This is a genomic window from Limnothrix sp. FACHB-881, assembly GCF_014698135.1.
GTDB lineage: Bacteria > Cyanobacteriota > Cyanobacteriia > CACIAM-69d > CACIAM-69d > CACIAM-69d.
The window spans coordinates 1-55,482 of sequence record NZ_JACJSN010000003.1 but is presented as its reverse complement, the minus strand read 5'-3'; the positions used below and the strand labels follow the sequence as shown (position 1 = coordinate 55,482).

Annotated in this window: 60 protein-coding genes and 2 tRNA genes (1 of these 62 only partly in view); 22 read left to right on the top strand and 40 right to left on the bottom strand. The window is 55.1% G+C overall.

Annotation, left to right across the window (positions count from 1 at the left end; all coding sequences use genetic code 11):
• On the top strand, window positions 1-924 hold the final stretch of the coding sequence (locus H6G52_RS04405) for an adenylate/guanylate cyclase domain-containing protein (protein ID WP_190526720.1). The gene continues 1,152 nt to the left of window position 1, outside the view; only the last 924 of its 2,076 coding nucleotides appear in the window; the start codon falls outside the window, past its left edge; its stop codon occupies window positions 922-924.
• 252 nt (window positions 925-1,176) lie between these two features.
• Window positions 1,177-1,449, top strand: a complete 273-nt coding sequence (locus tag H6G52_RS04400) for a DUF3143 domain-containing protein (RefSeq protein WP_190356165.1) — start codon at window positions 1,177-1,179, stop codon at window positions 1,447-1,449.
• Between the two features lie 154 nt (window positions 1,450-1,603).
• Here H6G52_RS04400 and H6G52_RS04395 read toward each other — a convergent pair whose 3' ends face one another.
• The 8 genes from H6G52_RS04395 to H6G52_RS04360 all read right to left on the bottom strand — a co-directional run bounded on the left by H6G52_RS04395 (window position 1,604) and on the right by H6G52_RS04360 (window position 7,434).
• Window positions 1,604-2,362, bottom strand: coding sequence for an isoprenyl transferase (locus tag H6G52_RS04395; RefSeq protein WP_190526718.1), 759 nt, complete (start codon window positions 2,360-2,362; stop codon window positions 1,604-1,606).
• A gap of 288 nt (window positions 2,363-2,650) precedes the next feature.
• Entirely contained in the window at window positions 2,651-3,490 is an 840-nt protein-coding gene (gene cdaA, locus H6G52_RS04390) for a diadenylate cyclase CdaA (protein ID WP_190356167.1), read from the bottom strand.
• A 113-nt stretch (window positions 3,491-3,603) separates the two neighbouring features.
• Window positions 3,604-5,034 (bottom strand): diaminopimelate decarboxylase, encoded by a 1,431-nt coding sequence (lysA, locus tag H6G52_RS04385; protein ID WP_190526716.1) that lies wholly within the window; start codon window positions 5,032-5,034, stop codon window positions 3,604-3,606.
• A gap of 146 nt (window positions 5,035-5,180) precedes the next feature.
• Window positions 5,181-5,372 carry a hypothetical protein gene (locus tag H6G52_RS04380; RefSeq protein ID WP_190526714.1) on the bottom strand — a complete coding sequence of 64 codons (192 nt, stop codon included), beginning with the start codon at window positions 5,370-5,372 and terminating at the stop codon, window positions 5,181-5,183.
• 567 nt (window positions 5,373-5,939) lie between these two features.
• Window positions 5,940-6,013: transfer RNA gene (locus H6G52_RS04375), tRNA-Pro, on the bottom strand.
• Window positions 5,991-6,143 (bottom strand): hypothetical protein, encoded by a 153-nt coding sequence (locus H6G52_RS04370; protein WP_190526712.1) that lies wholly within the window; start codon window positions 6,141-6,143, stop codon window positions 5,991-5,993. Before H6G52_RS04370 ends, H6G52_RS04375 begins: the two co-directional genes overlap by 23 nt.
• Before the next feature lie 17 nt (window positions 6,144-6,160).
• Window positions 6,161-6,685 (bottom strand): GNAT family N-acetyltransferase, encoded by a 525-nt coding sequence (locus H6G52_RS04365; protein ID WP_099531882.1) that lies wholly within the window; start codon window positions 6,683-6,685, stop codon window positions 6,161-6,163.
• 551 nt (window positions 6,686-7,236) lie between these two features.
• Window positions 7,237-7,434 (bottom strand): hypothetical protein, encoded by a 198-nt coding sequence (locus H6G52_RS04360; protein ID WP_099531880.1) that lies wholly within the window; start codon window positions 7,432-7,434, stop codon window positions 7,237-7,239.
• An 87-nt stretch (window positions 7,435-7,521) separates the two neighbouring features.
• Here H6G52_RS04360 and H6G52_RS04355 point away from each other — a divergent pair, with 87 nt between their 5' ends.
• Together H6G52_RS04355 and hetR are read left to right on the top strand one after the other, a co-directional pair.
• Window positions 7,522-8,241 (top strand): hypothetical protein, encoded by a 720-nt coding sequence (locus H6G52_RS04355; RefSeq protein WP_099531879.1) that lies wholly within the window; start codon window positions 7,522-7,524, stop codon window positions 8,239-8,241.
• 330 nt (window positions 8,242-8,571) lie between these two features.
• The gene (hetR, locus tag H6G52_RS04350; protein WP_255407481.1) at window positions 8,572-9,528 is read left to right on the top strand and encodes a heterocyst differentiation master regulator HetR; all 957 of its coding nucleotides are present in this window, start codon (window positions 8,572-8,574) and stop codon (window positions 9,526-9,528) included.
• 4 nt (window positions 9,529-9,532) lie between these two features.
• On the opposite strand, the gene H6G52_RS04345 is transcribed toward hetR, so the two are convergent.
• Window positions 9,533-10,825 carry a tetratricopeptide repeat protein gene (locus tag H6G52_RS04345; RefSeq protein ID WP_143472900.1) on the bottom strand — a complete coding sequence of 431 codons (1,293 nt, stop codon included), beginning with the start codon at window positions 10,823-10,825 and terminating at the stop codon, window positions 9,533-9,535.
• Between the two features lie 327 nt (window positions 10,826-11,152).
• Here H6G52_RS04345 and H6G52_RS04340 point away from each other — a divergent pair, with 327 nt between their 5' ends.
• The gene (locus tag H6G52_RS04340) at window positions 11,153-11,851 is read left to right on the top strand and encodes an N-acetylmannosamine-6-phosphate 2-epimerase (protein ID WP_190526710.1); all 699 of its coding nucleotides are present in this window, start codon (window positions 11,153-11,155) and stop codon (window positions 11,849-11,851) included.
• A 279-nt stretch (window positions 11,852-12,130) separates the two neighbouring features.
• On the opposite strand, the gene aroF is transcribed toward H6G52_RS04340, so the two are convergent.
• The 6 genes from aroF to moaC all read right to left on the bottom strand — a co-directional run bounded on the left by aroF (window position 12,131) and on the right by moaC (window position 17,881).
• The gene (gene aroF / locus H6G52_RS04335; RefSeq protein WP_099531877.1) at window positions 12,131-13,195 is read right to left on the bottom strand and encodes a 3-deoxy-7-phosphoheptulonate synthase; all 1,065 of its coding nucleotides are present in this window, start codon (window positions 13,193-13,195) and stop codon (window positions 12,131-12,133) included.
• Window positions 13,196-13,246: 51 nt separating this feature from the next.
• Window positions 13,247-13,387, bottom strand: coding sequence for a hypothetical protein (locus H6G52_RS04330; protein ID WP_158234325.1), 141 nt, complete (start codon window positions 13,385-13,387; stop codon window positions 13,247-13,249).
• 60 nt (window positions 13,388-13,447) lie between these two features.
• Window positions 13,448-13,990 carry a photosystem II biosynthesis protein gene (locus tag H6G52_RS04325; RefSeq protein ID WP_190526708.1) on the bottom strand — a complete coding sequence of 181 codons (543 nt, stop codon included), beginning with the start codon at window positions 13,988-13,990 and terminating at the stop codon, window positions 13,448-13,450.
• A 15-nt stretch (window positions 13,991-14,005) separates the two neighbouring features.
• Window positions 14,006-14,275: a 30S ribosomal protein S15 gene (gene rpsO / locus H6G52_RS04320; protein WP_099531875.1), complete on the bottom strand. Its 270-nt coding sequence runs from the start codon at window positions 14,273-14,275 to the stop codon at window positions 14,006-14,008.
• Window positions 14,276-14,467: 192 nt separating this feature from the next.
• Window positions 14,468-16,771, bottom strand: coding sequence for a 1,4-alpha-glucan branching enzyme (gene glgB / locus H6G52_RS04315; RefSeq protein WP_190356157.1), 2,304 nt, complete (start codon window positions 16,769-16,771; stop codon window positions 14,468-14,470).
• A gap of 531 nt (window positions 16,772-17,302) precedes the next feature.
• Window positions 17,303-17,881, bottom strand: coding sequence for a cyclic pyranopterin monophosphate synthase MoaC (gene moaC / locus H6G52_RS04310; protein WP_099531874.1), 579 nt, complete (start codon window positions 17,879-17,881; stop codon window positions 17,303-17,305).
• A 59-nt stretch (window positions 17,882-17,940) separates the two neighbouring features.
• Here moaC and H6G52_RS04305 point away from each other — a divergent pair.
• Window positions 17,941-18,013 (top strand) — tRNA-Arg (locus H6G52_RS04305).
• 347 nt (window positions 18,014-18,360) lie between these two features.
• Here H6G52_RS04305 and H6G52_RS04300 read toward each other — a convergent pair.
• Entirely contained in the window at window positions 18,361-18,816 is a 456-nt protein-coding gene (locus H6G52_RS04300; RefSeq protein WP_099531872.1) for a DUF2996 domain-containing protein, read from the bottom strand.
• 423 nt (window positions 18,817-19,239) lie between these two features.
• Here H6G52_RS04300 and H6G52_RS04295 point away from each other — a divergent pair, with 423 nt between their 5' ends.
• Window positions 19,240-21,462, top strand: coding sequence for a tyrosine-protein kinase domain-containing protein (locus H6G52_RS04295; protein ID WP_190526706.1), 2,223 nt, complete (start codon window positions 19,240-19,242; stop codon window positions 21,460-21,462).
• A gap of 208 nt (window positions 21,463-21,670) precedes the next feature.
• Here the strand turns inward: H6G52_RS04295 and H6G52_RS04290 are convergent, their stop codons facing one another.
• The 6 genes from H6G52_RS04290 to H6G52_RS04270 form a co-directional block, all read right to left on the bottom strand.
• A complete protein-coding gene (locus H6G52_RS04290) occupies window positions 21,671-21,871 on the bottom strand; it encodes a hypothetical protein (protein WP_190526704.1) in 201 nt (66 codons plus the stop codon).
• Window positions 21,872-22,415: 544 nt separating this feature from the next.
• Complete coding sequence (locus H6G52_RS04285) at window positions 22,416-23,222, bottom strand: type 1 glutamine amidotransferase (RefSeq protein WP_370567671.1); 807 nt, start codon at window positions 23,220-23,222, stop codon at window positions 22,416-22,418.
• Between the two features lie 43 nt (window positions 23,223-23,265).
• Window positions 23,266-24,909: a tetratricopeptide repeat protein gene (locus tag H6G52_RS18475; protein ID WP_242026195.1), complete on the bottom strand. Its 1,644-nt coding sequence runs from the start codon at window positions 24,907-24,909 to the stop codon at window positions 23,266-23,268.
• Window positions 24,910-24,969: 60 nt separating this feature from the next.
• A complete protein-coding gene (locus H6G52_RS19015) occupies window positions 24,970-26,574 on the bottom strand; it encodes a glycosyltransferase family 9 protein (protein ID WP_190526700.1) in 1,605 nt (534 codons plus the stop codon).
• A 154-nt stretch (window positions 26,575-26,728) separates the two neighbouring features.
• Complete coding sequence (locus H6G52_RS04275) at window positions 26,729-28,090, bottom strand: Mur ligase family protein (protein WP_190526698.1); 1,362 nt, start codon at window positions 28,088-28,090, stop codon at window positions 26,729-26,731.
• Window positions 28,091-28,229: 139 nt separating this feature from the next.
• Window positions 28,230-28,724: a GUN4 domain-containing protein gene (locus H6G52_RS04270; protein WP_242026194.1), complete on the bottom strand. Its 495-nt coding sequence runs from the start codon at window positions 28,722-28,724 to the stop codon at window positions 28,230-28,232.
• Between H6G52_RS04270 and H6G52_RS19010 the strand changes: the two genes are divergently transcribed.
• The 5 genes from H6G52_RS19010 (at window position 28,609) to psbQ (ending at window position 32,233) form a co-directional block, all read left to right on the top strand.
• Window positions 28,609-29,007, top strand: a complete 399-nt coding sequence (locus tag H6G52_RS19010; protein ID WP_370567670.1) for a peptidoglycan-binding protein — start codon at window positions 28,609-28,611, stop codon at window positions 29,005-29,007. The genes H6G52_RS04270 and H6G52_RS19010 overlap by 116 nt on opposite strands.
• Window positions 29,008-29,205: 198 nt before the next feature.
• Entirely contained in the window at window positions 29,206-29,874 is a 669-nt protein-coding gene (locus H6G52_RS04260; RefSeq protein ID WP_190526692.1) for a hypothetical protein, read from the top strand.
• 163 nt (window positions 29,875-30,037) lie between these two features.
• Window positions 30,038-30,703, top strand: coding sequence for a type I restriction endonuclease subunit R (locus H6G52_RS04255; RefSeq protein WP_190526690.1), 666 nt, complete (start codon window positions 30,038-30,040; stop codon window positions 30,701-30,703).
• 126 nt (window positions 30,704-30,829) lie between these two features.
• Window positions 30,830-31,684 (top strand): alpha/beta fold hydrolase, encoded by an 855-nt coding sequence (locus H6G52_RS04250; RefSeq protein ID WP_190526688.1) that lies wholly within the window; start codon window positions 30,830-30,832, stop codon window positions 31,682-31,684.
• A 108-nt stretch (window positions 31,685-31,792) separates the two neighbouring features.
• Window positions 31,793-32,233 (top strand): photosystem II protein PsbQ, encoded by a 441-nt coding sequence (gene psbQ / locus H6G52_RS04245; RefSeq protein ID WP_190526686.1) that lies wholly within the window; start codon window positions 31,793-31,795, stop codon window positions 32,231-32,233.
• Between the two features lie 96 nt (window positions 32,234-32,329).
• On the opposite strand, the gene H6G52_RS04240 is transcribed toward psbQ, so the two are convergent.
• Together H6G52_RS04240 and H6G52_RS04235 are read right to left on the bottom strand one after the other, a co-directional pair.
• Entirely contained in the window at window positions 32,330-32,665 is a 336-nt protein-coding gene (locus H6G52_RS04240) for a XisI protein (protein ID WP_190526684.1), read from the bottom strand.
• Window positions 32,653-33,066, bottom strand: a complete 414-nt coding sequence (locus tag H6G52_RS04235) for a XisH family protein (protein ID WP_190526682.1) — start codon at window positions 33,064-33,066, stop codon at window positions 32,653-32,655. The genes H6G52_RS04240 and H6G52_RS04235 overlap by 13 nt, the downstream gene beginning before the upstream one ends.
• Window positions 33,067-33,250: 184 nt before the next feature.
• Here H6G52_RS04235 and H6G52_RS04230 point away from each other — a divergent pair, with 184 nt between their 5' ends.
• Window positions 33,251-34,378 carry an FAD-binding oxidoreductase gene (locus H6G52_RS04230; RefSeq protein WP_242026193.1) on the top strand — a complete coding sequence of 376 codons (1,128 nt, stop codon included), beginning with the start codon at window positions 33,251-33,253 and terminating at the stop codon, window positions 34,376-34,378.
• A gap of 94 nt (window positions 34,379-34,472) precedes the next feature.
• Complete coding sequence (gene htpG / locus H6G52_RS04225; protein ID WP_190526680.1) at window positions 34,473-36,449, top strand: molecular chaperone HtpG; 1,977 nt, start codon at window positions 34,473-34,475, stop codon at window positions 36,447-36,449.
• A 214-nt stretch (window positions 36,450-36,663) separates the two neighbouring features.
• Here the strand turns inward: htpG and H6G52_RS04220 are convergent, their stop codons facing one another.
• Window positions 36,664-37,347 carry a hypothetical protein gene (locus H6G52_RS04220; protein WP_190526678.1) on the bottom strand — a complete coding sequence of 228 codons (684 nt, stop codon included), beginning with the start codon at window positions 37,345-37,347 and terminating at the stop codon, window positions 36,664-36,666.
• A gap of 97 nt (window positions 37,348-37,444) precedes the next feature.
• Window positions 37,445-38,740, bottom strand: a complete 1,296-nt coding sequence (purB, locus tag H6G52_RS04215) for an adenylosuccinate lyase (protein ID WP_099531499.1) — start codon at window positions 38,738-38,740, stop codon at window positions 37,445-37,447.
• Between purB and H6G52_RS18715 the strand changes: the two genes are divergently transcribed.
• The gene (locus H6G52_RS18715) at window positions 38,739-38,861 is read left to right on the top strand and encodes a hypothetical protein (RefSeq protein ID WP_255508489.1); all 123 of its coding nucleotides are present in this window, start codon (window positions 38,739-38,741) and stop codon (window positions 38,859-38,861) included. The two genes, purB and H6G52_RS18715, sit on opposite strands and share 2 nt — an antisense overlap.
• Here H6G52_RS18715 and H6G52_RS04210 read toward each other — a convergent pair.
• The 3 genes from H6G52_RS04210 to folD all read right to left on the bottom strand — a co-directional run bounded on the left by H6G52_RS04210 (window position 38,858) and on the right by folD (window position 41,830).
• Window positions 38,858-39,325 carry a divergent PAP2 family protein gene (locus tag H6G52_RS04210; protein ID WP_099531500.1) on the bottom strand — a complete coding sequence of 156 codons (468 nt, stop codon included), beginning with the start codon at window positions 39,323-39,325 and terminating at the stop codon, window positions 38,858-38,860. The two genes, H6G52_RS18715 and H6G52_RS04210, sit on opposite strands and share 4 nt — an antisense overlap.
• A 181-nt stretch (window positions 39,326-39,506) precedes the next feature.
• On the bottom strand, window positions 39,507-40,424 hold the full coding sequence (gene crtE / locus H6G52_RS04205) for a geranylgeranyl diphosphate synthase CrtE (protein WP_099531518.1): 918 nt from the start codon (window positions 40,422-40,424) through the stop codon (window positions 39,507-39,509).
• 539 nt (window positions 40,425-40,963) lie between these two features.
• Window positions 40,964-41,830 carry a bifunctional methylenetetrahydrofolate dehydrogenase/methenyltetrahydrofolate cyclohydrolase FolD gene (gene folD / locus H6G52_RS04200; protein WP_099531501.1) on the bottom strand — a complete coding sequence of 289 codons (867 nt, stop codon included), beginning with the start codon at window positions 41,828-41,830 and terminating at the stop codon, window positions 40,964-40,966.
• A gap of 234 nt (window positions 41,831-42,064) precedes the next feature.
• On the opposite strand from folD, the gene H6G52_RS04195 reads away from it, so the two are divergent.
• A complete protein-coding gene (locus H6G52_RS04195; RefSeq protein WP_190526676.1) occupies window positions 42,065-42,475 on the top strand; it encodes a hypothetical protein in 411 nt (136 codons plus the stop codon).
• Window positions 42,476-42,593: 118 nt separating this feature from the next.
• Window positions 42,594-43,028: an NUDIX domain-containing protein gene (locus H6G52_RS04190; RefSeq protein WP_370567669.1), complete on the top strand. Its 435-nt coding sequence runs from the start codon at window positions 42,594-42,596 to the stop codon at window positions 43,026-43,028.
• A gap of 37 nt (window positions 43,029-43,065) precedes the next feature.
• Here the strand turns inward: H6G52_RS04190 and H6G52_RS04185 are convergent, their stop codons facing one another.
• Both H6G52_RS04185 and H6G52_RS04180 read right to left on the bottom strand, forming a co-directional pair.
• Complete coding sequence (locus H6G52_RS04185) at window positions 43,066-43,368, bottom strand: YkvA family protein (protein WP_099531504.1); 303 nt, start codon at window positions 43,366-43,368, stop codon at window positions 43,066-43,068.
• A 133-nt stretch (window positions 43,369-43,501) separates the two neighbouring features.
• Window positions 43,502-44,452, bottom strand: a complete 951-nt coding sequence (locus H6G52_RS04180) for a GDP-L-fucose synthase (protein WP_190526672.1) — start codon at window positions 44,450-44,452, stop codon at window positions 43,502-43,504.
• Between the two features lie 389 nt (window positions 44,453-44,841).
• Between H6G52_RS04180 and petC the strand changes: the two genes are divergently transcribed.
• The 3 genes from petC to H6G52_RS04165 all read left to right on the top strand — a co-directional run bounded on the left by petC (window position 44,842) and on the right by H6G52_RS04165 (window position 47,275).
• On the top strand, window positions 44,842-45,396 hold the full coding sequence (petC, locus tag H6G52_RS04175) for a cytochrome b6-f complex iron-sulfur subunit (RefSeq protein WP_190526670.1): 555 nt from the start codon (window positions 44,842-44,844) through the stop codon (window positions 45,394-45,396).
• Window positions 45,397-45,709: 313 nt separating this feature from the next.
• The gene (locus H6G52_RS04170) at window positions 45,710-46,156 is read left to right on the top strand and encodes a DUF2214 family protein (RefSeq protein WP_190526668.1); all 447 of its coding nucleotides are present in this window, start codon (window positions 45,710-45,712) and stop codon (window positions 46,154-46,156) included.
• Between the two features lie 174 nt (window positions 46,157-46,330).
• The gene (locus H6G52_RS04165; protein WP_190356318.1) at window positions 46,331-47,275 is read left to right on the top strand and encodes a lysylphosphatidylglycerol synthase domain-containing protein; all 945 of its coding nucleotides are present in this window, start codon (window positions 46,331-46,333) and stop codon (window positions 47,273-47,275) included.
• Between the two features lie 164 nt (window positions 47,276-47,439).
• On the opposite strand, the gene H6G52_RS04160 is transcribed toward H6G52_RS04165, so the two are convergent.
• The 8 genes from H6G52_RS04160 to H6G52_RS04125 all read right to left on the bottom strand — a co-directional run bounded on the left by H6G52_RS04160 (window position 47,440) and on the right by H6G52_RS04125 (window position 51,546).
• Window positions 47,440-47,694, bottom strand: a complete 255-nt coding sequence (locus H6G52_RS04160; RefSeq protein ID WP_190526666.1) for a DUF29 family protein — start codon at window positions 47,692-47,694, stop codon at window positions 47,440-47,442.
• Between the two features lie 100 nt (window positions 47,695-47,794).
• Entirely contained in the window at window positions 47,795-48,088 is a 294-nt protein-coding gene (locus H6G52_RS04155) for a hypothetical protein (RefSeq protein ID WP_190526664.1), read from the bottom strand.
• 221 nt (window positions 48,089-48,309) lie between these two features.
• The gene (locus H6G52_RS04150; RefSeq protein ID WP_190526662.1) at window positions 48,310-48,729 is read right to left on the bottom strand and encodes a PIN domain-containing protein; all 420 of its coding nucleotides are present in this window, start codon (window positions 48,727-48,729) and stop codon (window positions 48,310-48,312) included.
• A gap of 4 nt (window positions 48,730-48,733) precedes the next feature.
• Complete coding sequence (locus H6G52_RS04145) at window positions 48,734-49,015, bottom strand: hypothetical protein (protein WP_190526660.1); 282 nt, start codon at window positions 49,013-49,015, stop codon at window positions 48,734-48,736.
• A 101-nt stretch (window positions 49,016-49,116) separates the two neighbouring features.
• Window positions 49,117-49,530, bottom strand: a complete 414-nt coding sequence (locus H6G52_RS04140; RefSeq protein ID WP_199312159.1) for a type II toxin-antitoxin system VapC family toxin — start codon at window positions 49,528-49,530, stop codon at window positions 49,117-49,119.
• Window positions 49,530-49,763, bottom strand: coding sequence for a hypothetical protein (locus H6G52_RS04135; protein ID WP_190526656.1), 234 nt, complete (start codon window positions 49,761-49,763; stop codon window positions 49,530-49,532). Before H6G52_RS04135 ends, H6G52_RS04140 begins: the two co-directional genes overlap by 1 nt.
• A 17-nt stretch (window positions 49,764-49,780) precedes the next feature.
• A complete protein-coding gene (locus tag H6G52_RS04130) occupies window positions 49,781-50,395 on the bottom strand; it encodes a DUF4276 family protein (protein WP_255508488.1) in 615 nt (204 codons plus the stop codon).
• A gap of 2 nt (window positions 50,396-50,397) precedes the next feature.
• Window positions 50,398-51,546 carry an AAA family ATPase gene (locus tag H6G52_RS04125; RefSeq protein WP_190526652.1) on the bottom strand — a complete coding sequence of 383 codons (1,149 nt, stop codon included), beginning with the start codon at window positions 51,544-51,546 and terminating at the stop codon, window positions 50,398-50,400.
• A 304-nt stretch (window positions 51,547-51,850) separates the two neighbouring features.
• Between H6G52_RS04125 and acnB the strand changes: the two genes are divergently transcribed.
• Window positions 51,851-54,442, top strand: a complete 2,592-nt coding sequence (acnB, locus tag H6G52_RS04120; protein ID WP_190526650.1) for a bifunctional aconitate hydratase 2/2-methylisocitrate dehydratase — start codon at window positions 51,851-51,853, stop codon at window positions 54,440-54,442.
• Between the two features lie 178 nt (window positions 54,443-54,620).
• Here acnB and H6G52_RS18465 read toward each other — a convergent pair whose 3' ends face one another.
• Window positions 54,621-54,899, bottom strand: coding sequence for a hypothetical protein (locus tag H6G52_RS18465; RefSeq protein WP_242026191.1), 279 nt, complete (start codon window positions 54,897-54,899; stop codon window positions 54,621-54,623).
• Here H6G52_RS18465 and H6G52_RS18460 point away from each other — a divergent pair.
• The gene (locus H6G52_RS18460; RefSeq protein ID WP_370567668.1) at window positions 54,851-55,354 is read left to right on the top strand and encodes a transposase; all 504 of its coding nucleotides are present in this window, start codon (window positions 54,851-54,853) and stop codon (window positions 55,352-55,354) included. The genes H6G52_RS18465 and H6G52_RS18460 overlap by 49 nt on opposite strands.
• Window positions 55,355-55,482 lie beyond the last annotated feature (128 nt).

The following is a 55,482-nucleotide window of genomic DNA, read 5'->3' as shown; positions in this document are numbered from 1 at the left end:
GAAGATCACAGCTTCCTCTCACAGGTTTGGCAAGCAACGAAAGCTAAATGGCAACAAGATCTCCCGAATCAAGCGGTCCCGGCGGGAACTTTGGAAATTCAAAACCTAAACTTCAAAACGGGGTTTGGATTTCCGATTAAAACCGGCGATCAAGTTTTGGGAATTTTGCTATTTTTCAAACAAGCCTCTCAACTCGTGAGTCCTGATCTGTTGAATCTGGGCGAAAGTTTGGGCAGCCAGTTGGGGCAATATGTGGAACGTCGCAAGGCCGAAGAAGCCCTGTTACTAGAGCAAGAAAAATCTGAACGCTTACTGTTGAACATCCTGCCGGAAACGATCGCCCATTGTCTGAAGCGCAATGCCAGAACGATTGCAGAACAGTTTGCTGCCGTCACCGTCTTGTTTGCGGATATTGTCGGTTTTACGGAAATCGCTTCAAATTTGAGTGCGATCGAGCTGGTGGAATTATTGAATGAAATTTTCTCGGAATTTGATCAGCTCACGGAAATTCATGGCCTAGAGAAAATTAAAACCATTGGCGATTCCTACATGGTGGTAGCAGGTTTGCCCACCCCTCGTGCTGACCATGCTCAGGCGATCGCGAATATGGCCCTGGATATGCAGTTAGTCATGGGTCGGTTTAACGACAGGCAAAAACGTGATTTTCAAATTCGCATCGGGATTCACAGTGGCTCCGTTGTGGCCGGCGTGATTGGCCTGAAGAAATTTATTTATGACCTTTGGGGGGATACGGTCAACACTGCCTCGCGGATGGAATCGCATGGCATTCCAGGGAGAATTCAAACCTCAGCCGCCACCTATGCCCTGCTCAAAAATTCTTACCAATTTGAGCATCGTGGCTTAGTTCACATCAAAGGGAAAGGCGATATGGATACCTATTTCCTGTTGGGTCATATGCCCTAAATAATGATTCGTGATAGTGATTGGTTATGTTGATTAAGTCGATCGGCAACTTGATCAACATAACCCTAGAAATGATGGGTGTTGATAATGCAAGCCGGTAGTGTTGGCTAGCCGCTTCCACCAAATTCCTTTACAATGCAGGGCGGCCCTCAATTGTGATTGAAGCTCCCAAAATCAGAATATTCAATCACTGCTACCGATTGTTGCGATTAACGATCGATTGATTTTCAGTCCCCGATCTCTGCTGTTGTTATGACCCTGCCCTCAGAAGACTCGCCCCTTTATAACCATCCTTTGCCACAAATTGAGACGTGGCTGCTATCCCAAGGTTGCACCCAAGATCGCGAAGCATTGCATTGTTGGCATATCCAAAAGGATGCTTGGCAGGCAACGTTATATCTAGAAGAAGATCGCCTGACGGTTTACTACTTGGATGCGGATGGATCTGGAGAGTCTACCCAGCGATCGTTTAAATATTCCTTGAGTCGGCGGGATATTGAAGATGCAATCTTCTCGGGGCCTTGAAGCAGAGTCCTGCGCTGGAATCTTGATCCGAAGTTTTGTGCGAAAGCCTTGAACGAAATTCTTGAAAATCGCTAGCGAGCTTGAGGTTCAACCCGTCATTATTGGGGTGCAAACTTTATTTGCGAACTTTATTCGCGAACTTTGAGCGTGAACTTTATTTGGTGCGTACTTTGCCGTAGCGTCGATCGCGCTTTTGATAGCTCATGAGGGCTTGATGGAAAGCGGCGCGATCGAACTCTGGCCACAGGGTTTCGGTGACGTAAAGCTCTGCGTAGGCAATTTGCCACAACAAAAAATTGCTGACTCGCATTTCGCCGCTGGTGCGAATGATCAAGTCGGGATCGGTGAGTTCGCGCGTGTACAGGTGTTGCTCAAAGAGCTGTTCATCAATGGACTCGATCGCCAGGTCACCGCTTTTGACCTGAGCGGCGATCGCCCGACAGGCCTGCAAAATTTCTTGTCGTCCTCCGTAGTTGGTGGCTACGGTGAAATTCAGAGCATTGTTGTGGCGCGTAAGGTCTGAAGCATGGGCAATTTCTGCCTGCAAAGAATCGGGGAGCGCATGGATATTGCCCACAAATCGAATGCGCACCAACTCTTCAATTAATTCTTGAAGTTCTCGCCGCAGAACCTTCTCAAAAAGCATCATCAAAAAGTCTACTTCTTCGGCGGGGCGACCCCAATTTTCTGTCGAAAAAGCGTAGACCGTGAGGGCTTGAATGCCCCAATCTTTGCAGCAGCGAATTAAGTCTTTAAGGGTATCAACTCCCCGGCGATGGCCCATGATGCGTGGGAGGCCGCGCTGCTTTGCCCAGCGGCCGTTGCCATCCATAATCACAGCAACATGGCGAGGCAACAGCGCTTGATCGAGATCGGCGGGCAATTCACGCGATAGGAGTTGTTTTGCGGTCATATGAATCGACGCAAGATAAAGTCTTCACCACCTCTGCGAATGGAGAACGCAATGGGAGGTGAATTTGAGAGCAGTTGTGCAGGAAGTCTCGTTCAGATTAGCGCGTGTCAACAAAAATTGCTGGCTTGCTTCCCATGAGCATACCCGAACGATCGCAACTCGACGCTCTCCCCGGGCGGCCCCACGGGGTAGGGGCGTTGGCCGGCGAATCTAGGGGTTGGCTGGGCCGTTTGAATTAAGGGCCGGAATGGTTGGGTGAGGGACAGAACTTGCACCGGGCACGGGTATCTATCGCCGCTTACGCCACAGGCCCGTGAAGAATAGTAACTGTCGCCGCAACTGTCGCAGGGATGTGACTCGCTGTTCCCGATCGCTGGGCGAGGCGAGCTTGGTTTTCAGAATTTCCCGCAGACGACTGCTAGCGATCGGGCGTTCCAGTTGGCCGCGCTCCGCCACGGAAATCGACCCGGTTTCTTCGGAAACGACAATGCAAAGACAGTTGGCCATCCGTTCCGTCACGCCCATGGCGGCCCGGTGGCGAGTTCCAAGCTGGCGAGAGGCTTGGCGATCGGACAGGGGCAAAATGGCTCCCGCTGAAGTGACCCGATCGCCCTGAATAAAAACCGCTCCGTCGTGCAACAGGGTGGAGGTTTGGAAAATGGTTTGCAGCAGCTCTTTCGAGACTTCCGCATCCAAACGCACCCCAGGCACGGAGAAATCGCGCTCATCGATCGTGCCGCTGGTTTCCAAGACCAACAGGGCCCCTGTGCGGTTTTGGGACAGTTCCCGCACCGCGTCTACCAGTTCATCGATCGTGTTGTCGGTGCCTGGGGCCGTGTCGGGCGATCGGGACAACAACTCCCCCACTTGGCCCCGGCCCAACTTTTCCAGCAAGCGCCGAAACTCCGACTGCAACATAACGGCCATGGCCACGGCCGCCCCAACCGTCAAGTTGCCCAGGAAAAAACTCAAGAGCGACAGCCCCCAACGCTGGGCCACCGCCGCCGCCAACATCAGTACGACGAACCCGCGCACCATCCACAGGGTTCGCCGTTCGCCGACGACGGCCAACAGGGCATACGTCAGGAGCAAAACTAGGCCGATATCGATCGCTTGCAGCAGCAACAGCGGGTCTCGGACAACTCAAGAATCGGTCTACGAAATGGCGCAGGCCCCCAATGCGCAGGCCCCCAGTGGACAACCGTTGATGAACCCTGGGGGCAAAACGGGGGGCGGAAGGTCTAGCTCAGCCCTTGCAGCCGATCGGGCAGGCGATCGAACCGCAGCAAGTCTTCATCCGTTTCCCGTTCCAGAATCAGATCGGCCTGACCATTGCGCACCAAAACCGCCGCCGGTCGAGGCACGCGGTTATAGTTCGAGGCCATGCTGGCGTTATAGGCCCCCGTGGCCAACACCACCAACACATCCCCCGTTTCCAGGGCCGGCAGTTGAGCATCCCGAATCAGCACATCGCCCGATTCACAGTGCTTACCGGCTACGGTAACCGTTTCCGTGCAAGGGGCGCTCATTCGGTTCGCCACCACCGATCGATACAAGGATTGGTACGTGATCGGTCGGGGATTATCGGACATGCCGCCATCCACGGAAACGTAGGTGCGGATGCTGGGAACCGTTTTTTGGCTGCCCACTCGATAGGCCGTGAGGCAGGAAGACCCCACCAGCGATCGACCCGGTTCGCACAGCAACTTGGGCAGGGGCAACCCCGTCCGATCGCAGGCTGCCGTGATCCCTTGGGCGATCGTTTGCACCCACTGCTCAATGCTCGGCGGGTCATCGGATTCCGTATAGCGAATGCCCAAACCACCGCCCACATTCAACTCCGCCACCGGCAGCCCCAACTGCTGGGCCTTAACGAACCACTGCACCAGGGTATCGGTCAAATCGCTGTGGGGTTGCAGCTCAAAAATTTGAGAGCCGATGTGGGCATGTAGCCCAATGCAGTGTAGGTGGGGTTGCTGGGCCAAAAACTCCAGCACTTCATCTACTTGGGTTGGATCAAAGCCAAACTTGCTGTCAATGTGGCCCGTGCGGATGTATTCGTGGGTGTGGCATTCAATGCCGGGCGTGATCCGCACCATCACCCGAATTGGCTCCGAGACGGAGAAGCTGGCCAAGGTGTGCAAGTCAAGCCAGTTGTCGGTGATGATGTTGCAGCCCGATCGCACGGCCAATTCCAGCTCAGCCCGGGATTTGTTGTTGCCGTGCAAATAAATCTTGGCGGCCGGCGTGCCCGCTCGCAGGGCCGTGAGGATTTCGCCCGCCGACACCACATCCACGCCCAAGCCTTCCGACTGGGCGATCGCGCAAATCGCCAAACAGCTCCAGGCCTTGGAGGCGTAGAGTACCTGGGATTCTCCCGCATAAAACTGCTTGAATGAGTCTCGGTATTGGCGACAGGCCGCCCGCAGTCCTTCCTCATCCAGGATGTATAGAGGCGAGCCAAACTGTTCCAGCAGCTCCACCACATCGCAACCGCCCACTTCCAAATGGTCGTGATCGTTCACGCGAGCCGTGAGGGGCATCAACAGTTGGTTGGGTGATGGCTCAGGGCCACCTTCGGATTGGGGGTGAAGATATTGCAGGCTGGAGGTTTGGGAATCCGTCTGATCAGCGTGATTGGTTTGGGGGCGAGCAGCGGGCGTAGCAACCATCGGTTTGTAGCAGTGCGGGTTGGGTGGTTATGGGGAATTGGCAAACGTTGGCAACCATTGGCAACCACAGAACCGGCGATCTCCATTAGATGCGCTTCCGATGATCCTCTGATGCTCCGATGGGCGATCGATCCAGTGTGATCGATCTAGGGCGATCGGGACACAACCCGATCGATCACCAACCTACCGACACCGAATCTACCGAGCTGACGAATATGAACATCAATCCAGAGCCGATGATCATGGTTGCCAACGTTGCAAAACTCGCGATCGAGACCAGAGGAAAACCAGCGGCCAACCACAGCATCTGAAGGAGCGATCGCCGTGGATCTAACCATTTCGGCCCCCTGGCCTATCCGGTTAGTTTACTATTGCGCGGCCTGGCCTGCGTGGCTCCCCAGGGTCTCAATTGATCGAGTATTGTTGAAATCAACGAGCCGATCGAACCCCCAACACAAGATCCCCACCTCTGATCATGATTTCTTTGGAAACCTATCCCGGCCTCTATCTGTTTCAGTTGCTGTTTGTGCTGTCCTTCACGGGCGTGATGATTTGGCAGGCGATCGAGTCCATCAAAACGATTGATCAATAATCAGAGCCGATCACCAGAGTCGATCACCAAAATCAATCAGTCGATCGTTAATCATCATTGATCAACATCATCGACCAATGGGATCAATGGTTTAGGGAATTGATCAAGCAATCCTAAACAGACCAAAGACAAGGGGTTTAAACCCCTTGCCCCGATGATTTGCCTGGAGATGGTGGTGGATCCGGTTCGATCGACTTTGATCAATACTTTGATCGATATCGATTTCGATCAAAATTGATCGAACCCGCAGATTGCGATCGCCAACGGCGGCCCAAGTTCTGACTTGGGTTCCGGCGTTTTTGAAATTGCTGAATCGGGATGACAGGATTTGAACCTGCGGCATCCTGCTCCCAAAGCAGGCGCGCTACCAAGCTGCGCTACATCCCGGTGTTGACGGCCAACGTTGATGGCCGGCGCTGGTGGCTTGCACGGGAGAGAGTTCGCCCGCAGCCACAGACAAGGCCATCATATCACAGACGCTGTGAATGCTGAGGCGGAACAGGCGCAGGGACTCCAACCACCGCCCGCTCAGCCCTAATCTGGATACCAAAACATGCCTTTAATCCCTTCCGGATCGGGCATGAACCCCAGACCCTTGTAGAAATCCACCACGTGGGGATCGGCAAAGAGCGTAATGTTGCTGATGTCTTCGCGGCGTAACTGCTCGATCGTTTGGCGCATCAACGCCTTGCCAAAACCTCGGCCCTGAAAATCTGGATGCACCACCACATCCCACACGGTGGCGTTGAAAGCATGATCCGACGTGGCCCGCGAAAAGCCAATCAGTCGCCGCTTTGCGCCCCGCTGCTCCCACATGGACAGCACCAAGAAGCTGTGTTGAATCGCTTTTTTCACCTTGCGCAGGGGCCGACGGGCCCAGCCCACCGCATCGCAAAGCTCTTCAAGGTCGTACAGATCAATATCGCGATCGGTACTAAAGAAAACCCGAATCTCACCCGTTTGCGGATCTCGCTCCAGGGGTTGATAGCCGGGAACCGCCTCGACCGTTGCGGCCGGGCGATCTCCCTGTGTTCCAAATAAGCTCTTCCAAAACCCCATGTGAGCCTACACGATCTGTCTTAACACTTGCCAGCGACAGCCAGTACCCGAGACCAATTCGCCACAACGACGATGCAGCCATGGGGCTAATCACTCAACCGGCAAGGGGCGCGATCGCTCTGCACCGTGCGGTGATTACCACGCCATGGTTGGTTGAGGTTGGTTTAGAAAACGCTGTGATTGCGCTCTATTGTGCCATGGGTTGCGCGAAACTTGGATCATTCCCGGTAACTGGCAACCCAAGACTGAAAAGAAGCCGCCGCAACCCCGAATTCCAACCCAAATTCAGGAGCCGTTGATCAACCTCAGCGATCGATTAAGCGGTTTCGCCACTGCCCGGCCAGCCCAGCCATGTGCCGGTTTGGCGCTTCTGTGGTTCAAGGGGCGGGGTTGCCCACCGAGCCGTCAATTTCTATGCCAATATAGGTTTTAATGGGAACCATAAGCCAAGTCCCTTGGCCTGCCATCGATTGAGATCATCAGGCCATCTAAAAAAGTCCCGCTAAAGAAAGTCCCGTTAAAGTCGCGTTGCGGAACCGGCGATCGCGCCGTCACCCTTGCTTGTTCTGAGGCTGGCTGGCAAAGCTGGCTGGCTCTGAAGGGTGCTCCCCGTCGCGATCGCCCACCGTGGTTATGACGCGAAAGGCGGCCGGTTGGGTTGTGTCAGCCTGTAGAGCGGATGAAGCCAACTTCACCGCCACCCAACAGGATGTTTCCCGATTGCGGCATTTGTTAGCAAATTGCGGCAATTGTTAGTGAAATAGTGACGGAATGTCAAGATGGATTCAAAGCGCTATCAGCGGTAAAACACGGTGGCAGGTGCGGTTTCATCCGGTATGAGTTCGGGTCTCAAGCCCTCAACGCTCGACTTGCTCAAGCGCTTCAACCGGGCCTTTCCGCAATTTTATGAGCAGTTTGTCAGCAGTGAGATTCAACTGCAAAATCTGCGCTTGGCCTATCAACTCTACAAAACTCGCCAAGCGGTCATTGAACTGAAGCCGGAAGGGGGCAAAAGCGCACTGCATTTTGCCTATCGCAACCAATCCTTTCTGCTCAGTGACATTTTTGGGGTGCTGGCGGCCTATGGCCTGACGATCCACAGCTTGAGCCTTTACGGGCAAATTCACCCGCCGATGCTGGTGTTCATCAAGTTGGTGGTGTCTCGGGGCAGCAAGGCTCTGACGGAGAAGACTTCGGAAAATGTTTGCCGCGCCATTCGTGAAGCGCTGGCTGGCCACTTCGAGGTGGAAGAGATGCTGGCGGTGGAATTCAACCTGGATGCGGGGTTGGAGCAGGTGGAAACGGAGTTCTATGTGGATCCGGTGTTCCATTTGCCCGCTCTGTTGATTGAGGCGGATAACCAGCCGGGGTTGTTCTACAAGGTGATGTATGCCATCTGGCAAGAGGATTTGCTGGTGGTGAATGCCAATTTGCTGGTGTGGCGGGGACGAACAAGGCTGATTTTGTATCTACTGGGCCCCAATGAGAGCTTGATTCCAGAATATCTGGGTCAACGAATTGCGGAAGGGGTTCGTCAACGTCTGATGGGGTGCTAAGTTGGAAGCCCAAGGGGAATCACCCATCCGGGTATTTCCCCCCCAATCTCTGACGATCGCCCTTGGCCGTCTCAGAGTACCAATGGCACAATGGGGCGATTATTAGAAATTTCCTTCCTGAAGGGGAAATGGGGGCGTTCAGGCGGCGCTGGCGGTTGACTGTCCCGGTTTTTTGGGCCGGTGGGTCTGCGCAGGTTGCTTTGAAGGTCAGTTGCTCGATCGGGTGGCGTTTTTGGCGCGATCGCGATTGGTGATTGTTCCGCGTTTGCCCATGAAAGCGCTCCCGTGAAAGTTCTATTGAAGCTGGTCTGATATTGAGGGTTAGCTGTTTTGGGTTCAGGATCTCACCGCGTGCTGGAAGAGTCGCAACTGAGCGATCGCGATCTCATTGAGCGCATTAGCGCCGGAGCGATGGATCGCATCCTGTTGTTTTTGGCCTTTAGTGCCATGCGAACCGGTGGCCACCGCCACGGGGCATTTTTGGATGCGGCGGCTACGGCGGCAAAATGCGCCATTTACCTGACTTATTTGGAACAGGGGCAAAACCTACGCCATACGGGCTATTTGCACCACATTGAGCCAAAGCGGGTGAAGGCGATTGTGGAGGAGGTGCGCGAGGCCTTGACGGAAGGCAAGCTGCTGCGGATGTTGGGATCCCAGGAGCCGCGCTACCTGATTCAGTTGCCGGCGGTTTGGATGGAGCGGTTTCCCTGGAAGCCGGGTCAGCCTCGCATTCCGGGGACGAGCCTAACCGGTGAAGAAAAGCATTATTTGGAACGGAAGCTGCCGGATCAGTTGCCCGATGCTCAGGTTTTGAACTCGTTCCAGTTCATGGAGCTAATTGAGTTTTTGCATCGCCGATCGCAGGAGCCATTCCCGATCGAACAGCAAATGCCCCTGAGCGAAGCCCTGACGGAACATATCAAGCGGCGATTGTTGCACTCGGGAACGGTGTCGCGCCTGGACTCGCCTTGGGGAATGCCGTTCTATGCCTTGGTGCGAGCTTCCTACTGGACTCCGAAGGATTCCGAAGCCCGAAGCTACACGGCGGTGGAGGATACGGCGACCTATTTCCGGTTGCTGCGGGAATGGGCGGCGAATCCGGAGAAACAACAGGCCATGCGGGCGATCGAGGAGTTGGATATTGCGCCCGATCGCCTGGGAGAAGCGATGGCGGATTTGGATCGGGTGCTGCGGGAATGGGCCGATCGACACCATACGGAAGGTGGCCAGCCGATCGTGGTGCAACTGGCAGCGGGCGATCGGATTGACCACCTAGATCCCTAGATCTCTAAGACACAGATGAGCCTTTCAGGGGCTTAATTCGGCCATTGGCATCGGGCTTGACCGGCTCAAATAGCTGGTGGGCGGTGGCGAAGGAACCGTAGCGATCGGGGTTGGCCGCAATTGCCGCTTGCAAACAACTGGCGGCGCGATCGAGAGCCGTTTGGCGTTCCCAGTCACTGCAATCCGATCGCTGGGTTTGCAGCAGGTAGCAACAGGCCTGGCAAAATTGCAACTCCGGTAATGATAGGCCGCGTTCGGCTGCCTTCAAGTAGCTCATCAGGGCCGCTTCCGGTTGCCGCAGCCGGAGTTGTGCCAGGCCGCGGTTATACCAAGGAGTGGGCTTGGTGGGATCGCGCTTGATCGTTTCGTCGTAGCTTTTGATCGCCGCTTGTAATTGCCCGATCGAGAAGAGGGCATTGCCCCGATCGTACCAAGCATTAGGTTGTTCAGGGTTCAGGGTCAAGGAGAGATCATAGCTGGCGATCGCCTCCCGAATGCGCCCCAACTGCCGCATCAGGCGGCCGCGATAGTACCAGGTATCCGCATCGGCCGCGTCAAAGGTAATGGCTTTTTGGTAGCTTTCGAGGGCCCCTGCCAAATCACCTGCCCAACGCAGGGAAATCGCGCGATTATGCCAAATATTGTGGTCGCCATCCCGCAAGCCGAGGGCCTTGTCATAGCTGGCAATGGCTTCATCGTGGCGCTTGAGATTGTCTAGGACGATCCCGCGCTGATACCAAGTGGCGGCGCTGGCGGGTTCCAATTCCAGCGATCGCTCATAGCAGGTGAGCGCCTCGCTGTCTCGATTGAGCTTGCGTAAAACCACGCCGCGATTGTGCCAGGCGCGGGGACAGGTAGGATTCAGTTCGATCGACCGACTATAGTTATGGGCGGCCGCTTCCCAATGGCCCAGCCGGAAGTGGGTTACGCCCAAATTATTCCAAAGACGATGATCGAGTGGTGCAAAGTTCAGCGCCTTTTGATAACTGGCTAAGGCTCCCTCCAATTGCCCAGCGCCATCAAGGGCCGTGCCCCGGTTATACCAATAGTGGGGATTTTGCGGCTCCAGCACCAACGCCCGATCGTAATAGGTGATGGCATCCTGAAGGCAGCCGGTGCGAGCCAGGGCATTGCCGCAGTCATTCCACAGGGCACTGCAATTGGGAGCGAGGCTAATCGCCTGGCCAAACAGCTCGATCGCCTCTGTCCATTGCCCCGATCGACAAAGCCCTAGGGCCAAGGTGTAGGATTCCAGGGCAGCAGGCTGGAGAGCAGTGGTGGCATCGGGGGAATTCACAGGATTGTTTCCATCCCAAAAGCGCGTTGAGGGCAGCTTGGAGCAGGGGGGAGCGTGGCCAACCCCCATAGGCTGGCTAAGGTATTCTGTGGCCCTTGGGGGCAATCCAAACAGAAAATTAGCTTCATTCTACGTGGGCATTTTACGTGGGATCTCGGAGGGGCGCTTGTTCGTGCAACGGAATTTCACAGCCATCACCCCTAGCTTGGGTTAGGTTGCCTTGGGGCTGGTGTGCCCAGCAACCGAAGATTTCGGTTCGAGACGGCCGGCCGGTTCAGTCGGCTAGTTCGTCTATTGTTTCAACTGTTTCAACGATTGATAATGTTCATGTTAGGGGTTGAGCCGGTGATAACACAATTGCGTGGTGGTTTGGTCGTGTCTTGCCAGGCCCCGATCGATTCCCCCCTGCGGGATCCTCAGATCATTGCCACCATGGCCCAAGCGGCTGTGTTGCGGGGGGCGGTGGGTATCCGTTTAGACAGTCCCGAGCATGTGATGGCAACCCGATCGCGCTTGGGGGCCGATGTACCAATTATTGGCCTTTGGAAGCAGGTGCTACCCGGCTCCTCGGTTTACATCACGCCACGCTTTGCCGATGCCGCCGCGATCGCCGCCGCCGGAGCCGACATCATCGCCATTGATGCCACCCTGCGATCGCGCCCCGATGGGGACACCGCCGCCCAACTGATCGATCGCATCCATCAGGAATTGGGGAAACCGGTAATGGCCGACATTGACACCTGGGAAGCGGCCGAAGCCGCCGCCCAAGCGGGAGCTGACTTGGTGGGCACAACGCTGTATGGCTACACGGAAGCGACCCAAGATCAGACCCCGCCGGGATGGGATCTGTTAACGCAAATGGTCACGCGCCTGACAGTACCTTGCATTTGTGAAGGGGGCATTGCTTCGCCGGCCATGGCCCGGGCTGCGATCGATCGGGGAGCCTTTGCCGTGGTTGTGGGAACTGCCATCACGGGGATCGATCTGCAAGTGCAAGCCTATCAACGGGCGATCGCCCTGGAGTAGTCTGAACAGTTTGTTGGGGCTGAGCTGGATTGTTTCGATCGCCTCGATCGCCTCCGAAATTCACGGCGGGATCTCGGTTCCAGCCGCTTGCGGATCCCCAAGATTCCATCCTTAAGAGTAATGGGGCGATCTGTTCGATCGCCCCATCACTTCACAACTGAATTTCAAGCAAAGGGTTCATCACACCCGATTCAACGGGATTGAACCCGATCGGGCTGGGCTGGACTCGGTTGAACCCAAATCATCGCCCGGCCCGACTCATCACATGGCAACGGTTAGCTACACCAACGCAGGCACAGCCGCCGGAGTGGGCCACCGCTTCAGGGCCCGGCCAAATTCCGCCAACTCCACCATCAACGCATCGAACTGATCCGGAGTCAGGGATTGGGGCCCATCCGACAGGGCCTTCTTCGGATTTGGGTGGACTTCAATCATCAGCGAATCACAGCCCACAGCCATCGATCCCTTGGCCATCGTGGGTACGAAGTGGGCCCAGCCCGTGCCGTGGCTAGGATCCACCATAATCGGCAAGTGGGTGAGGCGGCGCAGCACCGGCACAGCGGCCAGATCCAGATGGTTGCGGGTGTATTGGCGATCAAACGTGCGAATGCCGCGCTCGCAGAGGATCACGTTCGGGTTGCCCGCCGCCATGATGTATTCCGCGGCCATCAACCATTCCTCGATCGTGGCAGACATCCCCCGCTTCAGCAGCACCGGCTTATCTTGGGCCCCAATCTGCTTCAGCAGCGAGAAGTTCTGCATATTGCGGGCCCCCACTTGCAGCACATCCGCCACTTCGTAGATCTTTTCGATGTCGGCCGTGTCCATCACCTCCGTGATGATCCCCAATCCGGACGCATCCCGAGCCGCTGCCAACAGTTCCAAGGCACTTTCACCATGGCCCTGGAACGCATAGGGCGAAGTCCGAGGCTTGAAGGCCCCACCCCGCAGGAATTGGGCCCCGGCTGCCTTGACTCGCAGGGCCGTTTCCACAATCATTTCCTCGTTTTCCACGGAGCAAGGGCCCGCCACCACCGCGATCGGGTGGTTTTCGCCAATGGTTACCGGGCCGTTGGGGGTAGGAATCGTAACCTCGCTGGCTTCCCCGTGGCGATATTCCCGGCTGGCCCGCTTGAACGGCTGTTCCACCCGCAGCACCTGTTCAATCCAGGGGCTAATTTCTTCCATCCGTTCGGGATCCATGCTGGCCGTGTCGCCCACCAGACCCAGCACCACCTTATGTTTCCCGACGATTTTTTCGGGATCCAAGCCCCAGCTCTTGAACTCGTCCGCAACGCGATCGATCTCTTCAGCGGGTGCGCCCGCACGCATCACAATGATCATGATTGAAGCCTCTGTTGATGGGATTTTGAGCGTTTTAGGAGTGTAGCCAGGCTAGCTGGCAGACCAAAGCCGCGATCGAAACGCCGCCAGGCCCCCCACGCGCTTGCCCAAGCCCCGCCGTCGAACTGATAACACCACCTGCGTTCCTGACACCCTTGCCCCCGCTAACCCGTTACGGATTGGATCCCACATCCCTAAAGCGCGCGGAGCCGCCAGGTATCCTGGCAGCCCCGTTCGTCCTCTCTAGTGTAATTAAGATTTTTCTTTGTTTCGGGCTGACTGGGCTGCTCGCCAACCTTCAACCATTCGGCCAAAGTTCACCCGAAACTCCCCGATTCCCCACAAGCTGCCTGGCGCTGTTTCATCCCATGACGAAGACAACACCCCATAGCTCAAACCCAACACCCCCAGCACCAAGAATCCCAAACTGGACGAAAAAACCAGCACATTGGGTAAATGGACTTCTGTTTGCGTGTTGACAAAGTAGGCCCCGATGAAGCTGGCAAAGCTCAAGACCGTCGGGACACCACAAAACACCACCATCCGTTTGGCCATGCGCTTACTCACCGAATCGGGAATTGCCATTTCCGATCGCGTGTAGACCCGTTTGGGAGCGGAGTCCGGCTGGGTGGTTTGGGCGGGCTTGGCTTTGGTGGAGGGAGGCAGCGGGTTCAGCTTGCGCGGAGCCGGTGTCGTCGCAGGGGTTGGCTCGGATTCAGCCTTGGCCTTGCGGCGTTTTCCCGGTTCAAAGGGCAAGCGATCGCGCGGCGATGGAGAGGGAGGCTCGCCTGACACGATGGATAGCGCTCCCTAACCGCGAATGCCGAGTTTCTTGATCAGCGCTTGGTAACGCTCACGATCCTGCTTCAGGATGTAAGCCAGCAGGCGCTTACGGCGACCGATGATTTGCAGCAGACCACGACGAGAGGCGTGATCTTTCTTGTTCTTTTTCAGGTGTTCGCTGAGTTGCTCGACGCGCGCCGTCAACAACGCCACTTGCACATCCGCCGAGCCGGTATCGGTGCCGTGGGTTTGGAAGTCATTGATGACGGTTTGTTTGCGCTCTTGTTGCAGGGGCATGACGAATTTGCTTGGGTGTTGCTAAGTACAGACAGCAGCTCTCTAGAATATCACGCTCAGACCGGAGTGCAAGGGGACGATCGCTCGATTGCGATCGCCCCCGGGTTCACAGCGGCCGGGAAGCCCAAAGCCGCCCGGAAGTTGCCTCAAAAACCCCTACAAAACCCCCTAGACCGTGACTTGGGAGACTCCCTAAAAGTCACCTTCGGCGCTGGCTGCGGCCGTGGCCGCATGATCCAACTTGAGCACCAACACGCCCAACGGAGGCAAGCAGAGGTCGATCGAGTAGGGGCGATCGTGGAACCACCATTCCTCCGCCCATTTGCCCCCTAAATTGCCCATGTTGCTGCCGCCATATTTGCGCGAATCGCTATTGAGCACTTCGCGATAGAAGCCCAACTTGGGAACCCCCACGCGGTAATGGGAATGGGGTTGCGGCGTGAAATTACAAACCACCACCACAAAATCCTTGTAATCCTTATCCCAGCGCACAAATGAAACCACACTGTGGTTGTTGTCGCTGCAATCAATCCACTCAAACCCTTCCTGACGGCAATCTTGGGTATAAAGGCAAGGCTCGTTGCGATAAAGCTGATTCAAATCAGTCACAAACTGCTTCAGCTTCTGATGGGGTTCGTATTGCAGCAAATGCCACTCCAAATCACCCCAAACATTCCACTCACTCCATTGGCCAAACTCCATGCTCATGAAGAGCGTTTTCTTGCCCGGGTGCGTGAACATGTAGGCATAGAGACAGCGCAAGTTGGCGAATTTTTGCCACTCATCACCGGGCACTTTTCCGAGCATATTGCTCTTGCCATGGACAATTTCATCGTGGGACAGAGCCAGCATGAAATTCTCGCTAAAGGCGTACCAAATGCTGAAGGTGACGTTGTTTTGGTGGAATTGGCGGAACCAGGGATCCATCGAAAAATAGTCGAGGATGTCGTGCATCCAGCCCATGTTCCACTTCAAATTGAAGCCTAAGCCTCCCACATAGGTTGGCCAGGAAACCATCGGCCAAGCAGTGGACTCTTCCGCGATCGAGAGTACGCCGGGATAGTAGCTGAACAACAGATGGTTGGTTTGCCGCAGAAAATCAGCCGCTTCAATGTTTTCTCGACCACCGTACTGGTTGGGCAACCATTCCCCATTCTCGCGGCAGTAATCCAGATACAACATTGAGGCCACCGCATCCACGCGAATTCCGTCGATGTGATATTTGTCGAACCAGAAAAGGGCATTAGCAACTAGGAAATTCCGCACTTCATTGCGGCCATAGTTGAAGATTAAAGTGCCCCATTCCTTGTGTTCGCCCTTGCGGGGATCAGCATGTTCATAAAGGCAAGTGCCGTCAAATCCTGCCAAACCATGGCCATCTTTCGGGAAGTGACCGGGCACCCAATCCACAATCACACCAATGCCGTTTTGGTGACATTGATCGACAAAATACATGAAGTCTTGAGGCGTGCCATAACGCGAGGTGACTGCGTAATAACCAATGACTTGGTAACCCCAAGATCCATCAAAGGGGTGCTCTGCTACGGGCAACAATTCCACATGGGTGAAGCCCATCTCTTTGACGTAGGGAATCAGGCGATCGGCCAGTTCTTTATAGGTCAAAAACCGAGTGCCGGGCTTCAGTTCCGCCACTGAAACCGATTCGGCCGGCGTGCCGTCGTAGTGGGTTCCGGGAAATGCAAAGTTTTCATGCAACCAGGAGCCGAGATGGACTTCATAAACTGAAACCGGCTGTTCTAGGGGCGCGGTGTGGCGGCGCTTGTCCATCCAATCGTTGTCGCTCCACTGGTAGTGATCCAGGTTGGCCACGATCGAGGCGGTTTTGGGGCGCACTTCCTGCTGGAATCCGTAGGGATCGCTCTTTTCGTAAATGTGCCCTTCCCAGTTTTTGATCTCGAATTTGTAGGGATCTCCTGCTTTCACGCCGGGGATGAACAAATCCCAAACGCCGCCGTCCATTTTCCGCATTTGGTGCTTGCGGCCGTCCCAGTAGTTGAAATCGCCCAAGACGGAAACATTACGCGCGTTGGGGGCCCAAACGGCGAAGTAAACGCCGCTGACTCCTTCAATTTCCGTGAGGTGGGCCCCCAGTTTTTCGTAAATGCGGTGGTGATTGCCTTCGCAAAAAAGGTGAACGTCAAAATCGGTGACCAGGGGCGATCGAAAAGCGTAGGGGTCATAGAGCACCCGCTCATGCTCTCCTTCTTGGATCCGCAGTTGGTAGTTGGCGATTTCGTGACGGGTGATGGTGCACTCAAAAAAGTGCGGGTGATGCACAGAGACCATCGGCACTTCAAGACGTTCTTCGGGAAAGATCGCCCAAGCGGCGCTGGCGCTGGGCAAATAGGCCCGAATTGCCCAGGTTGTTTCACCATCTTGCTGAAGCACCAGGTGGGGGCCAAGGACTTCAAAGGGATTGTGATGATGGTTGTGAACAATCCGATCGACTTGATCTTGGGCAATGGTAGGAATCATAGGGCGATCTTTTAAAACAACAGTCGAAAACAGTGGTCGAAAACAACAGTCGAAAAACAGCGGTGACGAACAAAAGGGCGCAGACAAAAACAGCAAACGGCCATTTAGCCTGGGGAGCCACCGAGAGCCGTTTGGGGGCCGAAACTTGGGCGATCGCGCGCCCAGTGCCAGCGGCCACCATTCACCTTCAGGAGCATCTGCGGAATGGCTGAGACCTGCACAGTAACTGGGTTAGGGTTACCAAAAGCGTTTAACAAGGGGCTATTAGCAGGGGGCTTTCAATGGTTGGTTTCCGAGGGAAATTCTCAGCTTTTCGGGGTTAATTCTTGGAGTTAATTCTTGGGATTAATTCCTGGGGTTAGTTTTCAGGGCTAATTCTCGGGGTTAATTTTCAGGAGGAAGTTTCAAGGGAGCAGGTCAAAAACGCTTGATCAAAAGGGGTATTCATTGCGATCGATGAGTGTTTGTCAACCATTAGCAACAGAAATTTGCACAGGGTTGCACAGACCATAGCAAATGGCTGCTGTTGTCTCAAGGGCGATCGGGGGCCTGGTAGTCGCCAGATTTGCCGCCGGTTTTGGTAATCAGCCGCACGGCCTCAATTTGCATTGACTTTTCTAGCGCCTTTGCCATGTCATAAAGGGTCAAGGCGGCTACCGATGCGGCCGTGAGCGCTTCCATTTCTACGCCCGTTTCGGCTTTGGTTTTCACGTTGGCTTGGATGATGTAGCCCGGAAGGGCGCGATCGGGCGTGAGGGTGACCTGCACCTTGCTCAGGGGCAAGGGATGACAAAGGGGAATGAGGTTAGCCGTTTGTTTTGCGGCCATGATTCCGGCAATGCGAGCCGTCCCCAGCACGTCTCCTTTGGGGGCATTGCCAGACTCGATCGCCGCGAGGGTGGCGGGCAGCATTCGGACACGCGCTTCGGCCAGGGCTTCCCGCGTGGTGGCCGTCTTGGCGGAAATGTCCACCATTCTGGCTTCACCGCTGCCGTCCAGGTGGGTGAGCGAAGGGGCGGCCACGGCTCGATCGCCCCCCCCAGCGGCCAAATCAACGGCAGTGGCTGGGTTTGGCCCTCGCTCCAAAAAATTTTGGTCGAGACTTGTCATGCTCCGGATAACCTGTGCTATGATTGTTCGGCGCTAAACGGTTAACCGCCGTCGAGCTAGGGCGTGTAGCTCAGTGGATAGAGCACGTGACTACGGATCACGGTGTCGGGGGTTCGAATCCCTCCTCGCCCGTTTCAAGAAAACAATACGCTAAAAAGCTCTGATTCTAAGAACTTTTGCAGTTTTGAGTTTCGGGATTCTCGCGATCCCGCTGAAACCGGTTGGGTCAGTCAGACTGAGTTTCTGACGAGATAGACCGAGCCTCCGCAAGCCGAGCCTCAGCAAGTCGAGCACCTGAGTTTTGGTTGGGCTGTTCCTTGGCTCGATCCAGGAACCGAACCAGCGCACAGCGGCATCCCCAGCCCAATGGATCAGAGATGATTTAAAATCCCTGATCGCAAAGGACTGAATTGGATCCCATTCCCGAGCCAAGGTTAGGCGATCGGGATGTTGGAGCCATGCAAAGCGCCGAAGTTAGCCTAGTTGCGTTCGATCCACTTTTGGGCCCGCAACCGGAGGGCTACGGCATTTACCAACAGGTCTAAGCTCGCCTTCCGCTCATCAATCAAGAAGGGTTCGAGGGTGCTGTGGGGGCCGCCTTTTTCCGTGTAGGAAAATCCCTTGGTGGCGTTGATGTCGTCCTTGGGGAAATAAACCCGAAATTCCCGATCGCCCCAACTACCAATCACCTGAGAGCACTGGTTGTCTTCCAGCCCTTTGATGGGAACGGTGGCATTCACAAACTGCAACGCCAAGCCGGCCACACCGCGATCGACCAGGGCCTTTTGCAGGGCGGGCAAATATTCGGTTTCAATAAATTCGCCAAAGGGCTTGTCTTCCGGTTTGGGGGCTTTTTCTTTGGCTGGGGCAGCTTTTGGGGCCGCAGCGGGGGCCTTCGCTTGTACTTCCGCTTTCACTTCCGGATTGTCAGCCATGATGGTTCAGCAAGTATGGTGCAGAAAATAGCGGGGCGATCGGGTTGCCTAGGTTCAACCACCACCGCCGGGACGTGACCCACAACGGGCGATCAGCAATGTGGGGGTTCTTGCGGGTCTCGAAACCTAAGCAACTGAAATCTAAACAAGTATTGTACGGAGCGGCGGGAAGTTCCGGCTAGCTTTGGACTTTTGGGCTGATTATCAAACCGATTGGCTAACGCCTAGCGGCCCAGTCGATCCAGTCGATCGGGTGCGGTCGATCGGCTGTGGAACGAGCGATCGGCCAATGAATCAAGGCCCAGCGATCGGCTGCCATCAGCCCAAACCAGTTCTTGATCTGTTTTCGCCGTCCCTGATCTGTTTTCGTCGTCCTTGAATAGGTTTGCTATCGTTGGATCACCCTTTGCTCATTCCTGAATCATGGCCTCGCCCCTGGTTAAGCGGTTTTCCCTAGCCCTCAAGCGCTATTTGTGGATCCTGCCCGTGGGCCCAATTTTGGGGGCCGGCGTTGGTGCGGGACTGTCGTTGTTACCCGTGCCGCCCCCGCGCTATAGCATCTTGGGAGTTTTGTCATACCAACGGGCGGGGGTGTCGTTTTCGGAAACGGGAGCGGCGATTGTGGAGCAAGGGCAAACCCTATCGCCAGACATTTTGACCGCGCCGGACATCATCGCGCCCGTGGCCAAGGAATTTCGGATGGATCCGGAGTTGTTGCTCAAAAGCCTGCGGGTGCGCGATCCCAACGCTGGTGATGAAAAAGAAAAGAAAAAGGAAAGCGGCCCGCCAACCTTGGAAGTGCGCTTCACGGATGAGAAAGGGGAGCGGGGCGAAAAGATTACAAACACCCTCATGAAGTTGATGGTGGAGAAAAGCCGTCAACTGAATGCTGCGCGGGTGAAGGGAATTATTGACGCGATTCGGGCCCGGCTGCCGCAGGTGATTGGAGAACTGCGGGCGGCGGAGCGCAATTTGGAACGATACGATCGGGTGGAAGGGGCGGCAATTTTGGCGGCCCAAAATGGGGCCCTGATTGAGTCGATCGCCACGATCGGGAATCAGCAGCGCCAACTGCAACTGCAACTGGAAGGTGTGACCGCCCAGGTGCGCTCCCTGGAACAGCGGCTGGGCCTGTCGGTGGACGATGCCTATGTGTCTTCGGCACTCAGTTCCGATCCGATGCTAGCCCAGTTGCGAGTGCAGCTTCAGCAGGTGGAGGCGGAGCGGCTGCTCCAAAGCCAACGCCTGCGGCCGGAGCATCCCCAAATGCAATTGTTGATGCAGCGGCAACAGTCCCTAGAGACCCTGTTGAATCGCCGGGCCCAAGAGGTGGTTGGCGGTAGCATGGCGGGGGCAAAACCGCTGGCGGCCACCAGTCGGATTCGATCGAGCAGCAGCCTGGATCCGGCGCGGCAACAGTTAGCCAACAGTTTGGTTTCCCTGAAAACCCAGCAGGAAACCCTGCAACGCCAACTCACCCTGTCTTTGAAGGCGGAACGGGAGCTGCGTCAGGAATATGCAGCCGTGCCCAACAAGCAGCTAGAGCGCGATCGCCTGGCTCAACAGGTGGCCTTGAAAAAAGCGCTCTACGATCGAATGCAGGCCAAATTAGTCGATTCGGAAGCGGCCGAAGCGGAAACCGTCAGCAGCCTCACGATCGCCCAACCGGCCGCCATTCGCTCCGAGGAAATTGCGCAAAAGCTCTCCATGCGGTTGACCCTGCCGGCCGGGTTTGCGGGCGGTTTGGTCTTGAGCGGGGCGTTGTTGCTGGTGTTGGGAATGCTCGATCGCCGCTACCAGTCCGACAGCGAAATTCGCAGCGCCTTGGCCGAGCGGGATATCAAACTGCTGGGCATTTTGCCGGAATTGGCTGCCCGTGCGCCGGGCCTGTTGCCGGTGTTGGTGGAACCCTCGCCCCCAGGGGAGGCCTATGAACAATTCCGCAGTAACTTGCGCCGCCTGGATAGCAGCCTGAAAGTGCTGTTGATGAGCAGCGTGGACGTGGGTGAAGGAAAATCGGTGGTGGCCTATAACTTGGCGATCGCAGCGGCGCGATCGGGTAAACGCACCCTGTTGATTGAACTGGACTTGCGCGCCCCCTCCGCCGCCAAGGCTCTGCGCGTGGCCCCGGATCCGGATGCGGTTCGTGAACCGTTCCACTACTACAGCAGTTTGAACAACTGTGCGCGGATGGTTCCCGAGGTGGAAAATCTCTACATTGCCCCCAGTCCTGGCCCCCAGAATGATTGCGCGGCGATTTTGGAATCTAGCGAAATTCGGCAACTCCTGCTGGATGCTCGCAGTCGCTTTGACTACGTGATTGTGGAAGCAACGACTCTCAACAATGCCAACGATGCCTTGCTGTTGGAGTCCCAAACGGACGGGTTGATTTTGGTGGCTCGCCCTGGCCACACCGACAAGACCGCCTTTACCCAGCGATTGGATGAGTTGACCGACGAGGAAACCAGCACCATCCGCTTAATTGGTGTTGCCATTGACAGTGCCGATTCGCCCTTTGAGTTGCTGGAAGAAGAACCCCTGTTGGAAGAGGATGCCGAGGCGATCGATCCGATGGCGGCGGTGGATGAATGGTCGATTGTGCGGCCGTCCTCCAATTCCGTGGCCGCGCGATCGAAACAGCGCTAGGCACAGCCGGGCGATTGTCCTGATGCACCGTCCTAACGAGCTGCCCAAACCAAAGCACCCGAGAGATCCCCTCGCTGGGTTGGTCTCTTGGGTGCTTATTTGAGCCTATTTGAATCAACTACGCTTGAAGCGATCGTTTAATTCTGGAAACGTTCAATTCTGGAAACGTTGAATCCTGGAAAAAAACTGGAAAAAACCTGAGCTAGACCTAGTAAGCAAGGGTTTCCAAGGTCTCACGCAGATAGCGACGCACCAGCAAATCCGTGACCGTGGGTTGATTGGGCGTGCTGGGTTGTTGTTCCAGCCAGCGTTCAAAACCGGAGCTAGAGGCGATCGCTTGCACCAAGCTTTCCCAAACGGCGGCGCGATCGGGTAAGGAAGCAGTCGAAGACACGAGTGAAGGGGCCATGAAAACCTCCTAACGAGTGAAGCAATGCGGCAAATCCACTGCCATTGAGCAATTTTGAGAGAGCTAAACCCACCCGAAGGGCGGCGCTAAGGCTCAATTGAGGGGGCAATTGCAATCACGCCAGGTTGAAGGTGGGCGATCGCGATATCAGAGACTAGCGAAGTTGACATCTTCCCCTGCCTGAGATCATTGTGACCGTGATTCGTCACAAAATCTGTCAACCATGAACCTTGCCACCGACCAATGATTTACCAGTGATTTATCAGTGATCCACCAGGTCATTGCCCCCTGCCTCTCTTACTTGTAACGCAAGATTGCAGAGGAGACAGTGCTGGCCATCACTCCCCATCCTCCAATCAGGAAGCTGACGACGGCCCAATGAGCCGGCCATTCGTCGTTTCAGCCCATTTCCCAGCAGTTTTGAACTGATTGATTGAAAAAGTGGATGATTGCTCCTGCCGATTAGCAGTTGTGGTTTTCAATCCCCGAAATGGAGCCTTGCGGAAGAGACAGTTTAACGCGGAAAATTTGCGACGATTTGCCCCTACCCAACGTTGAGGCGCTGGAGCATGACCGATCGCGCCCGATCGGCCAGAGAATCGTCCAGGCGGTTCAATGCGCAGGATTCCCCCGTGCGTCGGGCGATCGCCGTTTGGATCATCCAATCAGCCAAAAAGGGATTTTTCGGCAACAGGGGCCCATGGGAATAGGTGGCGATCGCATTGCAGTGAAATGCGCCTTCGGTTTGGTCTTCGCCGTTATTGCCCAAGCCGCGCACCACCCGGGCCAGCGGCTCCACTGATCCCAGCTTGGTGCGGCCCCCGTGGTTTTCAAAACCGATCAGGTAAGGCACATCTCCCAACATCAGCCGCAACTCCCGCGCCAGTCGTTCGGCGGTCACCTCCAGCACCAGATTGCCGATGCAGCGGGGCGCATCGGGTCCCGGATGCACAGTCACCAAATCCAACACGCCCAGCCCTTGGATGCGCTGACCTAAACCGGGTTCGTAGTAATGGCCGAGCAACTGCGGTGCGCCACAGGTGAACACGCCGGGCACGCCGGCCTCGATCGCCCCTTTCAGGGCTGCGGCCTTGGCCCCTTGCAGATCTCGCATCACGATTTCCTGTTGGCGATCCTGTGCGCCGCCGCCCACGATCAAGTCCACCTGGGTGAACTGGCTGGGGTCTGTGTCTCGATCGAGCGCTTGAATTCGCACCGGGATGCCGCGCCATTCACAGCGCCGCTGCAAACAGGTCACATTCCCCCGATCGCCATAGGTGCTCATTAGCTTGGGATAGAGCCAGCCAATCACCAGGGGTTCAGAGAGGGTGGGCAAGGCGGAAAGACTCACGGGCAGAAAACCTGGGCAAGGTTGCGGAAGAATCGGAGCCAGTCTATCGCGATTGGCGAGATGCTGGGTTCGATCGAGAGGGTTCAGCGCCCGATCGCACCCAACCCTCCAGCGCCGATCGCACCCGATCCAGGGGTTCCGCCCAACTGCCGGGCCGCGACTGCCGAAACAGGCGCATGGTGGGATACCAGGGCGTATCGGGGCGATCGCGTAACCAGCGCCAATCGGCCGCATAGGGCAGCAGCGTCCAAACCGGTTTACCCATGGCTCCGGCCAGGTGACAAATGGCCGTATCAACCGTGACGAGCAAATCGATTTGCGCCAGATCGGCCGCCGTGTCGGCAAAATCCTTGATTTGGGGCGCGAGGTCAACAATTCCCTGGGCCGCCAGGCACTCGGCTTCGGCCTCGGAGCGATCGACCTGGAAGCTGTAGAGCTGGACACCGGGACATTGCAGGGCAATCGCCAAAGGATCCAGTGCCATACACTTGCGGGCCGCGTCTTTCATGTGCGGGCCGCTTTGCCACACAATCCCCACCGCCAAGGCTTGGGAGGTTTGGCGCGGGAGCGGGCACTGATTCGCCAACGGGGCGATCGGCCGCAGGTAAGGAATCGGGGCGGGAATTTGCTCAACGGTGGTTCTCGCCAACCGAGGCAAGCTCAACAGCGACACATGGGCACGGTAAGGAATGCGGCAATCATCACCCGCGAAGACCTGATCAACCCCGGCCACCGTTTCCATGAGCCGCACCAGCGATCGGGGACACCAAAGCACCACCCGATCGCACCGTTGCCGGGCCCAAGCCAGATAGCGGCTAAATTGCAGCGTATCCCCCAAGCCCTGTTCCGTCAGCACCAGCAACGTGCCCTTTAAGGGCTGCCCATCCCACTCGGGGCCCGCCGCTTGCACCCAAGGATTTTGATCCGAATACCGCCGCCATTCGTAGGCCCGCCAACCCTCATCCCATCGCCCTAGGGCGAGTAAGCAAAGGGCATGGTTGAGTCGCAGGTGCGGATCTTCCGGCAGATGCATCAGGGCCTGTTCTGTGATGGCCAAGGCTTCTTCAAAACGGTTGTCGTGAGCGAGGAGTTGCCCCAGTTGAGCGGCAGCATTGCCCAATTCGGGATCACAGGCGAGGGCTTGCCGAAAGCATTGTTCTGCCTGCCTAGGATCAGTGTCATTCCAGGCCAGTCCTTGCCAAAAGGCGATCGCGGCCTGTTGTTTGGGAGCCAGTTGCTGAATGGTTTTCGGGAGTGGGTGTTGGCGTAACCAGGCGAGCCAAGGTTCTAGGCCTGCTTGCTCTGTCCAAACTTCTCCAAGGGTGGGATAGGTTTCAGGGAGTTCCGGATCCTGGGCGAGGGCCGTTTGCAATGATCGCAGGGCCGTTTCCCGATCGCCCCGATCGAGCGCCAGCAGTCCGGCGTAGTAATGGGCGATTCCCAGTTGTGGATCCAGGTGCAAAGCCAAGTCCAGGGCCCGCTCCGCTGGTTGAGTGGCTTGGGTGGCTCGGTAGGTGGCGCAAAGGTTCACGTACAGACCCGCCCAATGGGGATCCTGCTGAATGCCTTGCTGGTAGTGATGACGAGCGGTTGACCATTGCTCAGCCCCTTGGGCCGCCAAGCCGGCCTGAAGCTGGGCGATCGCCTCGGGAGAATGGGCCAAAAGATGGCTGTGCGAGGATTGCATAGTTGCCAAAATTGAGAGCTTCCCAGATGCGGAGTCTCCAAAATTCAGAGTCTCCAAGCTTTAGAACTGTTCGGCCAGCAGAGCCGATCTCACCTGCTGTAAGGGTTCTGACCAGTCACCAGGCTCGGTCTGCCGAAAGAGCCGCATGGTGGGATACCAAGGTGTATCGGGGCGATCGAGCAGCCAGCGCCAATCGGCCGCAAAACAGAGCAACGTCCAAACCGGTTTGCCCATCGCTCCGGCCAAATGACAGATGGCCGTGTCCACCGTGATCAGCAGGTCGAGCTGGGCCAAATAGGCGGCCGTGTCGGCAAAGTCCTTGATCTGCGGAGCCAGGTCAATGATTCCAAATTGAGCCAGGTGGGCCACATCCGCATCGGAGCGATCGACCTGCAAGCTGTAGAGCTGCACACCGGGCAAATTGAGGGCCGCCGCTAACTCCGGGAGACTGCTGGATTTTTGGCGGTGGACGGCTTCTAGGCGATCGCCTGATCGAAATCCACTGGCCCAAACAATCCCGACCCGGCGTTGATCCGGTTTCGACACCGGTTTCGGCAGTGGGAGCGGCGCGATCGCCTCGGTGGCAGTGGGAAACAGGTAAGGAATCGGAGCCGGGACGCGATCGACCGTGGTTTGGGTCAAGCGGGGCAGACTGGACAGGGGTAAATGGGTGTTGAAATGGAGGGTTTCGCAAACCCCATCGGTGACATATCCCGCCCCTGGAGCCGATCGCATCACCCGCACCAGCGCTTTCGGGCACAGCAGAATCACCGTTTGGCAGCGATCGGCAACCCACTGAAGGTAGCGGGCCCATTGCAGTGAGTCCCCAAAACCTTGGTCAGCCCAAATCAGAATCGTGCGATCGGGAATTGGGGTTCCGTCCCATTCCTGACCGGGCAAGTCCTGCTTGGTCATTTGTCCCGATCGCCACTGCCACTCATTTTCCAAAAACCCCTCCGCCCAGCGCCCCAGGGTGAGCAAACAGAGGGCCCGGTTGTGGCGCAACGTGCCATGATCCGGCCAGCGAGCACAGGCGGCATCCAAAACGGCTAGTGCCTCCGTTAAGCGGCGTTGTTCCGCCAGGATCAGGCTGAGTTGAATGTGGGGCGGTTGGTAGGTCACCTCATCGGCGATCGCCTGTTGCAACCAAATTTCTGCCGTGGCCAAATCTCCATCAAAGTAATGTTTGAGTCCTTGCCAATAGCCGATCGCCGCGCGATCGAAGGAGGGTAAATTGCGCCAAGTATCAGGCAGGGGGCGTGATCGCACCCAATCCATCAACTCGGGAAACTGATCCCGATTGTTTAACCGATGGGCAGCGGCTACGTAGAGGGCTGCGGACTCAGGAATTTGATCCAAAAGATGGTGGCAGGCTTGAATCGCCTGGGTTCGATCGGCCCAATCCAACAGGGCTAACCAATTACGCACCCCGATGGCGCTGTGCGGATCCAGACGCAGCGCTTGGGCGCAGGCCTGGCGAGCGGCGGCCATCTTGCCCAATCCCTTCAGGGCCGCCGCCAGGTTGATATAAATACCGGGAATTGCTGGATCCAACCGCAGGGCCGCCCGATAGCCTGCTAGGGCGATCGACCAGTCTGCTGCCGCCAGGGCTTGGTTCGCTTGTTGGGCCAGGGCGATCGCCTGATCTTGGACGCTGCCTTTCACCGCTGTGGTCTCCTGATCTGTGGTCTCCCAATCTGTGGCGCAATATCTGTGACCCAATATCTGTGGCGCAATGGATGGCGCAGTCTGTGGCGCGATTTGTCTTAAAGCGAAAATTCCTAAGCCATGAAGTAGTCCCTAAAGACTTTCTCAAGACCTAAAGAATGCCGCGACCCGTGAGAATTTCTCGAACTTCCAGCATGGCGGAATAGGTGGGCAGAACGTAGAGGGTTTCGCCGTCGGGCAGTCGATCGAGGGCGTTTTGAATCGCTGCCTTGAGGTTGGTTTCCACCGACAGGGTGGCGGGCCCGGCGGGGCGATCGGGATCGCTGTAGGCCAGCCGCAGGGCCATGTCATAGGCTCGATCGCCACTGACCACCAGCGTGGCCCCCGTCGCCACCAGCCCTTCCGTGTCCGCATCCCAAATCCAAGACACATCGGTTCCGTCCGGTGTGCGATCGTTCAGCACCAGCAACACCGTGGGCGAAAAGGGGCGATCGCGCGTCAGTTCCACCACCGTTCGTAGGGTTTCGTTGGTTCCCACCGGGTTTTTGGAGAGCAAAATTTGCACCGATTTTCCCTGCACCGTCAGGGATTCTGCCCGGCCAAAAGCCGCTTGGAAATTGCGAATGGCCGCTTGAATGGGTGCTTCCCCAATGCCCAGGGCTTGGGCGGTGGTGGCGGCGGCCATGGCGTTGTATTGGTTATAGATGCCCACCAATAATTGCGGCCAGTCGCGGCTATTCAGCAACGGGCGCGATCGCTCAAAACCACAACTGGGGCAGTGATAATCGCCCAAATGGGATAGATAAACGCCCTCATAGGTCAAAGAGTGACCACAGTTGGGGCAATAGATGGAATCAACGGCGTGGGGAATTTCCGGTAAAAAGCGCTCCGGTTCGCTGAGGCCAAAGTAGCGAACTCGGGCTAGATCTTCCCACTGGGCTTCCAGTTGTTGTCCAAAGTGGCAGAGGGTGGGGTCATCGGCGCTCAACACGGCGATCGTGTGGGAGAGCGGGGCGATCGCCCGTTCCCAGCGGCGGGCAATCGTGTCCACCTCGCCGTAGCGATCGAGCTGGTCACGAAACAAATTCATCGCCAACAAGATCCGCGGCCGAATTTGCGGTAGCACCTTGGGCAGGACATTTTCATCCACTTCCAAGATCGCAAAGTCCCGATCGAGCCGCCCCAGCCAATTCGCATCCGCCAGCAAAGCCGCCGTCAGACCATTTTCCAGGTTGGCCCCTGTGGCGTTGTGGGTCACCCGATAGCCCTGGTTTTCTAAAATGCTTCGCAGCAGCAGGGCCGTAGTGGTTTTGCCGTTGGTTCCGGCCACCAAAATCGCGCCCTGTTTCACTTGAGCTGCCAACAGAGCCAAGGCATTGGGCTGAATCTTGCGGGCAATGCTGCCAGGCAACACACTCCCGGCCCCGCGCCGCAGCAACCGCACGGCTAGGGCGATCGCCCGGGCGGCCATCACTGCCGCTGCTAGTCGCAAATTGTCGATTGCGCCCGCCATGAACCCCTGTCCGCAAAACCCCCGCTATCCTACCACCCGGCGGCTGGGCCCCCGCGCGGGAGACTGTGAACCTGAGACGATGTTTGAAAAGCCACGATTGAGACACCACTTGCCCCAGCGATCAATGCAAACAAAGGTCTTAAGCCTCTTGCCCCCCAAGACTATTGGGGTTTGACCAGGGCTGCAAGATACTTTTCAAATAGTCCTTTAGGAAATCGTGACCAAAGAACGAATCTTGGCTCCAGGTGTAGTAGTAGCGACCAAACCCATAAAACCCCATTGTTGATTCGGTGTCGGGGCGATCGTACTCGGATTGAGACTCACCCCCACCGAGGGCAAAGGTACTGGGTAAGTGACCGATCGGGGCGCTGAGATCGTAGGGAATCTTAGTTCGCCGCTTAAAGTCGTAGTCCGGCACATGCCGCCCATCATAGGTTTCAACTTGCCAGCCCACAGCCTCCCCAAAGCAGCGACATAAATCCTGGCGGGAATAATTGAAAGGCTTACAGGTTTCTGCTGTGCAAGCATTCCATAATTGGGCTTGGATTGAAAACCCAAAGCGATCGCGCGGCCTGACCGCTGATGGTGTGGTGGGCCCCAAAACGCGATCGGCCCTCTTTGGCAGCAACAGCATCCCCAGCCGTTCCTACCGCGTCAACTCCGGTCGCTACGGTATCCTCAGCGGCTCGATCGGCATGGGTGAAACCAGCGCCCGCGTGGCGACGCTCCAGGCCAAACTGCGCACGCTGGGCTATTTCAACTCACGTACCAACACGGGTTACTACGGCCCCCTGACGCGCAATGCCGTTTTGCGCTACCAAGCAGCGAACGGTCTGCCCCGCACGGGCACGGTTTCCCAGGAAATGACTCGCATGTTACGGGGCGTGGGCCTATCCGGTACGCGCGGCAAACCCTAACAATGCTGCGTTAGTCGCAATTTGCAAATGACATGAGGCTGGGTTTGGCGATCTCTGAACCCAGCCTTCTTTGTATTCAGGCGCACTTCTACAGTCAAGGCAATAGTCACTAAAAGCAACACAGAAAAGGTTTATGATAGAAAGTTATAAAGATGAAAACAATTTCATCCTATTAACTCTCAAGGAAAAGTATCTCCCATGAAAAACAAGAATAGCCAAAATCAAGATCAAGGATCCAAATGGATGGCCCTCAGTGGAATTGGTGCTGCAATTATTGCTGCTTTTGCCACAATTCTCGTCGGACATTGGCAATCCAGCAACAAAACAGAAAAATCAACTGACTGCGGTATCAAAGTTGTCGATGAAGTCACCCGTAATTCAGTGCCAAATGCCACAGTGATCTTAGAGGAATTAGGGAAGGTGAATACACCCAAAATTACTGATTCAGAAGGATATGTATATTTTGACTGTCCAGAAAAGTTGAGATCTATATTGATTATCAAACCTATTGGATATCAAGAGTATCGAAAGAGAGTTGACCTTAAGCCAGAGTCTGAAACCCTAACAATCCCAATTCCTCTCGATAAGCAAACATCTCTACAAACTACGCCAGCTCCAGATTCAAGCACAAATCCAGCAACATATGCCACTGCACAATATATGACTAGAGACGTTGGAGATGGCTTTGTATCTGTTCGAGCTAAACCAGAAAAAGAAAGTGCTGAGATCAAAAGAGTTTCTGCAAAAACTCTAGTTACCTGCAGAGTTGAAGAAGTACAAGGACAGCAGCTCTGGAGTGGCAATATGTGGAGGTTATGCGACGAACTGGAAGGCTATATATACAGCCCACTTTTGTCTCCTGTTTGATAAATCAAGTATAAATTTTGTTTGCATAGCCCTTGCAGGCACATGCAGACCTCTTAATCTGCAAAGTGGCGAGCAATTGAGCCTAAGGAATGAAACATCTGTAGATACAGATGTTTCATTGATTCAATGAACACTCTTTGTATTCTCATTCCTATTGCCAGCCATGTCACCTACTGCCATTCGGGAATTGATTGCTAGCCTGGAGGATATCGAAACCCATTTGGGCTTAATTCCAAATGGAGATGACGAATTCTTTGCGGAGTCATTCCCAAACCTAGATACGATCGCTGACTCTGATCGCACCAGCCTTGACCAACTGCGCGATCGCTTTCTGTACCATTGGCGATCGGGCAAAGTGGATGAAGGGGTTGTGAATCTCCTGGTGATTTCTCCACTGCTCGAGCTGGCAGGATTCTACGATCCCCCCTTTCGGATGCGGTCTGAAGTACCGGTTACAGTTGAGTCCCAAGTGGAAGGCGTAACGTTGCGCGGACGCATTGACTTTTTAGTGATTCACCAACGATTTTGGCGCGCCATTATCGAGTCCAAAGACACCACCTATGATGTCAGCGTGGCAATTCCGCAAACCTTGGCTTATATGGCTGGAGCCGTCCAAAATAACTTGCCGCTGTATGGATTTGTCACCAATGGTAGCCATTTTCTGTTTTTGAAAGTCCAGCAACAAAATGAGCAGATTTTCTATGGACTATCCGATGAATTTGCCCTGCGATCGCGTCCCAATTCTCTCTATTTTGTCCTCAGCATTTTGCGACAATTAGCAAATACTATTACCGAGTCCTCAGCCGCGACGCCTCCAACACTTGCCTAACCTGAACTGACGGGCGATCAAGTCGTGTTGCCATGGCGCTGAGGGGGCAAAATCAGGCGATCGGGGTCTGATCCAGACAGGTTTGGTGTTTGATAGACGGAACCCAACTTGCTGTATGAGGACGTGATGGCAAAACGCATTCCAGAACAAACGGTGAAAGCCGGTGACTACACCTGGGTCTATCGCGAGGTTGTGCCCGAGTCGCCCAACGATCGCCCGCCTGTGTTGTTGCTCCATGGGTTGGTGGCCTTTGGCTATAGCTGGCGGAAGGTGTTGCCCGCCCTGGCGGAACAGGGCTTCCGGGCGATCGCCCCGGACTTTCCCGGCTTTGGTGCGTCCGATCGCCCCGAGCGGCTGGATTTTGCCTACACGCCCGATGCGCTGATTGGGTTGCTGGAGCAGTTTTTGGATGCGATGAATCTCGATCGCGTCTCGATCGTGGCCCAGGGATTTTTCGGCTCCCTGGGGATTCAGTACGCCTTGCGCCATCCCGATCGCATCGAGCGGCTGGCGATCATTAACGGGCCGATTTTTCCTGAGGCCAAGCTGCCCTGGAAAATTTCCCAAATGGCGATTCCGCTGGTGGGCGACATGATGACCCAAGATCCGCTGCTGGTCGATCGGCTGTTGGAAGGTGGCGGCCCCTACCAAGTGGATGATGCGGATTTGGATGTCTATCGCCGGCCGTTCCTGACCAGTTCCGGAGCGGGGCGGGCGCTGCTAGCGGTGTTGCAAAACCTGCGACTGAAACAGACTGTGCAGGAAATTACCGAAGGCCTGACCCGCTGGGAAAAACCAACCCTGGTGGCCTGGGGCACGAGCGATCCTTGGTTGCCCGTGGAAGCCGCCAAGACCGCCGCCAAAACCATTGCCGACTGCGAGTTTGTGGAGATGAGCGAAACGGGTCACTACGCTCAAGAGGACTGGCCAGAAAAGGTATCAGAGGCGTTGATTCCCTTTCTCCGGCGAATGGCGACTTGACAGGCGGGTGGGATGTCGATACATATCGTTACAATTCAGTGATCCAACGAATGGCCCACAAGCCTGTTCCTCATTCGATTTTTCCCGCACTTTTTTAACGAGAACCCCATGATTCGACTTCGTTCGGCCCTGTTGGCCTTGGTGATGGCGGCGGCGATCGCCCTCACCGGCTTGGGCTTTGCCCCCGTTGCCCAAGCAGAAACCTACTCCAGCGCCCAAAAATCGCAAATTGAAATTTTTGTACCCGGTGTGCAAGACCTGCGCGATCGGCTGCCGGAACTGGAAAGCTACATCGAAGGTAAGCGCTGGCGTGAAATCCAAACCTTTATCCACGGCCCCCTGGGCGAGTTGCGCGAACGGTTGAGCCGAGTCAGCCGCCGCCTGAAGGGCAGCGATCGCGCCACCGCCGAAGCTGCCGCCAAGGATCTGTTTAAACACCTAGTGGCAATGGATGAATTTGCGGGTCAGTTTGACTATAAACGCGCTGGCAATGAATATTTGGCGGCTGTCAAAGCCTTCGATCAATTCCTGACCGTTGTACCGCAATAGTTCGTTTTCGTAAACGATTCCTCAGTCAGCCCTTCGATCTAATCGGTGCGATCGAAGGGCGACTTTTATGTTCTCTAAATCTCAAAATCTTGCAAATCAAGCGATCGCATAACCCGTGTGTACGCGAACATGCTCAGGATAAAATGCTAAAACAATTTGATTTTTCGGAATTCCGGCTGCTTCTAAGTTTTCGGTGATGCTGTCTTCAGTACCATCATATTGAATCCAGATTTTGTCATCTATTACTTGAATATGAACTAGACAATCATGGATTCGTCGGTGTCCTTCCCAACCCAACATAATGAGCACAAAATTCTTGCGATCTGCATCAATGATAATTTGAGAATTCCCGTTCTCATGGCCAGAAAGAGTATCAGCAGCTTGCTGCAAAACTGATTCAATAACTTGATCCAACTTAATCAATGTATCCATTTGACGATTTCCTCCGTTACTGGGTCGAAGACAATTAGGCTAAGCTGACGATTTTCAAGAAAGATTTGACCAATAGGCTCAGAAAATAAACTCCAGTAAATATCGTCGCGAACTGCCAAATATAGTGATCGTTGAATAGACTTAAAGTCCATAATTCCTTGATATAAAACATATTGACCTAAGGCGGCTTCTAGATCTTTCACTGGTGATCGACTTAAAAAGCTCTTGATTTCAACTGCGATTTGTTTTCCTGCCTTGTCAGCAGTTAACAGCTTTTCAGCACCTAGGTCAATGTAAGTTGATCGTTTACCAATTTGCAAAACCAGTGGATCATCTGTAATCACCCAACCATCTTTTTCGAGAGCGACTCGCACGGTGTTATGATAAATATCCTTAGCCATTTATGAATCTTTATTCTTTAAAATGTAGATAGCGATCAATTTTGCCAAGAAGTGATTTCTGAAAAGTAGTTGGTGTTGATACAATACGATTTTGAGAATCAGCTTTTAGCGATGCTCACGAGTCTCTTTCCAAGGAAAACTTAATCGACATTATGATGATAACCAGTTTTTGGGGTGGTTGAGGATGTCGCGGATGAGGATTGCGATCGCGGGTGGGGGTGTGGTGGGGGCGATGATTGCCTACGAACTGAGTGGGCAGCCGGACTGGCAAATCACGCTGATCGATCCCCAGGCGATCGCGTCGCCGTTGCTCCCCGATCGCCCCACCTCCACGGGGGCCGCACTGGGCGTGTTGATGGGTGCAATCAGCAAGAAAACGAAGGGGCGCGCTTGGAACCTGCGGCGTGACAGTATTCAACGTTATCCACACCTGATTCAAGACCTGGAAACCTTGCTCGATCGCCCCATTCCCCACAATTCAAACGGCATTCTGAAGCTGGTGTTTACGGAAGCCGATCGCCCCGGTTGGGATGCCTTGGCGGCGTTGCGGAAATCTCAGGGATTTGAGCTGGAATTGCTGTCAGCTTCAGCGGTGCTCGATCGCTTCCCGGCGGTGAATTTAGCCGCCATGGATGGGGTCGCCTTTGGGATCTTTTCGCCCCAGGATTGGCAGGTACAGCCACTGGCCTTGACGGTGGCTTTGCGAGAAGCGGCGGTGAAACGGGGGGCAACGATCGCCCCAGCCCAGATCACGGGTGTGCAGACGGCGGGCGATCGGGTCGTTAGCCTGACCACCACGGCGGGAGAGCTGGCCTGTGATCGGCTGGTGGTGGCGGCTGGGTTGGGGTCGGCGGATCTGGCCCGGGCGATCGCCCCGGATGCGGCCAAGCCCCTGAAGTTGCAGCCGGTGTTGGGTCAGGCCCAGCGGTTGCGGTTGCCGCGCCCCCTGAGCGATCGCCCGGAGCCGGTGCTGACGGGTAACGACATCCATATCGTGCCCCTCGGTGGCGGGGACTATTGGGTGGGGGCGACGGTGGAGTTTCCCGCCGGGGCCGAGCCGCCTGTAGCCGATGGGGCCGAGTGGGATGCGGTTTGGCAAGGGGCGATCGACCTGGTTCCCGCCCTCGCCCAAGCGGAAATGGTCGAAACTTGGTCGGGGTTGCGGCCGCGCCCGGTGGAGCGATCGGCTCCAGTGATTGAGCCGCTGAACGCCAACAGTTGGCTGGCGACCGGCCACTATCGCAACGGCGTGTTGCTGGCTCCGGCCACGGCGCAATTGATCCGCGAGGCGATCGCCCAAAGCAGCCCCTAAACCGAGCGGGTAGGGAAATCCGAAATTTCAGATCACAGGGCGATCGCGCTAGCCTAGGGCCGTCCCAATTCCCTACACCAACCAGCCGTTTCCTATGAGCAGCGTGCTAAAGAAAGGCAATATCACGGTTCACACCGAAAATATTTTTCCGATTATCAAAAAGTGGCTCTACTCGGAGCATGAAATCTTCCTGCGGGAGTTGATTTCCAACGCCGTGGATGCGATTTCTAAGCTGCGGGCGATCGCCATGATGGGCGAAACCAGCGCCGATGTGGGTGAACCGAAAATCACGATCGCTCTTGATAAAGACAACAAAAAGCTCTCGATTACCGACACCGGCATCGGCATGACCGCCGACGAAATCGAGAAATACATTAACCAAGTCGCCTTCTCCAGCGCCGAAGAATTCGTCGAGAAATTCAAGAATTCCGATCAGAACATCATCGGCCACTTTGGCTTGGGGTTCTATTCGGCATTCATGGTCTCCAGCACCGTGGAAATCGATACCCTCTCCTACCAGGAGGGTGCGCAGGCCGTGCATTGGACTTGCGATGGTTCCACGGAATTTGAAATCAACGCGAGCGATCGCACCGAGCGCGGCACAACGATTACCCTCACCCTACTCGAAGAAGAAGCCGAGTATCTGGAAGAGGCGCGGATTCGCGGTTTGGTGAAGAAGTTCTGCGACTTCATGCCCTACCCGATCGAGCTGAACGGGGAACAAATCAACCGCCAAAAAGCCCCTTGGAAAGAGTCGCCCAGCAACCTGACCAAGGAAGACTACCTGGAGTTTTATCGCTATCTCTACCCCTTCCAAGATGAGCCGCTGCTGTGGATTCATCTGAACACCGACTATCCCTTTGTGATCAACGGGATTCTCTATTTTCCGAAACTAAAACCGGACGTTGACCCCACCAAGGGCGATATCAAACTGTTCTGCAATCAGGTGTTTGTCAGCGATAACTGCGAAGAAGTTATCCCCAAATTCCTGTTGCCCCTGCGCGGCGTAATCGACAGCACCGACATTCCCTTGAACGTGTCGCGCAGCTACTTGCAAGCCGATCGCACCGTTCGCCAAATTGCCAACTACATTGCCAAAAAAGTCGGCGATCAACTGAAGGATCTCTACCGCAGCGACCTGCCCGAATACATTCGTTGCTGGCAAGATTTGGGCACGTTTGTCAAGTTTGGCTCCTTGAACGATGACAAGTTCAAGAAGCAAGTCGAAGACATTTTGATCTATCGCACCACAGCTGAACTGGGCAGCGGTAGTGACGCAGTTCAGGTGGAAGTGCAAACGGAAGAAGGCGATGCTTGGTCGAACCCCGCCGAAACCCAAGAAGCCAAAGATGCTAACGGGTTCTACTACACCACCCTGAAGGAATACCTGGAGCGAAACAAAGAAAAACACGAAAATCGCGTGTTCTATTGCACCGATCCGGCTTCCCAAGCCACCTATGTGGAATTGCACAAGAGCCAGGGTCTAGAAGTGCTGTTCCTGGACTCGTTCATTGACACGCACTTCGTCAGTTTCTTGGAGCGGGAATATTCCGAGGTAAAGTTCTCGCGGGTGGATTCGGAACTCGATGAAGCGCTGCTGGATTCCTCTAAGAAAGAGGCGGAAATTGTTGACCCCAACACCAACGAAACCCGCAGCGATCGGATCAAGAAGCTGTTTGAAGAAGCCCTGGGCAAACCAAGCGTTACCGTGCGCGTGGAAGCCCTGAAAGCGGAAGAATCTGCACCGCCGGCCATGGTGTTGTTGCCAGAAGCGATGCGCCGAATTCAAGACATGACAGCGATGTTTGAGGGCAAGGCTGCTAGCTTCCCCGATACCCATGTGTTGCTGGTGAATTCGTCGCACCCGCTGGTGGAAAATCTGTTGAGCCTGAGTGGCGGTTCGATCGCCCTGGCTGATGGCAGCCAATCGCCGGCCGCCGAACTGGGCAAGATGCTTTGCAACCACATTTATGACCTAGCGTTGATGGCGCAAAAGGGCTTTGATGCGGATGGCATGAAGTCGTTTGTGTCGCGATCGAACCAAGTGCTGACCCAATTGACCAAGCAATAGATTCGGTTTCTTGGTTGTTGTTAGTTGAATCACCCCCGCGATCGCCTAGTTCGATCGCGGGGGTTTTTGATGGGGCATCAACGAATCAACGTTCTCGGAGGGCGCAAGGCGTTGCGCCCCTACCTGGAAATCATTTTTTGTAGGTGAGGATCGTTATGGGCTCTCGCAATTTTTCATCACGAATTTTGGGAAAGTCGATCAATTTAGACCAGCATTAATCGCTGGAACTCCAGCCAGAATCGCTACTGGAATCGCTGCTGGAGTAATCACTGGAACTGCTGGAATAATCGCTGGAACTATCGCTCGAATAGTCGCTGGAACTCCAACTAGAATCACTGCCGGAATCACTGCTGGAATAGTCGCTGGAGCTGTTAGACTCGATCGCCCCGCCATGATCAGTCGCTGATTCTGCTGCCTCAAAAATATCTGCAAAATTACCCGACTCCGCCGCGATCGGCTCTGGTTCGGCGGTCTGCTCCTCAATCCAATCCTGAATCTGTTGGCTCGCGATTTCAGCTAACTCTTCGATCGCCTCATTCACCACAATCTCAGCCGCCTCGCCCACCGCATCAATCACCTGATCCTGATTAATGGGCAGGGAATCGATCGGGTTGTGAAGGGTCGATCGACTCGATCCAGAAGAACTCGAACGGTAATTCAAAGGATACGACCCGTAGCTAGCCGATCGCCGCTGTCGCAGCCACCACCACAGCAACACCAACAGCGCGATCGCCCCGCCGAAACCCGCCGCCACAATCGCCGCCGCCTGACTGCCCGCCGAGGTGGCCACCCACCACCAAACCGGGGCGATCGCCGCCGCTAATCCCATGGCTCCGTAGGTTAACCAGTTTTCCAGATCCATTGCGCCCCCCAACCTCAACGCGATCGCTTCCATCATGGGCGATCAAGCTCAAAATTGCCCAAACCAAAATCGAGACCGGAGCCGGTAGGCAATGGTCTCGATCGATTAGGTTCAACATTTCCAAACGGGGAATTTAGATGCCCAAACGTTGATAAATCACATCCAAGTTGCGTAAGTGCTGTTGCGGATCAAAGCACTCATCAATTTCCTCTTGGGATAGGAGGGATTTCACCGTGGCATCTTGGCAAATGAGCTTATAGAAATCGCCACTTTCATTGTTCCAAGCTTGGTGCGCACAGCCTTGCACGGCCGCGTAGGCATCCTCGCGAGTCAAGCCTTTTTTCACCAGGGCCAGCAGCACCTTTTGGCTGAACACCACACCGCCATAGCAGTTCATGTTGCGCTTCATGTTTTCGGGATAAACCAACAGGTTCTTCACCAAGTTGGTCATTTCCACCACCATAAAGTGCAGCAGAATTGACGAGTCGGGCAGAATTGTCCGCTCCACGGAACTGTGGGAAATGTCCCGCTCATGCCAGAGGGCCACGTTTTCCAGGGCCGCCACGGCGTGGCCGCGAATCACCCGTGCCATCCCGGTAATCCGTTCCGATCGCACCGGGTTGCGCTTGTGGGGCATGGCCGAGGAGCCTTTTTGACCCTTGGCGAAAAATTCCTCCACTTCCAGCACGTCGGTACGTTGCAGGTTGCGGATTTCCACGGCGAATCGCTCCAAGGAAGCCGCCACCAGCGCGAAGGTCTGCACATATTCCGCATGGCGATCGCGCGAGATTACCTGAGTGGAAGCCGTGTCCGGTTCCAGATTCAGCAGCTTACAGGCCAAGGATTCCACGCGCGGATCGATGTTGGCATAGGTTCCCACTGCGCCGGAAATTTTGCCCACAGCCACCCGATCGCGCAGTTGCACGAGCCGATCGCGGTTGCGCAACATTTCCGCCAGCCAGCCCGCCAGCTTGAAACCAAAGGTCATCGGCTCCGCGTGGATGCCGTGGCTGCGGCCAATACAAATCGTGTTGCGGTGTTCCTGGGCTTGGTAGCGCAGGGCTTGGATCAGCGATTCCACCCGCTTGAGCAGCGTATCGATGCTGGCCACCAATTGCAGGGCCAACGCCGTGTCCAACACATCGGAACTGGTCAAGCCCAGGTGAATGTAGCGACCCGCGTCGCCCACGTACTCATTCACATTGGTCAGGAAGGCGATCATGTCATGATGCACTTCCGCTTCAATTTCCAGAACGCGCTGGGGGTCAAAGTTAGCTTTCGCTTTGATCTCTTCGACGGCTTCGGCAGGGATATATCCCAGTTCTGCTTGGGCTTCGCAAACCGCAATTTCCACTTGCAGCCAGGTTTGCAGCTTATATGCGTCCGTCCAGAGATTGCCCATCTCAGGCAGCGTGTAGCGGTCGATCATGCCTGTCTTGTCGATGTTTCCAGAACACCGTGAAGAGATTAACCGAGTCATTGTACCGGGTTTTGGCGATCGCGCCCGAATGGGATTTCTGGAGCGATCGCCCCGTTTAGCTCCCGATTAGCTCCCGATCGCGATACTCGGAACCAGCAGCAGGGAACAGGCAATCCCGAGGCCACAACCCACAATCACCTGAAACGGTGTGTGGCCCAGCAGTTCCTTCAGGCGTTCTTCACTGAGTTGGTGGTCGCCTTCAAAAAACTCATCAATGATTTGGTTCAAGACGGCGGCCTGTTTGCCCGCGGCCCGGCGCACCCCGGCGGCATCGTACATGACGATGATCGCGAAGATGGTGGCCATGGCAAATTCAATGCTGCTCCAGCCGACGGTTTGGCCGATGCCCGTGGCCAGGGCGGCCACGAGGGCAGAGTGGGCGCTGGGCATTCCACCCGTGGTCACCAGGGTGCGCACGTCAAACTTACGCTGGCGAGCAAGTTCCACCACGAGTTTGATCGCCTGGGCCAGGATGCAAGATCCCAAGGAAACCAAGAGAATGCGGTTATCGAGAATGTGACTAAAGTCGTCCATGGGTCGAGCGGGGGGCGATCGAGTTGGGGACGGTGGGTGAGGAAGCGATCGCGAGGGCCAGATCCAAAGGAGCGAATCCGGTGGCCGGAGCAAGGGTGGATCCGACAACGGGACAAGGGGCTTAAGCCCCTTGTCTAGCGGGGGTTGGACGGGAAACCGGAGCCGATCGCCCTCGTGGTTGCTAGTTTTTGCGGCTGACGATGTAGTCGGCCAGGGCTTGCAAAGGGGCCGCGGCCGCGCCGAATTCGTTCAAGCTGGCCTTGGCGCGATCGATCAATTCCTTGGCCATTTCGCGCGATCGATCCAAGCCATAGAGTTTCGGGAAAGTGGCTTTTTCCACGGCGGAATCCTTACCGGCGGTTTTGCCCAGCTCCTCCGTGGTGGCAGTCACATCGAGGATGTCATCCACAATCTGAAAAGCTAAACCAATGTCCTGGGCATATTGCGCCAGTTTGCCCACGGTGGCTTCATCGGCTCCGGCAATCGTGGCCCCGGTGGTCACACAGGCTTCCAACAGGGCTGCGGTTTTGTGGCGATGGATAAAGTGCAGGGTGTCGAGGGAAATGTTCGGGTTGCCTTCGCTGGCCAGGTCTACCACTTGACCACCCACCAGGCCGGCGGCCCCAACGGATTTTCCTAACAGGGCGATCGCCCGCACCACTCGATCGGCCGGCACGCCTTGGGTTTGGGTTGCCACAAATTCAAAGGCATAGGCCAACAGCCCATCCCCGGCCAAAATCGCCACCGGTTCCCCATAAACCTTGTGGTTCGTGGGTTTGCCGCGCCGAAAATCGTCGTTATCCATGGACGGCAAATCGTCATGAATCAGCGACATGGTGTGAACCATCTCCAGGGCACAGGCCGTGGGCATGGCCGATTCGATCGCCCCACCCACCAGCTCACAGGCCGCCAGACACAGAATCGGTCGCAACCGCTTGCCCCCCGCCATCAGGGAATAGCGCATCGACTCATAAACGGTTTCGGGATAGACCACCGAGATCGATCGATCGAGGGCGGCCTCAACCAAAGCTTGGCGTTCGCGAAGATAGCCTTTGAGATCAAAGCCCGTCGAGGGAGCAGTAGGCGCGCTAGCGGTCATGGGACAAGCACAACAGAACAGCAAGAAATCTTCCTTACCGAACCCGATCGCCGCCACAGGCGGAATCCGGCCTGGTTACGGTGCGCTTTTGGCCTAGCAAAACAACCGCTGAACCACAACCACCACCGTCAGAAGTTGGTTTGAGGGGCATTGTACCGCCTGAGGGGATCGCCCCGAGGGGACAGACCAGATTCTGATCAGATTTCGTCAGATTTTGCGTGAATTTAGGGCTGATTTCGAGCGAATTTCCAGGCCATTCCAGTAATTTTGTGAACCTTTGCAAACCGTTGATTAACGCTCATTGAACTGATACTCATCAACCTATTCCGGCTGGATCCACCGCAGCGATCGAGAGGATCTCTGACCTATTCCCAAAGATCCTCAGTCGGTTCAATCCAGCCGGCTGGACAAAGGAAATCTCAATCCAGCCGGTTGGATGAAGAAAGCCCCGATCCAGAGCATTCAGATGCAGAAGATTCCCTGAGTGCGATCGGGACAATTAGTCGGGATAACTTAGTCGGGATGATTAGTCAGGACAGCTAGGCCAGGCGGCGACGATAGCTCTCCACGGTGTTGGCCAACAGCATGGTCACCGTCATTGGCCCCACGCCACCCGGAACCGGCGTGATTGCGCCGGCCACATCCAACAGGCGATCGAAATCCACATCCCCCACCAGCTTGCTCTTGCCGGTCTGATCGGTAATTCGATTAATCCCCACATCAATCACTGTCGCGCCCGGCTTGATGTAGTCCGGGCCAATCATCAGGGGCCGTCCCACCGCCGCCACTAAAATATCGGCTTCTCGGCAAACGGCCGCCAAGTCCGGGGTGCGCGAATGGGCGATCGTCACCGTGGCATTGGCTTCCAGCAGCATCAGGGCGATCGGCTTGCCCACCAAAATGCTGCGCCCCACCACCACGGCCTTTTTGCCAGCCGGATCAATGCCCCCATCTCGCAAAATTTCCATCACGCCGGCCGGGGTGCAACTGCGCAGACAAGGCTCACCTCGCACCAACCGCCCCAAATTGGCCGGGTGTAACCCATCGGCATCCTTGTCGGGGTCAATTTCCAACAGCAGGGCGTTGCCATCCAGCCCGTCCGGCAAAGGCAGTTGCACCAAAATGCCATCCACGTTCGGATCGGCATTGAGCTGATGAATGATGGCGGTTAGTTCCGCTTGGGTGGCCGTGGCGGGCAGGTGCTGACCAAAGGAGACCATGCCCAAACGTTCGCAGGCCCGTTCTTTGTTGCGGACATAGGCGGCGCTGGCGGGATTGTCCCCGACCATCAACACGGCTAGGCCAGGCGCACGGCCCCGATCGGGCTGGAGTTCCGCAATTTCCACCTTCAGGCGATCTTGAATTTTCTCGGCAAGGGCTTTTCCGTCCAGCAGGCGCGCAGTCATGAGGGGAGAAATTCTATGAAGAACGCTTCAAACTGTAGAGAATTGATCATGCGTTTTGACCATTTCAGCGTCAAAATCTAAAGGATTTTCCGTACCTCAACGATTTCGTCAACCCATGTGAAAACCCATGAAGCAGCCAATGCAAAAGTTAAAGTTAAGAATCGTGGTCACTGAGGGCCCGATTGCGCAACCATAACGAGCAACAGGATCTGATTGAAAATCACCATACCGGCAATGTCTCAGCAGCTCATGTCTCAGATGTTGCGGCGTTTGGCTCCACCCGTCCCACCACGGCTAAAAGGACAAAAAAACAAGGGGTGGCATGGGTTCGTTCTGGGGTTCACCTGGTTAATGGTGGGCTGCACGCCAACCGTTGCAATCGGGGAGTTGAAACAACAACCGGCTGCATCGCTCAATGGGCGATCAGTCTATATCCAAGGCAAAGCCGTCGAACGAGTACCCCTGCTCGACGGCCGCATTTACCGAATTGAAGATCCAACGGGCTGGATTTGGGTGCTGTCTCAGGGCGATCGAACCGAGCTTGAGCTAGGGCAAGTGGTGAAACTCAAGACCTCCCTTCGCTATCAACCGATCCAAGTGGGACAGCAGGAGATGGGCGAAATTTACGCGATCGAGGAGCCTTAAATTAGCCATGTGTCCATCAGACCCCGGCTCAAGCTCCAGATCCCAATCAGGATCTGAGTCAAACAGGGACAGTTCATCCCCAGAGGCCGAAACAGGAACGAGATCAGGAATAGAAGCCGTGGCCCTTGCTTTGCTCTATCCTCCCTCGCGCGATCGATTCCTGTTGCAACTGCGGGATGATTTTCCCCACATTCTCTATCCCGGTCACTGGGGCCTGTTTGGCGGACACCTGGAGGCCGGCGAAGCTCCCGAAGCAGGTCTGCGGCGGGAACTGCAAGAGGAAATTGGCTTTGTGCCGCCCCGGTTAAGTCCGTTTCGATCGACCTTGCAAGACAGCGGCCGGCAGCATTTTTTCTTTCACGGATTGCTCACCGTGCCGCTCACGGAGCTGGAATTAAACGAAGGGCAGGATTTGGCTTGGGGCACGATCGCCGACTTGGAAGCGGGAGAATGTTGGTCGCCCCGTTTGCAACAGATGCGCCCGATCGGCACACCCCATCGATCGATCCTGTTGGCCCTGCATCAAGACCCAGCTCTCTGGCTCGATGACTAAGGGGAATTGAGGCAACCGATCATTACTGATCATTCCATTATTGGCCGTCCATCTTGACGGCGTTCACATCCACCGTCGAGTCAGCCACCGTGGCCGCCGGAGCGGACTTCACCGTGGGGCGATTTTTAAACCACTCGATCGCGATTTGCGACAGCTCTGCAATCAGCAAGGTCACGATCGCCAAATCATCCAGTTGACCCGCGATCGGCAGAAAGTCCGGCGCAATATCGATCGGGCTGAGGAGATACACCAGCGTGCCCGCCACAATCCAGAGGCGATATTTCGGGTTCCGAATCGTGTCGCGATACCAACCGTAAAGGGCGCTGGGGGAGATATTCATGGCGCTATCCTGCCGCGTGATTGCCTCTCATCTTGACAGGGGCGATCGGGCAGCGTCGAGGGTGACGACCCCACCGCTCGATCGCGAAACCCGCACCCCTCAGCCAGTTCAGCAATTGCCCCCCGATCGCCCCCTAAACCGCATGGGCGCGATACCAGTCGATCGTTTGGCGCAGCCCATCCTCAAAACTCGTTTGCGCCTCAAACCCAAACAGTTCCTTGGCCCGCGTCGTGTCCAAACAGCGGCGTGGCTGGCCGTTGGGTTTGTCCGTTTCCCAAACCAACTCCCCGTCGTAGCCCATCAATTGGCAAATCAGCTCAATCAAATCGCGAATCGAAATTTCCCGACCCGTTCCCAAATTCACCGGCTCCGAGCTGTTCAGCAACTGTGCCCCCAAAACAATGCCCGCTGCCGCATCGGTGGAATACAAAAACTCCCGCGTGGGGCTGCCATCGCCCCAAACCGGAATCTGTCGATCGCCCCGTTGTTGTGCCTCATGCACCTTGCGAATCAGCGCTGGAATTACATGGGAGCTACCCGGATCGAAATTGTCTTCCGGCCCATACAAATTCACCGGCAATAGATAAATGCCATTGAAGCCATACTGATCTCGATAGGCCTGAAGTTGCACCAACAGCGCCTTTTTCGCCACCCCGTAGGGCGCATTGGTTTCCTCGGGATAGCCCTCCCAAAGATCAGATTCCTTAAACGGCACGGGCGTGAATTTGGGATAGGCGCAAATCGTTCCCACACAAACAAACTTCTCCACTCCCGCTTGATAGGCCGCATGGATCAATTGCGTACCCATCATCAAATTGTCGTAAAACAGCTCGGCCGGTTTTTCGCGGTTCAGGCCAATGCCGCCCACGTGGGCCGCCAGGTGAATCACCACCTGCTGACCTGCCACAGCCGTCTCACAGGCCGCCCATTGCCGCAAGTCGCAATCGCGCGATCGGGGAATCGTAATTTTTTCAGGATTCGCCCCCGCCGCCACCAACTGTTGCACCACCTGCTTGCCTAGAAAACCCGCGCCGCCGGTCACCAAAATGGTCTTATTACTCAAGTCGATCGGGGTGTTGCTCATGCTGTTTACCTGCTGTTCACCTTAAAAACGTGGGGAAAATCGGGGTCGAAACTGGCCGCAAGTGCCGCAAATTGGGATCGCCAAGGTGCGATCGCCCTCGGTTTCTGATTTTTCCGGCCCCGCAACCAATGCGAAACACCCAGAAAACCCCATTTTGGAACAGCCCCACCCGATCCGACACCTGCCTTCACCGGCTTACTCAATTGGACAAGCAATCGGCAATCTACCCTCAGTCATTCGTCAATTCGTCCAAAAACAGCCTACCAACCGCAATTTTTGAAACCTGACCCGAAAATTAGAGTTTTGTTTTGGTGTTTTGGTAATTTGATTAACAACTAAATAGTTATTTAGCTATATTAAGAGGTGTATATCTAACTGGACTCATCATCATGGATCACAGTCTGCCGCTTAATGTTGATCCGCCGCTTGATCCTCCTTCCCCCTCCCGGCGGCGTTTTCTGAACTTCCTCACTGGCGCTGCTGTGGCCACCACGGCCAGTTCCGTGCTCTATCCCGCCGGCCAGTTCCTGATTCCACCTCGCGAAAGCCTGGGCGACAACGGTGGCGTTTTGGCCAAAGACAGCTTGGGGAACCTGATTCCAGCGGCACAAGTCTTGGCAGAGCCACCGGGGAGCCGGGCCCTGGTGGCTGGGTTGGCCGGGGAGCCAACTTATTTGGTGGTGAACGAAGCCCAACAGCTCGACCCGATCGGACTAGTCAACTCCTGCACACACCTAGGCTGCACCTTCCCCTGGAATCCCAATGATTTAGAGTTCCAATGTCCCTGCCACGGCTCTCGGTATGCGGCCGATGGCAGCGTATTGCGCGGGCCGGCTCCCTTGCCTCTCAAAATTGTGCAAGTGACTATTTTGGGTGACCACATCGCTCTCACCCCCTGGACTGAAGCTGACCCGCGCACTGACGAAAAGCCCTGGTGGATCTAGCGTCTTCTCAAAGTCGAGCACCGGTTCACCTAAAATTTTGCTGCGATGGTTCAACTCCATTCCCAGCAAAGGGCCAAACTTCGATCGCTATCCGGTCACCATGGGTCACCATAGGTCACAAATTACTCTTGATCGGCCTTGATAAATCTTGATGGATCCTGATTGATTTTGATCGCCATTGGCTGAGGGGAATGATCACCTCGGCTCATCCCCTCGGCATTGGTCTGGATCAATATTGGCCTGGGTCGATCGCGCTTGATTGTTTTGATTGAAACGTCCTGTTCCTGCCCTTTGAACACTCTCTCCCATCACCATGTGGCCCAGCGCAATTACTGCTTATTTCCATTACCTCAGCTTCATGTTGGCCTTTGGGGCTGTGGCTGTGGAACTGCTGACTCTCAAAAAAGAACTCTTGATCGCGGAAGCCTGGCGAATTCTGATTGCTGACGTGATCTACGGCATCTCCGCTTCTCTGGTTTTATTCACCGGAGCGTTGCGGGTTCTTTACTTTGGCAAGGGTGCTGACTATTACCTTGGCAACCCCATTTTCTATACCAAAGTTGGCCTATTTCTCTTGGTCGGGGCTTTGTCGATTTATCCAACCATTTCCTTTGTGTCTTGGATTGGCAGTTTGCGAGAAGGCAAGGTTCCCCAACTGGGTCAAACACAATTTCGGTGGCTCTCTTGGCTAATTCGGATTGAGCTGGTGGGCTGGATCAGTCTTCCGTTGTTGGCGGCACTCCTGGCCCGCAGCGCGTAACCGTCAGTGCCTAGACCGCTATGCTTCAGGCAGTGTTTCATTGGGTATGGCGATCGAATGCCTCAAGGATTGCGATCGGGTTGTGATCGCCCATGCAAGTCTGATTGGGGGCCATTTAACGGCTATTGGGTAGCTATCTTGTTGATGGCAATCTCAATTTTTGGTTAAACCCCTTTGAAGAAATTTGGCCGCTGGCTGGTCTTGGGACTCGTCCTCGCTTTTTTGCTGAAAACACTGCTCGATCGGGCAGCGGAAGTTGCCACCTTGCGGTTAACCATCCAAGGGTGGGGCTGGTTGGCCCTGTCGTTGGGGCTGACGGCGGCGGCGCACTTGTGGTCAGCGGTGGTGTGGGGCTGGCTGTTGCAGGCCTTTGGGCGATCGGCCCCGCGTGGCTGGGTACTGCGCACCTATCTGGTGACCAATGTGGCCAAGTATTTGCCGGGGAATGTTTGGCATTTTTACGGTCGCATTCGGGCGGCGGGCCGGGTGGGCGTGGCTTGGCCAGTGGCGGCGGCCAGTGTGTTGCTGGAGCCGTTGCTGATGGCGGTGGCGGCTTTGCTGCTGGGGGTTTTGGCGAGCGATCGGGCTTGGTGGGGAGTGCAGTTAGCCCTAGCGATCGGAGTGCTGGCGGCGGTGCATCCCCGCATTTTGAATCCCCTGCTGCAACGGTTGGGTCGCCGCAAACTGCAAACCACCGACAGCAACCCCCATCACCAACCGGCCCAACTGAGCCAATACCCGATCGGGCCGTTGTTGGGGGAAACGGGCTTTTTGTTGTGGCGGGGCGCGGGCTTTTTGGCAGCTCTGGCGGCCTTTAGTGCCATTAATCCTCTGGATTTGCCTCGGTTGGCCAGTGGGTTTGGGTTGGCCTGGTTGTTGGGATTGGTCGTGCCCGGTGCGCCCGGCGGGGTTGGGGTTTTTGAAGCGGCGGCGATCGCCCTGTTGGGGTCGATCGTCAATCCAGCGGCTCTGTTAGCCAGCGTGGCCAGCTATCGATTGGTGAGTGTGCTGGCGGAAACCGGCTTGGGTGGCTTGGCCTGGTGGTTAACGCCTCCTGCCGAACAAATTTGGACTGGGGAATCTGAATCTCGGGAATCAGAAGCCTCTGAATCGAATTAACACTTAACTGAAGGCTGAACTTGGTCTCCCTTTGGAGGCTGTTTGCAAACCGGCGAAGCAAGTCAAAGAGCATTAGCCCTTACATTCAGAGACGATGATTCCTTTAACCAACATTGGCCTGATGTTGGGGCAATTGGCGAAATTGGATACTCTCTCCTAATTTTTCAAACAGCCTCTGATGTAAGGTCTTGGGTCATTGCCTGTTCCCATGTGAAGGGCAACTCAGCGGGAAACAGGGCGATCGGCAAACCAGTTTCAGCTTGTGCTTTGGTGCGAGCGTCGGCATAAGCTGCCATGGTTCCTTCCAGGAGCGATCGCACTAGCTGCCAAATCAGGGCGAGGCGTTGGTGATAGCCTTGCGGAGCAATCTCGCGCCAGGAGAGTTGTTCGGCTTGTTTGCTTAGGCTTTGCCATGTCACTATTTCTAGCCCTCTTCTTTTGTCTCAGTGTTCCACATTATTTAAAAAGTTATTGATGATTTGGCGAATTTCTTCGGAGCTAGTATTACTTTGATCTGATTTAGAGTAGATGTCTATCAAACAGCTCAGACAACGGCAGAGTTGCTCCAGTTGTGGCTTGCTCCCAGGATTGTCGAAAGTTGTCGGCAGAAAAATCTAGGTTTTCTGGTTCAGCGATCGCCTTGGGTTCTATCTTTCCTAACACTCGTGTCAATAGCCATAGCAAACCATTGGCGAGCCACTGCCAATGATCACCCAAAACTAGTGAGCGATCGCTTGTCCAACCGAGTTGGGCAAGGCGCTCGGCGATCGGTTCGGGAACAATAAGGGTGAGGTCACGGGAAGGAGTAGACATCAGGATCACTGGATTAGTTGGAACTCTAGATTGGTAAAAGCACTGGCTGCCAAATCAGGGTGAGGCGTTGGTGATAGCCTTGCGGAGCAATCTCGCGCCAAGAGAGTTGTTCGGCTTACTTACTCAGGCTGTCTTCTGCCACCACCGCTAGTCCTTTCCTAAATGCTAGTTTGACTATCATGGAATTGTTGGGGTGTGGACTGAATCGAGTATTAGCATTGCTAAGTTAATAAGTTTGGTAGCACAGAAAAAGCTTGACCGCCTGGTAAACGGTAAACGTAAAAATCCCGATCAAGTGTGCAAATTGTGGTTTTCTGACGAACTTCTGCTGCTGCTACTAATGAAGCGTCGGCTAAATCCATGGGTAAATCCCGATACTGTGCCATCAGCGATCGCATCCTCAGTTGCTCCGCAGAATCATTGAAGTGGAAGGTGACAGCTCCAGTTTCAACATAGCCCCACAGATAGGCTTGGGCTGGCCATCCACCACCACGTTGCAGGAGGTGCATGGCTTCGGTAAAGCAAGGCCAAGTCGTAACTAGCGGTGCGCGAACTTGAGTGGCACAAGTGCGGCAGGTTTGATGATAAGGATCGCTCTGATCAATGAGGGCAATTAAGAACGAAGCGTCAGCGAGTGTCACTGAATTACTCCCAAGGTTTACCCGCAGTCTCACGAATTTTCATGTGCTTTTCTAGCCAAATATCAGTAGTTGACTCTTCAGGTTTTTGGAAATTGAGAGAAACTACTCCCATCTGACCATCGAGTAATTCAGCGACGGTTTTGGGTTCGGCTGATGATGGCTCGATGTTGGTAACGGACTGAGCCGATCGCCCCAGGAGCGATCGCACTAGCTGCCAAATCAGGGCGAGGCGATCGCGCCAGGAGAGTTGTTCGGCTTGTTTGCTCAGGCTCTGCCACGTCACCATGCTCGATCGCCTCCTGTTCTGTAGTTTAGTAATGACATCAATGATAAGGAGATCACTGAGTTCATACTCCAAGGGTTTCAGATAGGGTCAAAACTTAACAACTAATCAAACCAATTTTCAAGAGTTAAGTTATTGAAGTTCTGGAAATCCTGCAAATTTCTCGTAACCAATATGAGTTGACAGGTCGCTGCAATGGCTGCAATTTGTCCGTCTGCGAAGGCAGGTGTTAAACCGAGACTTGCCAATCGTGAGCGTTCTTGAGCGTGCCAGGATGCAGCAGCTTGGTCATAAGGCAAAATTGTCAGAGTTTCGGCAATCTGTGCAAGATATGATCGCAATTGATTACGGCGATTAGAGGGTGGTAGGCGATCGCAACCAAAGTTCAGTTCGTGCCAAGTAATTGCAGAAATAGCGGATTGGTGATGATGTTTTGCTACGCGATCAACAACGCCACGATTAGGGTTGGGTCGTTGTAGCTCAGAAATAATATTGGTGTCGAGTAAAAAACGCAGCATCACAAGGTTACATCTCGCCCTGGGTCGCGATCGCGCACGTCAGCCCAGGGATCATCGTCACTCCAAGAGTCCCAATCAATGGTGCTGCGCCACTGTTGAAGGCGTTCCCAGAAAGTAGGAACAGGTTGGACTGATCGCCCCAGGAGCGATCGCACTAGCTGCCAAATCAGGGCGAGGCGATCGCGCCAGGAGAGTTGTTCGGCTTGTTTGCTCAGGCTTTGCCATGTCACCATGCTCGATCGCTCCCTGTTTATTTCAGTTGATTAAGATCAGCTAGTTGGTTTATGGCAGCAGTAGCTCGTCTCAAGCTAGGTGAAGATTCCACTGCATAGCTAGTGCGCCAACTATTCCTAATAAAATCGCCTAAGACCAAGTTGTAACCTCTTCCTTGCGTTGCTGTTGATCCTGGTAATGGCAGCAAAGCTTCTTTTAGACTACGCTTACGACATTTTTTACTGACAACGTTTAATAAAAAGCGTTTAGGATCTCCTATATCGTCAGGATTTTGCAAGAAGTTATCATCACTAATCTGCAAAAATTTAGCCAAAGCGCTTCGGTCAGCCATAACCCAAGACTCTATTTCATGTACAGCAATGCGTAGTAAAAAATTGCGATGTCTTTTGGTTTCACCAAGCCATTCTTTGATCAGAAGCACAGGACATTGTTTCTGATCTAAATCAGTGAGCACAATAAAGGGTATAGATTGGGCAGCGGTATTAAACTTAACAGCATTCTTTCGCAGAAAACCAGATCCATTCTGCTTGAGACAGTTCATGATACTGAATTGAGATTCAGACTGTTCCAAGATCTTTCTTAAAACAATCTCACTCAGATCATCCTCCACTGCGATATTGACGAAGATCATATTTACTTGAGAAAGTCTAGTTGATCAATATGTGTAGGTTTGGTTTTCGGCAACACAGTATCTGCGATGCTTAGTCCTGCACTTAGCAATGGCTTGATGTCTTCCAATGAAGATGCAACTTCTACCTGAGTGCCTTCTGGCCGCGGGGTGAGTAAGAGAACCTCTTCTCCACCAATTCCTGGATCGGATAGTAGATCACTGCTGTGGGTGCTAATAAAAATTTGGCGACGTTTACCTTTCTGAAGTTGTTCAATTAATGCAGGTAATTTGGCATTGATTGCTGAATGGAGCGATAGTTCAGGCTCCTCTAGAAGAAGTAGCGAATTTCCCTCTAATAAAGACCACAGTAGGCCTATAAGCCTTAGCGTCCCATCTGAAAACTGATCCTCCTGTTGCTTTCCTGCGTTAGGTCTCCAGTGCTCATAAAGCGCTTCCAGATGTGGCACACCCATTTCATCTTTAACATCTTGAAGTTGTTTCAATTGCGGTAAAGCGATTTTCAGCGCCCCTTCAATTTTTTTGAGACGAGATCGTCGTGTTCGTTCAGATGTTTTAATAATCCTGTCCAAGAAGCTTCTACCAAATGGATCATCTTGTAGGGCATTACCCTGAAATGCATCAGGATGTCGCAAAAGCTGAGGAATGAGATGTAAATATAAAATTGAATTCAGGAATGCTTGTATCTCACGAAATTCAAAATTAGAGTTAACTTGTTCCAAGTAAGTTTCACGTAATCTGACAGCATCTCTCTTATCATCTTGATTAGGGCGATCTAAAATTTGTTGTCCGTCTTTCCAGACACGTTCATAGGCAATTTGAGGTGAATTATCACCACCTTTTTTCTGCTGGATTCCCAGCGCGTATTTAAACGTTGGCGAATCTCCTAGAGCTTCTGACAGATGTATTTCTAGTTCAACATCTGGGTGGCGGCGAGCTGCAAGGCAACGAATTTTTGAAAGCCCCTTACGATCTCGAATCGCTTTCTGTAATCCGCCGCCATCTTTTGCAATATCTCTTAAAAATCTTAATGCATCTAGTAAGTTTGATTTTCCGCAGGCATTGGGGCCAACTACAAATACACGATCTCGTAGATCTACATCAACTGACTTGAAGTTGCGCCAATTTTTTAGCTTGAGGTGTGTAATTAACATTTTACTTTTATATCAAGACGATCAATCACAATCTAGCATAGCTTTCATAGGAGCAAATGATTGAACAGAGTCGAGTTGGGCAATCAATGTTGGCAACATGGTATTGGTTTAGATATGGGGCATGTTGTTAGCCTAGGCTAGTAGAGTGCATAGATCTAATGTTATGAGCCAGTAATGAACCCAGATTGGTGATTGGTGCAACCGCTACAGCGCCAGGAAATGTCCCTCGCGATCCTAGACTGTTAAGCACGATCGCCGATGCTCGGCATCCACGCTACAGCGCTCGCAGGAGACAGAACACACCATGCTCGAAGCTTATCGCCAACAGGTTGCAGAACGCGGTCAACTGGGCATCCCCCCCTTGCCCCTCGATGCCGCCCAAACCAGTGATCTGTGTAAGCTGCTGGAAACCCCGCCCGCTGGGGAAGCAGAATTTTTGATGCACTTGCTGTGCGATCGCGTGCCCCCCGGTGTGGATGAGGCGGCCTATGTGAAAGCGTCGTTCCTGACCGCGATCTCCCAAGGAGAAACCACCAGCCCCCTGATCACCCCCCAAGGTGCAGTCGCCATCCTCGGGCAAATGGTCGGTGGCTACAACGTGCAATCCCTGGTCAGTTTGCTGAAAGCGAAGGACGCGGGCATCGCCCAAGCCGCCGCCACCGCCCTCAGCAAAATTACGTTGGCCTTTGATGCGTTCAACGACGTGCTGGAACTGTCGGAGCGCAACCCCTACGCCAAACAGACGATCGACGCTTGGGCCAACGCCGCTTGGTTCATCAGCAAGCCCAAGCTGGCCGAAGCGATCACCGTCACGGTGCTGAAAGTGCCCGGCGAAACCAACACCGATGACCTTTCGCCCGCCACCCACGCCACCACCCGCCCCGATATTCCGCTGCACGCCTTGGCCATGCTGGAAACCAAGATGCCGGAAGCCCTGGGCCTGTTGCCGGAGCTGAAGGCCAAGGGCCACCCGATCGCCTATGTGGGTGACGTGGTCGGTACGGGGTCTTCGCGCAAATCGGCGATCAACTCCGTCCTGTGGCACATCGGCGACGACATTCCCCACATCCCCAACAAGCGGGCTGGCGGCGTGATTTTGGGCGGCAAGATTGCGCCGATTTTCTTCAACACGGCGGAAGATTCCGGGGCCCTGCCGATCGAGTGCGACGTGGCCCAAATGAACACGGGTGACGTGATCACGATCTATCCCTACAAGGGCGAAATCACCAACGAAGCGGGCGAGGTGATCAGCACCTTCAGCCTGAAGCCCGACACGATCGTCGATGAGGTGCGGGCCGGCGGTCGGATTCCGCTGCTGATCGGTCGTAGCTTGACGGACAAAACCCGCGAAGCCCTCGGGATGGAACCCAGCACCCTGTTCGTGCGCCCCACTGCCCCCGCCGACACCGGCAAAGGCTTCACCCTGGCCCAAAAGATGGTCGGCAAGGCCTGCGGTCTGCCCGGCGTGCGCCCCGGCACGTCCTGCGAACCGCGCATGACCACCGTGGGTTCCCAAGACACCACGGGCCCCATGACCCGCGACGAGCTAAAGGAGCTGGCTTGCCTCGGTTTCAGCGCGGATCTGGTGATGCAGAGCTTCTGCCACACAGCGGCCTATCCCAAGCCTGTGGATCTGAAGACCCATGCGGAATTGCCGGACTTCATCGCCCAGCGCGGCGGCGTGGCCCTGCGCCCCGGCGACGGAATCATTCACTCCTGGCTAAACCGGATGCTGATGCCGGACACGGTGGGTACGGGCGGCGACTCCCACACCCGTTTCCCCCTGGGCATTTCCTTCCCGGCGGGTTCCGGGTTGGTGGCCTTTGCGGCGGCCTTGGGCGTGATGCCCTTGGATATGCCGGAGTCGATCCTGGTGCGGTTCAAAGGCAGCCTGCAACCGGGCGTGACCCTGCGGGATGTGGTGAACGCGATTCCTTACGTGGCGATTCAGCAAGGCAAGCTGACCGTGGCGAAGGAGAACAAGCAGAACATCTATTCCGGCAAGATCATCGAAATGGAAGGGCTGCCGGATCTGAAGCTGGAGCAGGCCTTTGAGCTGACCGATGCGACGGCGGAGCGATCGGCCGCCGGTTGCACGATCGCCCTGAGCGTGGAAACCGTGTCGGAATACCTGCGATCGAACGTCACCCTGCTGAAAAACATGATCGCCCGGGGCTACGAAGATGCCCGGACGATCGCCCGCCGGATTGCCCAGATGGAAGCCTGGTTGGCGAACCCCTCCCTGATGACCGCCGATGCGGATGCGGAATACGCCGACATCATCGAAGTGGATCTGGATCAACTGGTGGAACCCCTGGTGGCCGCGCCCAACGACCCGGACAACATCAAAACCCTGTCCGATTGCGTGGGCGACCCGGTACAAGAGGTGTTCATCGGTTCCTGCATGACCAACATCGGTCACTTCCGCGCCGCCGCCAAAGTCCTCGAAGGGGCCGGCAAAGCCAAGGCGCGTCTCTGGATCTGCCCGCCGACGCGGATGGATGAAGAAATGCTGCGTCAGGAAGGCTACTACGAGATCTTCGAGGCGGCCGGCTGTCGGTTGGAAATGCCCGGTTGTTCGCTCTGCATGGGCAACCAAGCCCGCGTGGAAGACAACACCACCGTGTTTTCGACCTCGACGCGCAACTTCAACAACCGGATGGGCAAGGGCGCGCGGGTCTACCTAGGCTCGGCGGAGTTGGCGGCGGTCTGTGCCCTGTTGGGTCGGATTCCCAGCCGCGAGGAATACCTGGAAGTGGTGAAGGGCAAGATCGATCCGCTGGCGGGTGATTTGTACCGCTACCTCAACTTCGATCAGATCGATGGCTTTGAGGATCAAGGGCGATCGGTCTCGAAGGAAGACCAAGAAAAAGTCCTAGTCAGCGCCGGCCGTTAATTAATCTCCGGTAGGGGCGTACCGCCGTACGCCCTCCGCCAGGGCCGATCGATTGAAACGGCGAGCGTTGGGGTTTGGGATCTTGCGTACCGGAGGGCGCATGGCGATGCCGGATTGAATCAAAATTCATGGATCGTAGGGGCGTACCGCCGTACGCCCTCCGCCAGGGCCGAGCGATCTAAACGATAATCCAGCGCATGGCGATGCCGGGTTTGATAGGTTTAACCTGTGTTTTGGGATCTTGCGTACCGGAGGGCGCATGGCGATGCGCCCCTACGGAGAATGTGGGTTTTTGGATCGAAAATTGTGTTGATCGGGCGTTGAAAGATGGCGTATAACCCGGCGATTCATCATCGGCGATCGATCCGATTAAAAGGGTTTGATTATTCGCAGCCTGCCGTTTATTTCGTGACCCTTTGTTGCTATCAACGGGAATGTTTATTTGGAACAATCTCACAGGACAAAACCGTTCTGAACGAATTGGGAATGATCGTCAGGAATGAATGGTTACGAAGTTTTAAAATTCGGGATGAGCTAAAACCTGATGCTTGGGTGATCATGCCCAATCATTTTCATGGGTTGTTGTGGTTTGATCGCCCGATCGTGCAAACGCAATCACCAAGTGATGACGGTGAATCGGTTGATGACAGTGTGCTAGGCAAAAGTCAGTTACGGCGGCCGGCGCGATCGCTGGGATCTGTAATTGCCGGTTTCAAAGCGGCGACCACCAAACGCATCAACCAATACCGGAATGCACCAGGAACACCGGTTTGGCAACGGAATTATTATGAGTCGATCGTGTGGGACTATCGAATGCTGAACCATATTCGAGATTACATTGAAAATAATCCGCGATCGTGGTCAACCGATTCCCTACATCCCAACAACATCCCCAAAAATCATCCCCCGTAGGGGCGTACCGCCGTACACTGGCTTCAACTTAAGGAAGTTAAGCTGTAGCCATCGATCCTAGAGATGCTTGAGCCATGGCTCGTAGTCGCCCCTACTCCGATGCCAATCCTGATTTGCGTCGGCGCTGC

Excerpts from the sequence above, each read along its gene's own strand:
- H6G52_RS04145 (WP_190526660.1), bottom strand. The coding sequence starts at position 49,015 with ATGGTGACGTGGCAGAGCCTGAGCAAACAAGCCGAACAACTCTCCTGG.
- H6G52_RS04300 (WP_099531872.1), bottom strand. The coding sequence starts at position 18,816 with ATGGCTGACAATCCGGAAGTGAAAGCGGAAGTACAAGCGAAGGCCCCC.
- H6G52_RS04230 (WP_242026193.1), top strand. The coding sequence starts at position 33,251 with ATGTCGCGGATGAGGATTGCGATCGCGGGTGGGGGTGTGGTGGGGGCG.
- rpsO (WP_099531875.1), bottom strand. The coding sequence starts at position 14,275 with ATGCCCCTGCAACAAGAGCGCAAACAAACCGTCATCAATGACTTCCAA.
- H6G52_RS04400 (WP_190356165.1), top strand. The coding sequence starts at position 1,177 with ATGACCCTGCCCTCAGAAGACTCGCCCCTTTATAACCATCCTTTGCCA.
- H6G52_RS04235 (WP_190526682.1), bottom strand. The coding sequence starts at position 33,066 with ATGGCTAAGGATATTTATCATAACACCGTGCGAGTCGCTCTCGAAAAA.
- H6G52_RS04380 (WP_190526714.1), bottom strand. The coding sequence starts at position 5,372 with ATGGTTAGATCCACGGCGATCGCTCCTTCAGATGCTGTGGTTGGCCGC.
- aroF (WP_099531877.1), bottom strand. The coding sequence starts at position 13,195 with ATGATCATTGTGATGCGTGCGGGCGCACCCGCTGAAGAGATCGATCGC.
- psbQ (WP_190526686.1), top strand. The coding sequence starts at position 31,793 with ATGATTCGACTTCGTTCGGCCCTGTTGGCCTTGGTGATGGCGGCGGCG.
- H6G52_RS04395 (WP_190526718.1), bottom strand. The coding sequence starts at position 2,362 with ATGACCGCAAAACAACTCCTATCGCGTGAATTGCCCGCCGATCTCGAT.
- H6G52_RS04135 (WP_190526656.1), bottom strand. The coding sequence starts at position 49,763 with ATGGTGACATGGCAAAGCCTGAGCAAACAAGCCGAACAACTCTCCTGG.
- purB (WP_099531499.1), bottom strand. The coding sequence starts at position 38,740 with ATGATCGACCGCTACACGCTGCCTGAGATGGGCAATCTCTGGACGGAC.
- H6G52_RS04250 (WP_190526688.1), top strand. The coding sequence starts at position 30,830 with ATGGCAAAACGCATTCCAGAACAAACGGTGAAAGCCGGTGACTACACC.
- H6G52_RS04240 (WP_190526684.1), bottom strand. The coding sequence starts at position 32,665 with ATGGATACATTGATTAAGTTGGATCAAGTTATTGAATCAGTTTTGCAG.
- H6G52_RS04275 (WP_190526698.1), bottom strand. The coding sequence starts at position 28,090 with ATGGCGGGCGCAATCGACAATTTGCGACTAGCAGCGGCAGTGATGGCC.
- lysA (WP_190526716.1), bottom strand. The coding sequence starts at position 5,034 with ATGGTTGCTACGCCCGCTGCTCGCCCCCAAACCAATCACGCTGATCAG.
- H6G52_RS04195 (WP_190526676.1), top strand. The coding sequence starts at position 42,065 with ATGTCTCAGCAGCTCATGTCTCAGATGTTGCGGCGTTTGGCTCCACCC.
- H6G52_RS04185 (WP_099531504.1), bottom strand. The coding sequence starts at position 43,368 with ATGAATATCTCCCCCAGCGCCCTTTACGGTTGGTATCGCGACACGATT.
- H6G52_RS18475 (WP_242026195.1), bottom strand. The coding sequence starts at position 24,909 with ATGCAATCCTCGCACAGCCATCTTTTGGCCCATTCTCCCGAGGCGATC.
- H6G52_RS04125 (WP_190526652.1), bottom strand. The coding sequence starts at position 51,546 with ATGTTAATTACACACCTCAAGCTAAAAAATTGGCGCAACTTCAAGTCA.
- H6G52_RS04355 (WP_099531879.1), top strand. The coding sequence starts at position 7,522 with ATGAGTTCGGGTCTCAAGCCCTCAACGCTCGACTTGCTCAAGCGCTTC.
- H6G52_RS18715 (WP_255508489.1), top strand. The coding sequence starts at position 38,739 with ATGCCTGTCTTGTCGATGTTTCCAGAACACCGTGAAGAGATTAACCGA.
- acnB (WP_190526650.1), top strand. The coding sequence starts at position 51,851 with ATGCTCGAAGCTTATCGCCAACAGGTTGCAGAACGCGGTCAACTGGGC.
- H6G52_RS04180 (WP_190526672.1), bottom strand. The coding sequence starts at position 44,452 with ATGAGCAACACCCCGATCGACTTGAGTAATAAGACCATTTTGGTGACC.
- H6G52_RS04140 (WP_199312159.1), bottom strand. The coding sequence starts at position 49,530 with ATGCTGCGTTTTTTACTCGACACCAATATTATTTCTGAGCTACAACGA.
- H6G52_RS04130 (WP_255508488.1), bottom strand. The coding sequence starts at position 50,395 with ATGATCTTCGTCAATATCGCAGTGGAGGATGATCTGAGTGAGATTGTT.
- H6G52_RS04290 (WP_190526704.1), bottom strand. The coding sequence starts at position 21,871 with ATGGCCCCTTCACTCGTGTCTTCGACTGCTTCCTTACCCGATCGCGCC.
- H6G52_RS04255 (WP_190526690.1), top strand. The coding sequence starts at position 30,038 with ATGTCACCTACTGCCATTCGGGAATTGATTGCTAGCCTGGAGGATATC.
- crtE (WP_099531518.1), bottom strand. The coding sequence starts at position 40,424 with ATGACCGCTAGCGCGCCTACTGCTCCCTCGACGGGCTTTGATCTCAAA.
- htpG (WP_190526680.1), top strand. The coding sequence starts at position 34,473 with ATGAGCAGCGTGCTAAAGAAAGGCAATATCACGGTTCACACCGAAAAT.
- H6G52_RS04260 (WP_190526692.1), top strand. The coding sequence starts at position 29,206 with ATGAAAAACAAGAATAGCCAAAATCAAGATCAAGGATCCAAATGGATG.
- H6G52_RS04220 (WP_190526678.1), bottom strand. The coding sequence starts at position 37,347 with ATGATGGAAGCGATCGCGTTGAGGTTGGGGGGCGCAATGGATCTGGAA.
- H6G52_RS04340 (WP_190526710.1), top strand. The coding sequence starts at position 11,153 with ATGTTAGGGGTTGAGCCGGTGATAACACAATTGCGTGGTGGTTTGGTC.
- folD (WP_099531501.1), bottom strand. The coding sequence starts at position 41,830 with ATGACTGCGCGCCTGCTGGACGGAAAAGCCCTTGCCGAGAAAATTCAA.
- H6G52_RS04155 (WP_190526664.1), bottom strand. The coding sequence starts at position 48,088 with ATGTCTACTCCTTCCCGTGACCTCACCCTTATTGTTCCCGAACCGATC.
- H6G52_RS04365 (WP_099531882.1), bottom strand. The coding sequence starts at position 6,685 with ATGGGGTTTTGGAAGAGCTTATTTGGAACACAGGGAGATCGCCCGGCC.
- H6G52_RS04210 (WP_099531500.1), bottom strand. The coding sequence starts at position 39,325 with ATGGACGACTTTAGTCACATTCTCGATAACCGCATTCTCTTGGTTTCC.
- moaC (WP_099531874.1), bottom strand. The coding sequence starts at position 17,881 with ATGACAAGTCTCGACCAAAATTTTTTGGAGCGAGGGCCAAACCCAGCC.
- petC (WP_190526670.1), top strand. The coding sequence starts at position 44,842 with ATGGATCACAGTCTGCCGCTTAATGTTGATCCGCCGCTTGATCCTCCT.
- H6G52_RS04295 (WP_190526706.1), top strand. The coding sequence starts at position 19,240 with ATGGCCTCGCCCCTGGTTAAGCGGTTTTCCCTAGCCCTCAAGCGCTAT.
- H6G52_RS04170 (WP_190526668.1), top strand. The coding sequence starts at position 45,710 with ATGTGGCCCAGCGCAATTACTGCTTATTTCCATTACCTCAGCTTCATG.
- H6G52_RS04270 (WP_242026194.1), bottom strand. The coding sequence starts at position 28,724 with ATGCTGTTGCTGCCAAAGAGGGCCGATCGCGTTTTGGGGCCCACCACA.
- glgB (WP_190356157.1), bottom strand. The coding sequence starts at position 16,771 with ATGATTCCTACCATTGCCCAAGATCAAGTCGATCGGATTGTTCACAAC.
- H6G52_RS04330 (WP_158234325.1), bottom strand. The coding sequence starts at position 13,387 with ATGTGGGATCCAATCCGTAACGGGTTAGCGGGGGCAAGGGTGTCAGGA.